This window comes from Streptomyces sp. NPDC102406, assembly GCF_044765725.1.
Lineage (GTDB): Bacteria > Actinomycetota > Actinomycetes > Streptomycetales > Streptomycetaceae > Streptomyces.
The window spans coordinates 1-57,671 of sequence record NZ_JBIWKP010000018.1; the positions used below are offsets into that span (position 1 = coordinate 1).

49 protein-coding genes, 1 pseudogene and 1 riboswitch (1 of these 51 running past the window's edge) are annotated in these 57,671 nt (G+C 71.5%); of the genes and pseudogenes, 38 read left to right on the top strand and 12 right to left on the bottom strand.

Annotated elements, in window-relative coordinates:
• The first annotated feature begins 193 nt into the window (after positions 1-193).
• Positions 194-2,365, top strand: coding sequence for a 3-hydroxyacyl-CoA dehydrogenase NAD-binding domain-containing protein (locus ACIRF8_RS35875; RefSeq protein WP_404222145.1), 2,172 nt, complete (start codon positions 194-196; stop codon positions 2,363-2,365).
• A gap of 36 nt (positions 2,366-2,401) precedes the next feature.
• On the opposite strand, the gene ACIRF8_RS35880 is transcribed toward ACIRF8_RS35875, so the two are convergent.
• Complete coding sequence (locus tag ACIRF8_RS35880; RefSeq protein ID WP_404222260.1) at positions 2,402-3,178, bottom strand: MerR family transcriptional regulator; 777 nt, start codon at positions 3,176-3,178, stop codon at positions 2,402-2,404.
• 332 nt (positions 3,179-3,510) lie between these two features.
• Here ACIRF8_RS35880 and ACIRF8_RS35885 point away from each other — a divergent pair, with 332 nt between their 5' ends.
• Both ACIRF8_RS35885 and ACIRF8_RS35890 read left to right on the top strand, forming a co-directional pair.
• Entirely contained in the window at positions 3,511-4,986 is a 1,476-nt protein-coding gene (locus ACIRF8_RS35885; protein WP_404222147.1) for an amino acid permease, read from the top strand.
• Between the two features lie 43 nt (positions 4,987-5,029).
• Positions 5,030-5,308: a hypothetical protein gene (locus tag ACIRF8_RS35890; protein WP_404222150.1), complete on the top strand. Its 279-nt coding sequence runs from the start codon at positions 5,030-5,032 to the stop codon at positions 5,306-5,308.
• Positions 5,309-5,326: 18 nt separating this feature from the next.
• Here ACIRF8_RS35890 and ACIRF8_RS35895 read toward each other — a convergent pair whose 3' ends face one another.
• On the bottom strand, positions 5,327-6,802 hold the full coding sequence (locus ACIRF8_RS35895) for a M1 family metallopeptidase (RefSeq protein ID WP_404222153.1): 1,476 nt from the start codon (positions 6,800-6,802) through the stop codon (positions 5,327-5,329).
• Positions 6,803-7,002: 200 nt separating this feature from the next.
• Between ACIRF8_RS35895 and ACIRF8_RS35900 the strand changes: the two genes are divergently transcribed.
• The 5 genes from ACIRF8_RS35900 (at position 7,003) to ACIRF8_RS35920 (ending at position 14,865) form a co-directional block, all read left to right on the top strand.
• Positions 7,003-8,973: a Xaa-Pro dipeptidyl-peptidase gene (locus tag ACIRF8_RS35900; protein WP_404222155.1), complete on the top strand. Its 1,971-nt coding sequence runs from the start codon at positions 7,003-7,005 to the stop codon at positions 8,971-8,973.
• Positions 8,970-10,253 carry a M14 family metallocarboxypeptidase gene (locus ACIRF8_RS35905; protein WP_404222157.1) on the top strand — a complete coding sequence of 428 codons (1,284 nt, stop codon included), beginning with the start codon at positions 8,970-8,972 and terminating at the stop codon, positions 10,251-10,253. Before ACIRF8_RS35900 ends, ACIRF8_RS35905 begins: the two co-directional genes overlap by 4 nt.
• 63 nt (positions 10,254-10,316) lie before the next feature.
• Positions 10,317-11,996: a BCCT family transporter gene (locus ACIRF8_RS35910; RefSeq protein ID WP_404222262.1), complete on the top strand. Its 1,680-nt coding sequence runs from the start codon at positions 10,317-10,319 to the stop codon at positions 11,994-11,996.
• A 137-nt stretch (positions 11,997-12,133) separates the two neighbouring features.
• On the top strand, positions 12,134-13,165 hold the full coding sequence (locus tag ACIRF8_RS35915; protein WP_404222159.1) for an oxidoreductase: 1,032 nt from the start codon (positions 12,134-12,136) through the stop codon (positions 13,163-13,165).
• Between the two features lie 62 nt (positions 13,166-13,227).
• Positions 13,228-14,865, top strand: a complete 1,638-nt coding sequence (locus tag ACIRF8_RS35920) for an ABC-F family ATP-binding cassette domain-containing protein (RefSeq protein ID WP_404222161.1) — start codon at positions 13,228-13,230, stop codon at positions 14,863-14,865.
• Positions 14,866-14,916: 51 nt separating this feature from the next.
• Here the strand turns inward: ACIRF8_RS35920 and ACIRF8_RS35925 are convergent, their stop codons facing one another.
• The 3 genes from ACIRF8_RS35925 to ACIRF8_RS35935 form a co-directional block, all read right to left on the bottom strand.
• A complete protein-coding gene (locus tag ACIRF8_RS35925) occupies positions 14,917-17,292 on the bottom strand; it encodes a Tex family protein (protein WP_404222164.1) in 2,376 nt (791 codons plus the stop codon).
• A 110-nt stretch (positions 17,293-17,402) separates the two neighbouring features.
• Complete coding sequence (locus tag ACIRF8_RS35930) at positions 17,403-18,278, bottom strand: hypothetical protein (RefSeq protein ID WP_404222167.1); 876 nt, start codon at positions 18,276-18,278, stop codon at positions 17,403-17,405.
• Positions 18,275-19,075 (bottom strand): enoyl-CoA hydratase/isomerase family protein, encoded by an 801-nt coding sequence (locus ACIRF8_RS35935; RefSeq protein WP_404222169.1) that lies wholly within the window; start codon positions 19,073-19,075, stop codon positions 18,275-18,277. The genes ACIRF8_RS35930 and ACIRF8_RS35935 overlap by 4 nt, the downstream gene beginning before the upstream one ends.
• A 211-nt stretch (positions 19,076-19,286) precedes the next feature.
• Here ACIRF8_RS35935 and ACIRF8_RS35940 point away from each other — a divergent pair, with 211 nt between their 5' ends.
• Positions 19,287-19,808 carry an ATP-binding protein gene (locus tag ACIRF8_RS35940; protein WP_404222264.1) on the top strand — a complete coding sequence of 174 codons (522 nt, stop codon included), beginning with the start codon at positions 19,287-19,289 and terminating at the stop codon, positions 19,806-19,808.
• 18 nt (positions 19,809-19,826) lie between these two features.
• Here ACIRF8_RS35940 and idi read toward each other — a convergent pair whose 3' ends face one another.
• From idi to galE, 4 genes and pseudogenes are all read right to left on the bottom strand, one after another.
• A complete protein-coding gene (idi, locus tag ACIRF8_RS35945) occupies positions 19,827-20,420 on the bottom strand; it encodes an isopentenyl-diphosphate Delta-isomerase (protein WP_404222171.1) in 594 nt (197 codons plus the stop codon).
• Between the two features lie 124 nt (positions 20,421-20,544).
• Positions 20,545-21,297 (bottom strand): annotated as a pseudogene (locus tag ACIRF8_RS35950) (class I SAM-dependent methyltransferase); the annotation flags it as partial.
• Between the two features lie 160 nt (positions 21,298-21,457).
• Positions 21,458-22,393: a cation diffusion facilitator family transporter gene (locus ACIRF8_RS35955; protein ID WP_404222174.1), complete on the bottom strand. Its 936-nt coding sequence runs from the start codon at positions 22,391-22,393 to the stop codon at positions 21,458-21,460.
• A gap of 177 nt (positions 22,394-22,570) precedes the next feature.
• Positions 22,571-23,563: a UDP-glucose 4-epimerase GalE gene (gene galE / locus ACIRF8_RS35960; protein ID WP_404222176.1), complete on the bottom strand. Its 993-nt coding sequence runs from the start codon at positions 23,561-23,563 to the stop codon at positions 22,571-22,573.
• A 265-nt stretch (positions 23,564-23,828) separates the two neighbouring features.
• Between galE and ACIRF8_RS35965 the strand changes: the two genes are divergently transcribed.
• From ACIRF8_RS35965 to ACIRF8_RS36055, 19 genes are all read left to right on the top strand, one after another.
• Positions 23,829-25,601, top strand: coding sequence for a DUF5941 domain-containing protein (locus ACIRF8_RS35965; protein ID WP_404222266.1), 1,773 nt, complete (start codon positions 23,829-23,831; stop codon positions 25,599-25,601).
• Positions 25,598-26,350 carry a sugar phosphate nucleotidyltransferase gene (locus tag ACIRF8_RS35970; protein WP_404222179.1) on the top strand — a complete coding sequence of 251 codons (753 nt, stop codon included), beginning with the start codon at positions 25,598-25,600 and terminating at the stop codon, positions 26,348-26,350. Before ACIRF8_RS35965 ends, ACIRF8_RS35970 begins: the two co-directional genes overlap by 4 nt.
• Positions 26,338-27,405 carry an iron-containing alcohol dehydrogenase family protein gene (locus tag ACIRF8_RS35975; RefSeq protein WP_404222182.1) on the top strand — a complete coding sequence of 356 codons (1,068 nt, stop codon included), beginning with the start codon at positions 26,338-26,340 and terminating at the stop codon, positions 27,403-27,405. The genes ACIRF8_RS35970 and ACIRF8_RS35975 overlap by 13 nt, the downstream gene beginning before the upstream one ends.
• Positions 27,383-28,162 carry a CDP-alcohol phosphatidyltransferase family protein gene (locus ACIRF8_RS35980; protein ID WP_404222184.1) on the top strand — a complete coding sequence of 260 codons (780 nt, stop codon included), beginning with the start codon at positions 27,383-27,385 and terminating at the stop codon, positions 28,160-28,162. Before ACIRF8_RS35975 ends, ACIRF8_RS35980 begins: the two co-directional genes overlap by 23 nt.
• A gap of 17 nt (positions 28,163-28,179) precedes the next feature.
• Entirely contained in the window at positions 28,180-29,061 is an 882-nt protein-coding gene (locus ACIRF8_RS35985; protein WP_404222268.1) for a glycosyltransferase family 2 protein, read from the top strand.
• A gap of 94 nt (positions 29,062-29,155) precedes the next feature.
• On the top strand, positions 29,156-30,085 hold the full coding sequence (locus ACIRF8_RS35990) for an ABC transporter permease (protein WP_404222186.1): 930 nt from the start codon (positions 29,156-29,158) through the stop codon (positions 30,083-30,085).
• Positions 30,078-30,863 (top strand): ABC transporter ATP-binding protein, encoded by a 786-nt coding sequence (locus ACIRF8_RS35995; RefSeq protein WP_404222188.1) that lies wholly within the window; start codon positions 30,078-30,080, stop codon positions 30,861-30,863. Before ACIRF8_RS35990 ends, ACIRF8_RS35995 begins: the two co-directional genes overlap by 8 nt.
• A gap of 429 nt (positions 30,864-31,292) precedes the next feature.
• Positions 31,293-32,165: a squalene synthase HpnC gene (gene hpnC, locus ACIRF8_RS36000; protein ID WP_404222190.1), complete on the top strand. Its 873-nt coding sequence runs from the start codon at positions 31,293-31,295 to the stop codon at positions 32,163-32,165.
• On the top strand, positions 32,162-33,112 hold the full coding sequence (gene hpnD, locus ACIRF8_RS36005) for a presqualene diphosphate synthase HpnD (RefSeq protein ID WP_404222192.1): 951 nt from the start codon (positions 32,162-32,164) through the stop codon (positions 33,110-33,112). Before hpnC ends, hpnD begins: the two co-directional genes overlap by 4 nt.
• Positions 33,113-33,278: 166 nt before the next feature.
• Positions 33,279-34,706 (top strand): hydroxysqualene dehydroxylase HpnE, encoded by a 1,428-nt coding sequence (gene hpnE, locus ACIRF8_RS36010; protein ID WP_404222194.1) that lies wholly within the window; start codon positions 33,279-33,281, stop codon positions 34,704-34,706.
• Positions 34,707-34,768: 62 nt separating this feature from the next.
• Positions 34,769-35,854, top strand: coding sequence for a polyprenyl synthetase family protein (locus tag ACIRF8_RS36015; RefSeq protein WP_404222270.1), 1,086 nt, complete (start codon positions 34,769-34,771; stop codon positions 35,852-35,854).
• A 103-nt stretch (positions 35,855-35,957) separates the two neighbouring features.
• On the top strand, positions 35,958-37,970 hold the full coding sequence (shc, locus tag ACIRF8_RS36020; protein ID WP_404222196.1) for a squalene--hopene cyclase: 2,013 nt from the start codon (positions 35,958-35,960) through the stop codon (positions 37,968-37,970).
• Entirely contained in the window at positions 37,967-38,635 is a 669-nt protein-coding gene (locus ACIRF8_RS36025; protein ID WP_404222198.1) for a 1-hydroxy-2-methyl-2-butenyl 4-diphosphate reductase, read from the top strand. The genes shc and ACIRF8_RS36025 overlap by 4 nt, the downstream gene beginning before the upstream one ends.
• A gap of 5 nt (positions 38,636-38,640) precedes the next feature.
• Positions 38,641-39,663, top strand: coding sequence for an adenosyl-hopene transferase HpnH (gene hpnH / locus ACIRF8_RS36030; protein ID WP_404222200.1), 1,023 nt, complete (start codon positions 38,641-38,643; stop codon positions 39,661-39,663).
• A 7-nt stretch (positions 39,664-39,670) separates the two neighbouring features.
• On the top strand, positions 39,671-40,837 hold the full coding sequence (ispG, locus tag ACIRF8_RS36035) for a flavodoxin-dependent (E)-4-hydroxy-3-methylbut-2-enyl-diphosphate synthase (RefSeq protein ID WP_404222202.1): 1,167 nt from the start codon (positions 39,671-39,673) through the stop codon (positions 40,835-40,837).
• A gap of 34 nt (positions 40,838-40,871) precedes the next feature.
• Complete coding sequence (dxs, locus tag ACIRF8_RS36040; protein WP_404222204.1) at positions 40,872-42,779, top strand: 1-deoxy-D-xylulose-5-phosphate synthase; 1,908 nt, start codon at positions 40,872-40,874, stop codon at positions 42,777-42,779.
• Entirely contained in the window at positions 42,776-44,161 is a 1,386-nt protein-coding gene (locus ACIRF8_RS36045) for an aspartate aminotransferase family protein (RefSeq protein WP_404222206.1), read from the top strand. Before dxs ends, ACIRF8_RS36045 begins: the two co-directional genes overlap by 4 nt.
• 73 nt (positions 44,162-44,234) lie before the next feature.
• On the top strand, positions 44,235-44,870 hold the full coding sequence (locus ACIRF8_RS36050) for a helix-turn-helix domain-containing protein (protein ID WP_404222208.1): 636 nt from the start codon (positions 44,235-44,237) through the stop codon (positions 44,868-44,870).
• Positions 44,863-45,027: a DUF6126 family protein gene (locus tag ACIRF8_RS36055; protein ID WP_404222210.1), complete on the top strand. Its 165-nt coding sequence runs from the start codon at positions 44,863-44,865 to the stop codon at positions 45,025-45,027. Before ACIRF8_RS36050 ends, ACIRF8_RS36055 begins: the two co-directional genes overlap by 8 nt.
• A gap of 19 nt (positions 45,028-45,046) precedes the next feature.
• Here ACIRF8_RS36055 and ACIRF8_RS36060 read toward each other — a convergent pair whose 3' ends face one another.
• A complete protein-coding gene (locus tag ACIRF8_RS36060; protein WP_404222213.1) occupies positions 45,047-45,844 on the bottom strand; it encodes a tyrosine-protein phosphatase in 798 nt (265 codons plus the stop codon).
• A 367-nt stretch (positions 45,845-46,211) separates the two neighbouring features.
• Positions 46,212-46,398, top strand: a riboswitch (cyclic di-AMP (ydaO/yuaA leader).
• Between the two features lie 5 nt (positions 46,399-46,403).
• Between ACIRF8_RS36060 and ACIRF8_RS36065 the strand changes: the two genes are divergently transcribed.
• The 4 genes from ACIRF8_RS36065 to ACIRF8_RS36080 all read left to right on the top strand — a co-directional run bounded on the left by ACIRF8_RS36065 (position 46,404) and on the right by ACIRF8_RS36080 (position 50,347).
• On the top strand, positions 46,404-47,162 hold the full coding sequence (locus ACIRF8_RS36065; RefSeq protein WP_404222215.1) for a peptidoglycan DD-metalloendopeptidase family protein: 759 nt from the start codon (positions 46,404-46,406) through the stop codon (positions 47,160-47,162).
• Between the two features lie 122 nt (positions 47,163-47,284).
• A complete protein-coding gene (locus tag ACIRF8_RS36070; protein ID WP_404222217.1) occupies positions 47,285-48,103 on the top strand; it encodes an SGNH/GDSL hydrolase family protein in 819 nt (272 codons plus the stop codon).
• Between the two features lie 130 nt (positions 48,104-48,233).
• Positions 48,234-48,992, top strand: coding sequence for an SIMPL domain-containing protein (locus ACIRF8_RS36075; RefSeq protein ID WP_404222219.1), 759 nt, complete (start codon positions 48,234-48,236; stop codon positions 48,990-48,992).
• Positions 48,993-49,123: 131 nt separating this feature from the next.
• A complete protein-coding gene (locus ACIRF8_RS36080) occupies positions 49,124-50,347 on the top strand; it encodes an MBL fold metallo-hydrolase (RefSeq protein WP_404222222.1) in 1,224 nt (407 codons plus the stop codon).
• A 109-nt stretch (positions 50,348-50,456) separates the two neighbouring features.
• On the opposite strand, the gene lysA is transcribed toward ACIRF8_RS36080, so the two are convergent.
• Positions 50,457-51,794, bottom strand: coding sequence for a diaminopimelate decarboxylase (lysA, locus tag ACIRF8_RS36085; protein ID WP_404222224.1), 1,338 nt, complete (start codon positions 51,792-51,794; stop codon positions 50,457-50,459).
• Positions 51,791-52,090 carry an SAV_915 family protein gene (locus ACIRF8_RS36090; RefSeq protein ID WP_404222226.1) on the bottom strand — a complete coding sequence of 100 codons (300 nt, stop codon included), beginning with the start codon at positions 52,088-52,090 and terminating at the stop codon, positions 51,791-51,793. The genes lysA and ACIRF8_RS36090 overlap by 4 nt, the downstream gene beginning before the upstream one ends.
• A gap of 401 nt (positions 52,091-52,491) precedes the next feature.
• On the opposite strand from ACIRF8_RS36090, the gene ACIRF8_RS36095 reads away from it, so the two are divergent.
• The 6 genes from ACIRF8_RS36095 to tdh form a co-directional block, all read left to right on the top strand.
• Positions 52,492-54,363: an ATP-binding protein gene (locus ACIRF8_RS36095; protein ID WP_404222228.1), complete on the top strand. Its 1,872-nt coding sequence runs from the start codon at positions 52,492-52,494 to the stop codon at positions 54,361-54,363.
• Positions 54,364-54,477: 114 nt separating this feature from the next.
• Positions 54,478-54,912 carry a roadblock/LC7 domain-containing protein gene (locus tag ACIRF8_RS36100; RefSeq protein ID WP_404222230.1) on the top strand — a complete coding sequence of 145 codons (435 nt, stop codon included), beginning with the start codon at positions 54,478-54,480 and terminating at the stop codon, positions 54,910-54,912.
• Between the two features lie 2 nt (positions 54,913-54,914).
• Complete coding sequence (locus tag ACIRF8_RS36105; RefSeq protein ID WP_404222232.1) at positions 54,915-55,286, top strand: DUF742 domain-containing protein; 372 nt, start codon at positions 54,915-54,917, stop codon at positions 55,284-55,286.
• Entirely contained in the window at positions 55,264-55,863 is a 600-nt protein-coding gene (locus ACIRF8_RS36110) for a GTP-binding protein (RefSeq protein ID WP_404222234.1), read from the top strand. The genes ACIRF8_RS36105 and ACIRF8_RS36110 overlap by 23 nt, the downstream gene beginning before the upstream one ends.
• A gap of 25 nt (positions 55,864-55,888) precedes the next feature.
• A complete protein-coding gene (locus tag ACIRF8_RS36115) occupies positions 55,889-56,470 on the top strand; it encodes a GAF domain-containing protein (RefSeq protein WP_404222236.1) in 582 nt (193 codons plus the stop codon).
• Positions 56,471-56,664: 194 nt separating this feature from the next.
• Positions 56,665-57,671 carry the 5' portion of an L-threonine 3-dehydrogenase gene (gene tdh / locus ACIRF8_RS36120; RefSeq protein WP_404222238.1) on the top strand. Its footprint extends 22 nt past the window's final position, so the window shows 1,007 of its 1,029 coding nt (coding positions 1-1,007); it begins with the start codon at positions 56,665-56,667; its stop codon lies beyond the right edge, outside the window.

Genomic DNA, 57,671 nt, shown 5'->3' on the forward strand with positions numbered 1-57,671 from the left:
CGCGGCCGCCCCCCGGGGGGGGGGCGCCCCCCCCCCCCCCGCGGGGGGGGGGGGCCGGGGGGGGCCGCGGGGGGGGGGGCCCCCCCCCCCCCCCCCCCCCCCCCACAACCCCCCCCCCGGCCGCGAACCGAACCACCCCCCCCCAGAATCCGCCCGCCAACCCCCCCCGCACGAAACGTCACGGAGACCCTAAATGACCGCAAACACAACCATCCGCTGGGAACAGGACGACACCGGCATCGTCACCCTCGTCCTGGACGACCCGAACCAGTCCGCGAACACCATGAACCAGGCGTTCAAGAACTCCATCGCCACCGTCGCCGACCGCGCGGAGGCGGAGCGCGACTCCATCAGGGGCATCATCTACACCTCCGCCAAGAAGACGTTCTTCGCGGGCGGTGACCTGAAGGACATGATGAAGGCGGGCCCCGAGGACGCCCAGGCCGTCTTCGAGACCGGCCTCGGCATCAAGAACGCGCTGCGCCGCATCGAGACGCTCGGCAAGCCCGTGGTCGCCGCCATCAACGGCGCGGCCCTCGGCGGCGGTTACGAGATCGCGCTGGCCAGCCACCACCGCGTGGCCCTCGACGCCCCCGGCTCCAAGATCGGCCTGCCCGAGGTCACGCTCGGCCTGCTGCCCGCGAGCGGCGGCGTCACCCGTACCGTCCGCCTCATGGGCATCGCCGACGCCCTCCTCAAGGTGCTGCTCCAGGGCACCCAGTACACCCCCGGGCGCGCCCTGGAGAACGGCCTGGTCCACGAACTGGCCGCCACCCGCGAGGAGATGATCGAGAAGGCCCGCGCCTTCATCGACGCCCACCCCGAGTCGCAGCAGCCCTGGGACAAGCCGGGCTACCGCATCCCCGGCGGCACCCCGGCCCACCCGAAGTTCGCCGCGAACCTCCCGGCCTTCCCCGCCAACCTGAAGAAGCAGTTGAACGGCGCGCCCTACCCGGCCCCGCGCAACATCCTCGCCGCCGCCGTCGAGGGCTCCCAGGTCGACTTCGAGACGGCCCAGACCATCGAGGCCCGCTACTTCACCGAGCTGGTCACCGGACAGACCGCGAAGAACATGATCCAGGCGTTCTTCTTCGACCTCCAGGCCGTCAACTCGGGCGCCAACCGCCCGAAGGGCATCGAGCCGCGTACGGTCCGCAAGGTCGCCGTGCTCGGCGCCGGGATGATGGGCGCGGGCATCGCCTACTCCTGCGCCCGCGCGGGGATCGAGGTCGTCCTCAAGGACGTGTCGGCCGAGGCCGCCGCCAAAGGCAAGGGCTACTCCGAGAAGCTGTGCGCCAAGGCCGTCTCCCGCGGCCGGACCACCCAGGAGAAGGCGGACGCGCTGCTCGCCCGCATCACCCCCACCGCCGACCCGCAGGCCCTCGCCGGCTGCGACGCCGTCATCGAGGCCGTCTTCGAGGACCCGGCGCTCAAGCACAAGGTGTTCCAGGAGATCCAGCACGTCGTCGCCCCCGACGCGCTGCTCTGCTCCAACACCTCCACGCTGCCGATCAGCGTCCTCGCCGAAGGCGTCGAGCGCCGGGCCGACTTCATCGGCCTGCACTTCTTCTCGCCCGTCGACAAGATGCCGCTCGTCGAGATCATCAAGGGGGAGCGGACCGGCGACGAAGCGCTCGCCCGCGCCTTCGACCTCGTACGGCAGATCAACAAGACGCCGATCGTCGTCAACGACTCGCGCGGCTTCTTCACCTCGCGCGTCATCGGCCACTTCATCAACGAGGGCGTCGCCATGGTCGGCGAGGGCATCGAGCCGGCCTCCGTCGAGCAGGCGGCGGGCCAGGCCGGTTACCCGGCGAAGGTGCTGTCCCTGATGGACGAGCTGACGCTCACCCTGCCGCGCAAGATCCGCGAGGAGTCCAAGGCCGCCGTCATCGAGGCGGGCGGCGCGTGGACGTCACACCCCGCCGAGGCCGTCATCGACCGTATGGTCGACGAGTTCGGGCGCCCCGGACGCAGCGGCGGCGCGGGCTTCTACGAGTACGGCGAGGACGGCAAGCGCGCCGGGCTCTGGCCGGGCCTGCGCGAGCACTTCACCAAGCCGGGCACCGAGATCCCGTTCGAGGACATGCAGGAACGCATGCTCTTCTCCGAGGCGCTCGACACGGTGCGCCTCCTGGAGGAAGGTGTCCTGACCTCGGTGGCCGACGCCAACATCGGCTCCATCTTCGGCATCGGCTTCCCCGGCTGGACCGGTGGCGTCCTCCAGTACATCAACGGCTACGAGGGCGGCCTGCCCGGATTCGTCGCCCGCGCGCGTGAGCTGGCCGAGCGCTACGGCGACCGGTTCCTGCCGCCCGCGCTGCTCGTGGAGAAGGCGGAGCGGGGCGAGACCTTCACGGACTGATGCCGTCCGTCGCGGGAGGCGGCTGCCCGGGGGCGATCAGCCCTCGGCGCGGAACGCCTCCCGCAGATCCTCCTTCAACGACCGCTGGAACGCCGTCACCAGCGCCTGCACCACCATCGGCTGCATATGGGCCGACAGCGACCTCATCGCCGCGACATGCTCAGGGTCCGACTCGCGCTCCCGGTAGGGCCCCCACACCTCGTCCTTGAACAGGCGCGACAGCTCGTGCGCCGCCTGCCGGGTGTGTTCGAGCAGGACGGTGCGCGCGGCCAGGATCGTCTCGTGCGCGATCGGCACACCGAGCAACTGCACACCGAGCCGCAGCAGCCCCAGGTCCACCCGGTACACGTCGCGGTCCTCCTCGTACGCGACGACGCCCATCGCGGCCAGCCGGTCCAGGTCGGCGCCGGACAGGGCGCGGCCCGCCCGGCGCTCCAGCTCCGCGCGCTCCATGTCCTCGGCCGTGTCCGGGGCCCAGCTCGCCACCAGGGCGCGGTGGATGGCCAGATCATGGGCGCTGAGGTCCGCCGGGAGCTGCTCCAGGTAGCGTTCGATCGCGGCGAGCGTCATGCCCTGGTGCTGGAGCTCCTCGATCAGCGCGAGCCGCGACAGATGGTCCTGCCCGTAGTGGCCGACCCGGCGGGGGCCGATCACCGGCGGCGGCAGCAGCCCGCGCGTGCTGTAGAAGCGGATCGTCCGGACGGTGACGCCCGCGCGGGCGGCCAGTTCGTCGACAGTCAGCGTGGGGGCGGGCACCGCCCCGGTGTCTCCGGCGTCCCCTGCGTCCTCGGCGTGCTCGGTGTACGTCGTCATGTCCGCCTCGGGGTCGCTCTCACACACGTCAGCTCGGGTCGATGGGTTCAACAGTATTGCTGACACACCGATGTTGTGAAAGTGCCCGGAGCGGCCTTCCGGGCCATGGGGAGCCGGTTCGAGGGTCTTATACGCCTGTCCCGGCGACCTGTACAGAGCCGTACCGGCATGTGAGAAGAACCGCTATGTGATCTCCGCCACCGCGTGTCCGGCGATCTCTGGGGGAAGGTGCACAGTCGGTCCGCGCACTGTCAGGGGTGTCGCGGGCCGGAGCACATCCGGACCCCGGCCGGCCTGCGCGCCGCCGGGCACCACAGAGTGGACACCCCCACGTGAGCAAGGACGCCGTCAACACGGCCGTGGACGCATCCCCCACCGATGCGACCACGACGCCCGCCGACGCGGGCGACGCCGGTTACAGCAAGGACCTCAAGGCCCGCCACGTCAACATGATCGCGATCGGTGGCGCGATCGGCACCGGACTCTTCCTCGGTGCCGGTGGCCGCCTCCACTCGGCGGGCCCCGCCCTCGTCTTCGCCTACCTCCTCTGCGGAGTCTTCGCGTACCTGGTCGTGCGCGCCCTCGGTGAGATGGTCGTGTACCGGCCCTCCTCCGGTTCCTTCGTGTCGTACGCGCGCGAGTTCCTGGGGGAGAAGGGCGCCTACGTCGCCGGTTGGATGTACTTCCTGAACTGGTCGATGACGGGCATCGCCGACATCACGGCCATCGCGCTGTACACGCAGTACTGGAGCGCCTTCACCAGCGTCCCGCAGTGGGTCCTGGCGCTCATCGCCCTCGCCGTCGTGCTCGGCGTGAACCTCGTCTCGGTGAAGTACTTCGGCGAGATGGAGTTCTGGTTCTCGATCATCAAGGTCGCCACCCTCGTGGCCTTCCTGCTCGTGGGCATCTTCCTGATAGCCACGCAGCACCCGGTCGACGGCCAGACACCCGGGCTCGGCATGATCACGGACCATGGCGGCTTCATGCCGAGCGGCGTGATGTCGGTCGTCCTCGTCATGCAGGGCGTCGTGTTCGCCTACGCCGCCCTGGAGCTGGTGGGCGTCGCCGCGGGCGAGACGGCGGAGCCGCACAAGGTCGTCCCGCGCGCGGTGAACTCGATCATGTGGCGCGTGGGCCTCTTCTACTGCGGCTCGGTGCTCGTGCTCGCCCTGCTGCTCCCCTCGACGGCGTACTCGTCGAACGAGAGCCCCTTCGTCACCCTGTTCAGCAAGCTGGGCATCGGCGGCATCGGCGACATCATGAACCTGGTCGTGCTCACCGCCGCCATGTCCTCACTCAACTCCGGCCTGTACTCCACCGGCCGCATCCTGCGCTCCATGGCGATGTCCGGCTCCGCGCCGAAGTTCACCGCCCGGATGAACCGCAGCCAGGTGCCCTACGGCGGCATCCTGCTCACCGCGGGCGTCGGCGTCCTCGGCGTGGGCCTGAACTACCTGCTGCCGCACGACGCCTTCGAGATCGTCATCGAGATCTCCTCGATCGGCATTATCGGTACCTGGGTCATGATCATGGTCGCGCACCTGGCGTTCGTCCGCCGCGCCAAGCAGGGCCTGGTCCAGCGCCCCGCCTTCCGGCTCCCGTGGTCCCCGGTCACCGAGATCGTCACGATCGCCTTCCTGCTCCTCGTCCTCGGCCTCATGTGGAACGACGCGGAGACCGGCCGCAAGACCCTGTCCCTGGTCCCGGTCGTCGCGCTGCTGCTCGTCGGCGGCTGGTTCGCCGCCCGCCGCCGCATCGCCACCACCGAGAAGACGCGGGAGCCCGCCGAGTCGCCCAAGGGCGACTGACGGGCCGCGTTGCGTCCGTGTGCCGATCGGGTAGGACACAGGCATGGGCCAAGTTCCGTGGGACGTCCGCCTGAAGTCGCGTCGACCGGCCGTTCTCGTGGCCGCGTTGACGGCGATGCTCGTCACCTCCGTCCGGCGGCGCCCCCGCCGGGCGGTGCGGCCGGCACCCGCACCGCCCGCACCCCCGAGACTGCGGGCCCACGTGGTGCCGAGCCACCCCGCCCCGGCGGACGCCCCGCACACCGCGGCCGTCACCGACCTGTGCACGTGCGTCGCCGAACTCGCCTCGGACCTCGCCAAGCGCTACGGCGGCGAGATCTGAGGCGAGTCGCCCGGCCGGTCAGTGCTCCGCGTGCACCCCGTCGGTCGCCGCGATCTTCTTCCACGACTTGGGCTGCCGCGGAGCGGCGGCGGCGTGCGCGGCCGGCCGGGCCGGCTTCGACGGCTGGTACAGCCAGGTGTCGAACAGCGCCGCGAGCGGCTTGCCCGACACCTTCTCCGCGTACTGGACGAAGTCGGAGACGCTGGCGTTGCCGTACGCGTGGACCTTCGGCCAGCCCTTCAGGATGGCGAAGAACTTCTTCTCGCCGACCGCGTTGCGCAGCGCCTGTATCGCCACGGCGCCCCGGTCGTAGACCGCCGCGTCGAACTGGTTGTCCGCTCCCGGGTCACCGGGCTTGACCTGCCAGAACGCGTCGTCCGCCGGGTGCTGCGCGTACACGTAGTCCGCGAGTTCCTGCGCGGTGCCCTCGCCCTCCTTCTCGGACCACAGCCACTGGCTGTAGCGCGCGAAGCCCTCGTTGATCCAGATGTCCTTCCAGTTCTCGACGGAGACGCTGTCGCCGTACCACTGGTGCGCCAGCTCATGGACGACCACGGAGACGTTGGCGCCGTTCGCGAACTGCTTCGGCGAGTAGAAGGGCCGCGTCTGCGTCTCCAGGGCGAACGAGGACGGCACGTTCGGCACGTACCCGCCCAGCGCCTCGAAGGGGTAGGGGCCGTAGACCGACTCCAGCCACTCGGCGACCTCGGTCGTGCGCTCCACGCTCGCCTTGGCGGCGCCCTCGTTCGCGCCGAGGTCCTTGCTGTAGGCGTTGACGACCGGCAGGCCGTCCGCGGTCGTGTCGGTCGTGATGTCGAACTTGCCGACCGCCAGCGTCGCGAGGTACGTGGCCTGCGGCTTGCTGGAACGCCAGTTGAAGCGGGTCCAGCCCAGCTTCGAGCTCTGCGACTGGAGCGTCCCGTTGGAGAGGGCCTGCGTGCCGTCCGGCACGGAGACCGACACGTCGTACGTCGCCTTGTCGCGCGGGTGGTCGTTGGACGGGAACCACCAGGCGGCAGCCTCCGGCTCGTTGGCGGCGACGCCACCGTCCGGGGTCCGCTGCCAGGACGTGAACCCCCACAGCTTCACCTCGGAGGGCTTTCCCGCGTACTTCACGACGACCGTGAACGGGGTGCCCTTGGGCAGCCCCGCCAAGGGCGTGACCTCCAGCTCCTGCACACCGGACGTGGTGAACCTCGCCTTCTTGCCGTTCACCCTGACCTCGCTCGCGGTGAGCCCGAGGTCGAGGTCGAACCGCGACAGGTCCTGTGTGGAGGAGGCGAGGATCGTCGCCGTTCCCTCCAACAGGTCCGTCTTCGGCTGGTACTTCAGACGCAGGTCGTAGTGGGAGACGTCGTAGCCGCCGTTGCCGTACGTCGGGTAGTAGGGGTCGCCGATGCCCGAGGCGCCCGGCTGGAAATCGGCGGCCGACGCCGGGATCGCCAGCAGAAGGGAGGCCGCCAGCGCGCCGGGGGCGATGAGTCTGCGGTACACGAATGCTCCAAGTCGTAGGGGCAGGACGAGGATTGATCTCGTCCCCGACCCTATTCAGCCCCGGCCACCCGGTCATGTCCATGGCCGCACCTGTCACACGATCGCCATTCGGCCGACATGTGCCTTTGTGTCCCACGCGCCTGTCATCCGTGGCCGCGGCCCCCTGTCGCACGGGAGTCGACCCGTGTACCTTCCGCGCCATGCCGATACCTGCCAGACGCACCCACCGCCTCTGGAGAACGTTCGCAGCCACGGCCACCGCCGCGCTGCTCGCCGTTCTCGTCGTCCCCGGCGCCGCCCAGGCCGCCCCGGCCGCCCGTGAGTCCCAGCCCGTCTACTCCTACGACGACGCGATCCGCGAATCGGTCTGGGTCGACACCCGCGTCGACGGTGACGGCGACGGAAGGACCGACCGGGTCGCCGTCGACATCGTCCGCCCGCGCGAACCCGCCGCACAGGGCCGCAAAATCCCCGTGATCATGGATGCCAGCCCCTACTACTCCTGCTGCGGGCGCGGCAACGAGAGCCAGTTGAAGACGTACGACGCCGACGGCCACGTCGTCCAGATGCCGCTCTACTACGACAACTACTTCGTGCCCCGCGGCTACGCCTTCGTCGCCGTCGACCTCGCCGGCACCAACCGCTCCGACGGCTGCGTCGACGTCGGCGGGCGCTCCGACGTGCAGTCCGCCAAAGCCGTCGTTGACTGGCTGAACGGCCGCGCCAAGGGCTACGCGAGCCGCACCGGCGGCGAACGCGCCGAGGCGCGTTGGACCAACGGCCGCACCGGCATGATCGGCAAGAGCTACGACGGCACCATCGCCAACGGCGTCGCCGCCACCGGCGTCGAGGGCCTGAGGACCATCGTCCCGATCAGCGCCATCTCGTCCTGGTACGACTACTACTTCCAGCAGGGCGCCCCGCTCTACGACTCCGGCCCCGAGTGGCTGTCCGACTACGTGGAGAGCCCCGAGGCCCGCGCCCGCTGCGCCGCCGTACAGCAGCGACTTGTCGACGAAGCGCCCCGCAGCGGTGACTGGACCCGGCTCTGGGAGGAGCGCGACTACGTCAAGGACGCGCACAAGGTGAGGGCCAGCGTCTTCGTCGCGCACGGCATGCAGGACCTCAACGTCCGCGCCAAGCACTTCGGCCAGTGGTGGGACGCGCTCGCCGAGAACGGTGTGGAGCGCAAGATCTGGCTGTCGCAGACCGGACACGTCGACCCGTTCGACTACCGTCGCGGCGCCTGGGTCGACACCCTGCACCGCTGGTTCGACCACGAACTCCTCGGCTACGACAACGGCATCGACCGCGAGCCGATGGCCGACATCGAGCGCACCCCCGACCACTGGAGCACCGACAAGGTCTGGCCCGCACGCGCGGCGACGACGACCGCGCTGCGCCCCGGCAAGGGCAGCGCCCCGGGCGTCGGCACCCTCGGTCTCAAGGCCGGCCGCGGCACCGAGACGTTCACCGACGACCCGGCCCTGAGCGAGACCGACTGGGCCGCGCAGGTCGACACGTCGACCCCCGGCAAGGCCGGGTTCATCAGCCGCCCGCTCGGCAAGGACCTGCGCCTGTCCGGCTCCTCCAAGGTGACGGTCACCGCGACCCCCACCACGGCGAGCGCGCACCTGAGCGCCGTCCTGGTCGACCTCGGCCCGGCCACCATCCGCGACTACGCGGGCGCGGGCGAGGGCATCACGACGCTCACCGACCGTAGCTGCTGGGGTGCGAGCACCACCGGCGACAGCTCCTGCTTCAAGAACACGCGGGCCGCCACCACCGACGTCAACTCCACGATCTTCAGTCGCGGTTGGGCCGACCTCGGCACGTACGCGAACCCGGACAAGGGCCGCCCGCTCACTCCCGGCAAGCCCTACACCCTCACGCTCTCCCTCGCCGCGGCCGACCACGTCGTGCCCAAGGGCCACCGGCTCGCCCTGATCGTCGCCGGGACGGACAAGGACCTGATCGACCCTCCGTCGACCAGGCCGACCCTCACCCTCGACCTGTCCCGCACCGTGGCCCGCGTCCCCGTCGTCGGCGGCGCCGGTGCCTTCGCGGCGGCCACCGCCGGGTCCCACGCGGCCCTCCCGCACGCCCCCGCGGCCGACGGCGTGAGCCCGTTCCGCCAGGACCGTCCCGTCCCGGGAGGCAGCCACCGATGAAGCCCCGCACCCGCGCCCTCGCGCTGACCTCCGCGGCGGCGGCGCTCGCCGCGCCCCTCGCCTGGACGGTCCCCGCCCAGGCGGCGCCCACGCCCCCGCGAACCGGCTTCGAGCAGACGAACGGCGCCCGCTGGACCAGCCAGCCCGAGGAGCAGCGACTCCTCGCCGCCGTCGACAAGGCGTCCGACGAGGTCTCCGTCGCCCGCGTCGGCACGACGAAGCAGGGCCGGCCGGTGCAACTGGTCCGCGTCGGCGCCCGGCACTCCGCCCGCACCGTCCTGCTGATCTGTAGCCAGCACGGCGACGAACCGTCGGGGCGCGAGGCGTGCCTCACCGAGATCCGCGACCTCGCGTACGCCAAGGACAAGGCCACCCGAGCCTTTCTCGCCCGCACGACCCTGCTCGTCGTGCCCACCGCCAACCCCGACGGCCGCGCCGCCGACACCCGAGGCAACTCCGACGGCGTCGACATCAACCGCGACCACATCGCCCTGCGGACGGCGGAGGCCCGCGCCATGGCCGCCGTCATCCGAGACCGGCGGCCCGACGTCATCTACGACCTGCACGAGTACGGGGCCACCCCCCGGTACTACGACAAGGCCCTCTTCGACCTGTGGCCGCGCAACCTCAACACCGACGCCGCGGTCCACGACGAGGCCGAGAAGCTGTCCCTCGGGTACGTCCGCCCGGCCGCGAACGCCGCCGGGTACTCCACGGGCACGTACGGCATCTGGACCGACCCGGTCACCGGCGACCCGATCAAGCAGACCGCGGGCGACGGGCAGGAGCGCATCCTGCGCAACGTCTCCGGCGTCAAGCACGCCGTCGGCCTGCTCATCGAGAGCCGCGTCGACCCCGGCACCCCCGCGGAGGAGGCCGACGAGGCGCTGAACAACCGGCGTCGCCGAGACTCCCAACTCGCCGCGCTGGGCGGGCTGTTCCGCTTCACAGGGGAGCGGGCCCGCCAGGTCGCGGCGGCGACGGACGCGGCCCGCGCCGCCGGGTTCCGCGACACCGGACCCGTCTACCTCGGCGGCGCCGACAACGACCCGGCCGAACCCGCCGAGATCATCCAGCACCCGCCCTGCGGATACCGGCTCACCGCGGACCAGTACGCCGAGTTCGGGGACGAGTTGTCGCTGCACGGTGTCACCGTCCGCAGGACGGGCAGCGGAGCCTACGTACCGCTGCGGCAGTCCCAGCGGGCCCTGGTGGCGCTGCTGCTCGACGCCCGCGCGCCGTACCACCTCACGGAAGGGGTGCCCGACACCGGCTGCTGAACAGGTGTGGGACGCGTCGGATGTGGTAGGCCCTAAAGGGTGTCAACCCCACAGAAACCACCCATCGACGCGTCCCTCCCCCACGAGGCGACAGGCGGCCGAAGCCCCGCCACCGACCGGATCGTGTTCGGCGTCACCGCCGTGCTCACCCTGGCCTTCGTGGTCTGGGGCTCCGTCGCCACCGACAACCTGGAGAGCGTCTCCACGAGAGCGCTCAACGGCCTCATCCACAACGGCGGTTGGGCCTTCATGCTCGCCGCCACCGGCTTCGTCGTCTTCGCGCTGTGGCTGGCCGTCAGCCGCTACGGGAAGATCACCCTCGGCAAGGAGGGCGAGGAACCGGAGTTCCGCACCGTCTCCTGGGTCGCCATGATGTTCAGCGCCGGCATGGGCATCGGTCTCATGTTCTACGGCGTGAGCGAACCCCTCGCACACTTCACGACGCCCCCGCCCGGCACCGAACCGGCGGACTCGGCCGAGGCCATGGAGACGGCCATGGCGACGACCCTGTTCCACTGGACCCTGCACCCCTGGGCGATCTACGCCGTCGTCGGCCTCGCCATCGCCTACAGCACGTTCCGCCGTCGCAGGCGCCAGACGATCTCCTCCGTCTTCGTGCCGCTCATCGGCGAGAAGCACGCGCACGGGGCGTGGGGCCGGGTCATCGACATCATCGCGATCTTCGCCACCCTCTTCGGCTCCGCGGCCTCGCTCGGCCTCGGCGCCCTCCAGATCGGTTCCGGCTTCGAGGTCCTCGACTGGATGGACAAGGCGAGCACGGGGCTGCTCGTCTCCATCATCGCCGTCCTGACCGTGGCGTTCGTGGCCTCCGCCGTCTCCGGGGTGGAGAAGGGCATCCAGTGGCTGTCGAACATCAACATGGTGCTCGCGCTCATCCTCGCCGTCTTCGTCTTCGTCGCGGGCCCCACGATCATCGTCCTGGACCTCCTGCCGACCTCCCTCGGCGCCTACCTCGGTGACCTGCCCCAGCTCATCGGCCGCACCGAGGCCTCCAGCGGCAAGGGCGTCGCCGACTGGCTCAGCAGTTGGACGGTCTTCTACTGGGCGTGGTGGATCTCCTGGACGCCCTTCGTCGGCATGTTCATCGCCCGCATCAGCCGTGGCCGCACCATCCGCCAGTTCGTCGGCGGCGTCATCCTCGTCCCGTCCACCGTGAGCCTGCTCTGGTTCGCGATCTTCGGCGGTACGGCGATGAAGATGAAGGAGCACGGACAGCTCGGCGGCGCCTCCACCGCGGAGGCGCAACTCTTCGGCGTCCTGCACGAGTTCCCCATCGCCACCGCCTCCAGCCTGCTGGTCATGATCCTCGTCGGCATCTTCTTCGTCTCCGGAGCCGACGCGGCCTCCATCGTCATGGGCACGCTGTCGCAGAAGGGCGCCCTCGAACCCGGCCGGTTCGTCGTCATCTTCTGGGGCGTCGTCACGGGCGCGGTGGCCGCCGTCATGCTCCTCATCGGCAACGGCTCGGGCAACGCGCTCACGGGGCTGCAGAACCTCACCATCCTGGTGGCGGCGCCCTTCACCCTGGTGATGATCGGCATGTGCGTGGCCCTCATGCGCGACCTGCGCCAGGACCCGCTGATCGTCCGCGGCGACATGGGCATCGAGGTCGTCCAGGCGGCCGTGGTCGCCGGTCACGAGAAGTACGGCGGCGAGTTCGAGATCACCATCGGCCCCGGCGAGGGCCTGGAGACGGAGGGCGACCCCCTCGAAAAACACTGACCCCTTCACCTCGCACGCGACGCGGCACCGCCGATCGCCCACGTGACGAGCGCGGGCGATCGGGGGGTGGGAGGCGCTCCGTAGCGGAATGTGTCATGCCGTGCTCACTTCGGCGGCCGAGTGGGAATACTCGGGGCATGTCTGCCGAGTACGCGACCTTCGGGCTGGCACCGGCGATGCGCGCCGGTGGAGTCCTCGCCAACGGTGACGTCCAGGTCCACCGCGACTTCGTGGACTTCATCGTCGACGGCCGCCCGCTGCTGTTCCAGCTCTCCGACCTCGACGCCGTCTCGCCGCTGGCCGCCGACATCCCGCCCGCCATCTTCACCGCCCACGTCAGGAGCCTGCTCCTGGAGGCGGAGGCGCCGCTCGCCGACGGCCGGTACGTCATCTACGGCTGCCCCGAGTGCGAGGGGCTGGAGTGCGGCGCGGTCACCGCGGTGATCGAGCGGGCCGGTGACGACGGTGACGACTACGTGTGGCGGGACTTCGCGTGGCAGACCGACGACCACGCCGACCTGGAGCTCAACGGCTACCACGGCATAGGCCCCTTCCTCTTCCACGGCGCCGCCTACCGCACGGCGCTCGGCCACCTGCTCACCGCGGGGGCCGGACCCGTCAGGCGCCGGGTGCTGCTGATCGGCGCCCGCGTCGCCCTCCTCGCCAAGCTCGCCGCCGCCCTGCGCACCATCGGCATCGGCGCCGACATCACCCAGGACGCCTCCGACGTCTCCGCCGAGGAACTGCGCGGGTACGGGGCCGTCGCGTTCGGCCGCGCCGTCGACGCGCACCGGCGCGATGTCGCATGCCACCAGTTCCAGCAGGCGGGCGCCGACCCCGCGTACGTCGAAGGACTCGCGCCGATCGTCCCGCTGCTCGTCGCCCAGATCGAGGCCGCGCTCGACCGCAGCCCGCCAGGACAGCGGCGCCTGACCGCACTGGTCGCCGCCGACGGGGAGGCGGGCCTCGAAGTGACCTCGACCTGCCGCGTGCAGCTCACCTCGTACCGGCTCGACCGCCTGTACCGCACCCACACCCACGCGGTCTTCGACGAGGTCCTCGCCGCGGGCCGGCACCGTATCCCCCTTGATCGCAAGGCGACCAAGGGGGAATCCTTCCTCGTGGCGCGCACCACGGGAAGCGTGCTGGTGACGCCGATGGCGCGCTGAAGGCCCCCCGGGGCGGCGCGCGTGCGTCGCGCTCCGGTGCCCCGCTTAGGATGAAAAGCCTGATGACTGCCACCCTCGTAGCCAAGAACCTCGCCGCAGGACACGGTGACCGGGCCCTGTTCGCCGGGCTCGACCTCGTCGTCGCCCCCGGCGACGTGATCGGACTCGTCGGCGCCAACGGAGCCGGCAAGTCCACCCTCCTGCGTCTCCTCGCCGGGCTCGCCACCCCCGAGGAGGGCGAACTGCGCCTCTCCCCGCCGACCGCGACCGTGGGCCACCTCCCCCAGGAGCCGGAGCGCAGGGCCGGCGAGACCGTCCGGCAGTTCCTCGCCCGCCGCACCGGCGTCGACGAGGCGCAGCGCGCCATGGACGAGGCCACGCAGGCCCTCGTGGAGGGGACCCCGGGCGCCGACGACGCGTACGCGACCAGCCTGGAGCGCTGGCTCGACCTCGGCGGCGCCGACCTCGACGAACGCGCCGAGGAGGTCGCCGGCCAGCTCGGCCTGCGCGTCGGCCTCGACCAGCCGATGACGTCGCTCTCCGGCGGCCAGGCCGCCCGCGCGGGCCTGGCCTCCCTGCTCCTGTCCCGCTACGACGTCTTCCTCCTGGACGAGCCGACCAACGACCTCGACCTGGCGGGCCTGGAGCGCCTGGAGACCTTCGTCAAGGGTCTTCGCGCGGGCACCGTCGTCGTCAGCCACGACCGCGAGTTCCTCGCCCGCACGGTCACCAAGGTCCTCGAACTCGACCTCGTCCAGCAGGAGATCAACCTCTACGGCGGCGGCTACGACGCCTACCTGGAGGAGCGCGACGTCGCCCGGCGCCACGCGCGCGAGGAGTTCGAGGAGTACGCCGACAAGAGGTCGGCTCTCGAAGGCCGCGCCCAGATGCAGCGGTCCTGGATGGACAAGGGCGTCAAGAACGCCCGGCGCAAGGCGACCGACAACGACAAGATCGGCCGCAAGTTCCGCAGCGAGGCCAGCGAGAAGCAGGCCGCCAAGGCCCGCCAGACGCAGCGCATGATCGAACGGCTCGACGTCGTCGAGGAACCCCGCAAGGAGTGGGAGCTGCGCATGGAGATCGCGGCGGCGCCCCGCTCGGGCTCCGTCGTCGCCTCGCTCAGGGACGCCGAAGTGCGGCGCGGGGACTTCGTGTTCGGCCCGGTCACCCTCCAGATCGACTGGGCGGACCGGGTCGCGATCACCGGCGTGAACGGCTCGGGCAAGTCGACCCTGCTCGCGGCCCTGCTCGGCCGCCTCCCGCTCGACTCGGGGCACGCGACGCTCGGCTCCGGTGTCGTGGTCGGCGAGGTCGACCAGGCCCGCGCCCTGTTCCACGGCCCGGAGGCCCTGCTCGACGCGTTCTGCGCGGCGGTCCCCGACACCGAACCGGCCGAGGTCCGCACGCTCCTCGCCAAGTTCGGCCTGAAGGCCGCCCACGTCCTGCGCCCGGCGGCGACCCTCTCACCCGGCGAACGCACCCGCGCCGCCCTCGCCCTCCTCCAGGGCAGGGGCGTCAACCTCCTGGTCCTGGACGAGCCGACCAACCACCTGGACCTGCCCGCCATCGAGCAGCTCGAGTCGGCCCTCGACTCGTACAACGGGACGCTGCTGCTGGTCACGCACGACCGCAGGATGCTGGACGCGGTCCGTACGGACCGGCGCCTGGAGGTCGCCGACGGAAAGGTCACGGAGGCCTGACCGGCCGACGGCCGGGGAGCGTCCCCGAGGGGGCTCCCCGGCCGACGGCGGTTACGCCAGTCCGGCCTTCCGCAGGGCGTCCAGCATCGCGGAGTTGGCGGGCGCGGGAGCGGGCCGCCCCTTGCCCTTCCCGGCACCGGAGGCGGCTCCCGCACCGCCGCGGTTCTGCCGGGTCTTCTGCTGCGGCGGACGCTGACGCGCCCCGCGCTCCCCACCGGGAGCGCCGCCCTTCTCGTCGTCCAGGCGCAGGGTCAGCGAGATCCGCTTGCGCGGTACGTCGACCTCCAGCACCTTGACCTTCACGATGTCGCCGGGCTTCACGACGTCACGCGGGTCCTTCACGAACGTACGGGACAGGGCCGACACATGCGCGAGCCCGTCCTGGTGCACACCGATGTCGATGAACGCCCCGAACGCGGCGACGTTCGTCACGACGCCCTCCAGGATCATCCCCGGCTCCAGGTCGGAGATCTTCTCCACGCCCTCCTTGAAGGTGGCCGTCCGGAAGGCGGGCCGCGGGTCGCGCCCCGGCTTCTCCAGCTCCTTCAGGATGTCCGTCACGGTCGGCAGACCGAACGTGTCGTCCACGTAGTCGGCCGCCTTGAGCGAGCGCAGCGTCCCCGTGTCACCGATCAGCGAGCCGACCTCGCCGCCCGTCGACTTCGCCATCCGCCGGACCAGCGGATAGGCCTCGGGGTGCACGGCCGACGCGTCCAGCGGGTCGTCGCCGCCGCGGATCCGCAGGAAGCCCGCGCACTGCTCGTACGCCTTCGGGCCGAGCCTGGCCACGTCCTTGAGTCCCTTGCGGTTGCCGAAGGGGCCGTGGGCGTCGCGGTGCGCCACGATGTTCTCCGCGAGCCCTGCGCCGATGCCGGAGACCCGGGCGAGCAGCGGGGCCGACGCGGTGTTCACGTCCACGCCCACGCCGTTCACACAGTCCTCGACCACGGCGTCCAGGGAGCGCGAGAGCTTCACCTCGCTGAGGTCGTGCTGGTACTGGCCGACGCCGATCGACTTCGGGTCGATCTTGACCAGTTCGGCGAGCGGGTCCTGGAGGCGCCGGGCGATCGAGACGGCGCCCCGCAGCGACACGTCCATGTCCGGCAGCTCCTGCGAGGCGAACGCCGACGCCGAGTACACCGACGCGCCCGCCTCGGAGACCATCACCTTGGTGAGCTTCAGCTCCGGGTGCTTGTCGATGAGTTCACCGGCGAGCTTGTCGGTCTCGCGGGACGCCGTTCCGTTGCCGATGGCGATCAGGTCGACCGCGTGCTCCTGGGCGAGCCGCGCCAGCTTGGCGATCGCCTCGTCCCAGCGGTTGGCCGGGACGTGCGGGTGGATGACGTCGGTCGCCACGACCTTGCCCGTCGCGTCGACCACCGCCACCTTCACGCCCGTACGGAAACCGGGGTCGAGGCCCAGCGTCGCGCGCGTGCCCGCGGGGGCGGCGAGGAGCAGGTCCCGCAGGTTCGCCGCGAAGACCTTGACCGCCTCGTCCTCCGCGGCCGTGCGAAGCCGCAGCCGCAGGTCGATGCCGAGGTGCACCAGGATGCGCGTGCGCCAGGCCCAGCGGACCGTGTCGGCGAGCCACTTGTCGCCGGGACGCCCCTGGTTCCGGATGCCGAACCGGTCGGCGATGATCGGCTCGTAGGAGGAGGTGGCCGACGCGGTCGGGCCCTCCGCGCCGGGCTCCTCCGGTTCGAGGACGAGGTCGAGCACGTCCTCCTTCTCGCCGCGCAGCATCGCCAGGACGCGGTGCGAGGGCAACTCCTTGAAAGGCTGTGCGAAGTCGAAGTAATCGGCGAACTTGGCGCCCGCCTCCTCCTTGCCGGACCGCACCTTCGCGACGAGCCGCCCGCGCACCCACATGCGCTCGCGCAGTTCACCGATGAGGTCGGCGTCCTCCGAGAACCGCTCGGTGAGGATCGCCCGGGCCCCGTCGAGCGCCGCCTGCGGATCGGCGACGCCCTTGTCGGCGTCCACGAACGCCGCCGCGGCGGCGAGCGGCTCCACCGACGGGTCGGCGAACAGGCCGTCCGCCAACGGCTCCAGGCCCGCCTCACGCGCGATCTGCGCCTTCGTCCGCCGCTTCGGCTTGAACGGCAGGTAGATGTCCTCCAGGCGCGCCTTGGTGTCGGCGGCCCGGATGCTCGCCTCCAGCTCCTCGGTGAGCTTGCCCTGCTCACGCACCGAGTCGAGGACCGACGCGCGCCGCTCCTCCAGCTCCCGCAGATACCGCAGCCGCTCCTCCAGGGTGCGGAGCTGGGCGTCGTCGAGGGACTCCGTCGCCTCCTTGCGGTAGCGGGCGATGAAGGGCACCGTCGAGCCGCCGTCCAGCAGCTCGACGGCGGCCTTCACCTGCCGCTCCCGTACGCCGAGTTCCTCGGCGATCCTGCCTTCGATGGACCCAACAGTGGGTGTCGCCACGATCCCGTACCGCCTATGTCGAATGAGGTTGCGCGGCAATTGTGGCAGGTGACACCGACAGTGGGGGATCAAGCCGGGCCCGGCTGTGTCTGCGGCGGTCTCAGACGGTCTCAGGCGGCCTTGCCGATGAGGTCCGCGGGGAACGCCCCGTTGCCGAGCGCCGCTCCGACGAACCCGGTGGCCAGCTCCGTCAGCCGGGCCACGCCCTCGTCGCCGAGGTGCTCGTAGGGCGCCCGGTCGAGGACGTCCGTACGCTCCTCCAGCGCCGCGCGCAGCTCCACGCCCTGCTCGGTGAGGGTCAGCTCCTCGTCATCGGTGAGCAGCCCCCGCGCGCGCAGCCGTCCGGCGGCCAGGTCGAACTCGGCCCGGGTCCAGCCGCGCGTGGCGAGCAGCCACTTCGGTGCCATGCCCTTGCCGGTCGCGACATGGCTGACGAGGGCTTCCACCGGGTCGAGCTCGGCGGCGAGCAACGCGGCGATGTGCCCGTCGCCCCGGTGTTCGCGCAGCAGCGTGGCCGCGTGCCAGTACGCGAGGTGCGGCGCCTCCGGCACGGGCAGGTCCGCGTGGGCCGCGTACAGGGGGCGGGCGTGTCGCGTGCAGGCCTCCGTGGCGCGCAGGGCGAGTTCGGCGGCCTCGGCCATCTCCCGGGAGGCGAGGACCTCCTCGCCGAGCAGTCGGCGCAGCGTCGAGTCGACGGCACGCGCGCGTGCCGCGAGCACCGTCTCCGGGGAGGCGATCCGCCACACGGCGGGGACGTGCCGGGCCACGAGGTCGTGGTTGAAGTTGTAGAAGGTCGAGGTCACGGTCCCGGCGCCGACGGCCCCCAGGGCCGCGGAGCGTGCCGCGAAGTAGGCGGCGCTGCGGTCTTCCACTCCCACGGCGGCCAGCTCCTTGCCCATGTCGGGCGAGAAGTAGTGCGTCGAATGGAAGGGGTTGAGGACGTTGTGACAGCGGCGGGCGGCGCGCAGGCGCGGATCGGGGCTCATGCCCGTACGTTACCGACCGGTTGGTACGTGGCGGAACAGGGGGGAACGGTCCAGTCGAAGCGCGGTGCCCTGCGCTCCAGGAACGCGGCGACGCCCTCCGCGGTGTCGCCGCTGCCGCGCGCCTGCTCCGCCCAGTACGCGTCCCGGTCGGTGCGCCCCGCCATGAACTCCTTCGCCGCGGCCTGCGTCAACTGCGAGCGTGCCACCAGCACCCGGGTGAACTCCGCGACGCGCTCGTCCAGGTCGGGCCCGGCCAGGACCTCGTCGAGGAGGCCGGTCCGCAGAGCCCGCTCCGTGCCGATCAACTCGCCCGAGTACAGGAGGTACTTGGCGGTCGACGGACCGACCAGTGCGGTCAGGCGCCGGGTGGAGGACGCCGGATAGACGATCCCGAGCTTCGCCGGCGTCACCCCGAACCGTGCGCCGTCGGCGGCGAACCGGAGATCGCAGGCGGCCGCGAGCTGGCAGCCGCCGCCCACGCAGAAGCCGCGCACCACGGCCAGCGTCGGCTTCGGGAAGGCGGCGAGCGCCTCCTCGGCCGCGACAGCCAGTCGCTGCGCCGCTCCCGCGCCGGAGGCGAGCGTGGAGATGTCCGCACCCGCGCAGAAGGTGTCACCGGCGCCGGTCAGTACGAGGACCCGTACCGCCGGATCGGCCGCGAGGCGCGTGAGCAGCGGGGGCAGCGCGGCCCACATGGGGTCGGTCATGGCGTTGCGTTTGGCCGGGTGGTCGATGACCACGGTGGCGACCCCGTCGGTGACGGTGTGCGTGAGCTGCTGCGGGGACAAGGGAGCCATGCGCCGGATGCTATCCGTCGGGAGCGACTCCGAAAGAAGAAGGACCGGAGCACAATCCGGACAAGATCATTCGTGCGGAAGACATATTCAGGCGCCAGTGATCAAAAAGCGTCGATAGTCGCTGACTTCTGGTCAGTTATCCGGCCCGGACCTGTGCGTTACCAACACTCGAAGGGTGGTGACAATCGAGCGCAAGGGCGGCGACCGGGCGATGGGTGACGACGGGCCGGGGGCCCGCGCTCTCCCCGCGAACCAAGGGGGAGCGCCCCCCGGACACACAGCGGCCGACCGCGCGGACGGCGGGCCGCTCCCGTACGAGGGAGTCTGGCGCTTCACCGCGCAGGCGGTCGACGCGTCCGTGCCGCAGGCCCGCCGGGCCGTGCGTGAACTCCTCGCCCGGCAAGGCGTGCCCATCGGCGACGACCTGGTCCACGGGCTGCTGGTGATCGTCTCCGAGCTGGTCACCAACGCGGTGAAGCACGCCGCCCTGCTCTCGCCCATGCTCGCCGTGGAGGTCGCCGTCGGCGCGGAATGGGTACGCGTCTCCGTGGAGGACGACCACCCCTACCGTCCGACGGCCCTCGAAGCGACCAGCGGCCAGACCGGCGGGCGCGGACTCCTCCTCGTCCGGGAGATCACCGCGGAGGCGGGCGGCGTCTGCGACGTCGCGCACACCGCGACCGGCGGCAAGGTCATCTGGGCCGCCCTGCCTCTCAAACCCCTGGGCGTGTGACCACCGGGCGGGTGACGACTACCAGCCCGCGGCCGGGCCCGTCAGTTCGCGGACGGCCGGACGCGCCGCGTCGAGCACGGTCATGAACCACGCGGAGAACGGGTCCCGGGCGTGCCGCTCGGCCAGTTCACCGGCGGTCACGAAAGCCGTCGCCCCGACCTCCTCCGGGTCGGGGGCCGGAGGCGTCTGCACCATCCCGACGAACAGGTGGTTGAACTCCTGCTCCACCAGCCCCGATGCGGGGTCCGGGTGGTTGTACCGCACCGTCCCGGCCTCCGCCATCAATGACGGCGAGACACCCAGCTCCTCGAAGGTGCGCCGGGCCGCCGCCGCGAACGGCGCCTCGCCCGGATAGGGGTGCCCGCAGCAGGTGTTCGACCAGACGCCGGGGGAGTGGTACTTGCCGAGCGCCCGCTGCTGGAGGAGCAGCCGCCCCTGCTCGTCGAAGAGGAACACGGAGAACGCTCTGTGCAACCGGCCGGGTGCCTGATGGGCGGCGAGCTTCTCCGCTGTGCCGATCGTCCTGCCGTCCTCGTCGACGAGTTCCAGCAGAATTGTCTCTCCGGTGCCGTTCGACGCGTTGTTCGCCGCGGTGGCAGGTGTGATCGGCATACCCATCCTTCGCTCTGGTCCTCACCCACCAGTCTGCCGTACGCGGCGCGCTGTCCCGACCCAGCCGCGTGTCGGATGTCCCGCCCGGCCGTGGCGGGGCGGGACATCCGCGCGGTCACGCCGGTCGGTCGGCGGTGGACCGCAGCACGTAGCCGGTGTAGCCGTACTCGGCGCCGTGCTCGCGCCGCATCGCCAGCTCGGCACGCGTGGCGGCCAGCGCCTCGGTCATCCCGGGGCGGTCCGGATCGGCGGCCTCGGCCCGCTGGGCGAGCGGCCCGTAGTACGCGTCCCAGTCGGACTCGGGCTGCGGGTACACCCCGAGCACGGTGTACCCGGCGGCGGCGCACGCCCGCAGGTTGGCCTCGGTCGTGCGCAGTTCGTAGTGCTCCTCCCAGAAGGCGCGGGCCGCCGGGGAGGGGGCGTCCGTCGTCCACTCGCACTCCGTGAGCGCGAGCGCGCCGCCGGGGGCGAGCAGTCGCCTCCAGCGCGCGAGCGCGGTGTCGAAGCCGATGGCGTACGCCGAACTCTCCGCCCAGATCAGGTCGAACGACCCGTCCTCGTAGGGGAGTTCACCCATGTCGGCCGCGACGGCGTGGACGCGGTCGGCGAGCCCGTGGGCCCGCGCCGCCGCCCGCAGCTCGTCGAGGAACGGTTCGTGCAGATCGACGGCGGTCACCGTGCCGCCGGTCTCCGCGGCGAGCAGGAGCGCGGAGCGGCCGGGGCCGCAGCCCAGGTCGAGGACGCGGGGCCGGGCGGGCAGCTCGCCCGCGCAGGAGAGAAGGTGACGTGTCGTCGCGTCGGAGCCGGGGCCCTGCCGGGGAAGTCCGTGGTGCAGGGCGAAGAAGGAGTCGCGGACAGCGTCGCTGTGGTCGGACAACGTGAGAAACCCTTGGGTGAAGGGGCCTCGCTCAGACGGAGGCCCTGAGGATGGGGATGCACCTGTCGCTGCGCACGGCAGCGCTCACCTCGACGACAGTCATCAACCCACCTCCTCGACAATCCCCGGCCACGCTAGCAGGCCCCTGACGCGGGCCGGGTCAGTGGCAGAGCTTCGCCTCGTGCTCCGCGTGTCCCATCGGCTCCAACTGGAACGTGCAGTGCTCGACGTCGAAGTGGTCGCCGAGGCAGCTCTGGAGTTCGTGCAGCATCTTCTCGTTGCCGATCGCGCCGAGCACGTCGGGGGTGACGACCACGTGCGCGGAGAGCACCGGCATCCCCGAGGTGATCGTCCAGGCGTGCAGGTCGTGGACGTCCTCGACGCCCGGCAGGGCCAGCAGGTGCGACCGCACCTGGGCCATGTCGACACCCTTGGGGGCCGACTCCAGCAGCACGTCGAGGGTTTCGCGCAGCAGCTTCACCGTACGCGGGACGATCATCAGCGCGATGACCAGGGACGCGATCGGGTCGGCGGCCTGCCAGCCGGTGGTCAGGATGACGACGGCCGAGATCAGCACCGCCAGCGACCCGAGCGCGTCCGCCGCCACCTCCAGGAAGGCGCCGCGCACGTTCAGGCTCTCCTGCTGCCCCTTGACCAGCAGGGACAGCGAGATCATGTTCGCCACCAGGCCGATGAGCCCGTAGACGACGGTCAGACCGCCCGCGGTCGCGGCCGGTTCCATGAAGCGCTGGATCGCCTCGTACAGGACGTAGCCGCCGACGCCGAGCAGCAGGAGGCAGTTGGCGAGGGCGGCGAGGATCTCGGCGCGCGCGTAGCCGAAGGTGCGCCGGTCGCTGGCGGGGCGGTTGGCGAAGTGGATCGCGAGCAGCGCCATGGCCAGGCCGAGCGCGTCCGTGGCCATGTGCGTGGCGTCCGCGATCAGGGCGAGCGAGTCGGCCAGTACGCCGCCGACGATCTCCACCACCATGACGGTCAGGGTGATGGAGAGCGCGATGCGCAGTCGTCCCTTGTGGGCGGCGGCCGCCGTGCCGGTGGTCGGCCCGTGGCTGTGCCCGTGGTCGTGTCCGGCCCCCATGGAAACCGCCTCCGTCTCGGTCCGCCGCACCACCGTGGTCCGGGGCGGGATCACAGTGAACTACGGGGAGGGGGTATCCGCAAACACTGCACTGAACACCGTTGTCATCTGCTCTGACCTGCGGAAACGCCCCGATCGAGAGGGAGCGCATGTCCGCAGGTCAGCGCGGTGTCACGGTCAGCGGGCGACCGCCTCGGGGTGCCGCAGACGCCAACCCGCCCAGGCGGACTCGACCATGTCCCGGACATCGCGCGTCGCCGTCCAGCCGAGCTCCTTCGCCGCCAGCGCCGAGGAGCCCACCGCGCGGGGCGCGTCCCCCGGGCGGCGCGGTTCGACGAGCGCGGGCGTCGGGTCCCCGGTGACGTCCGCGATCATGTCGATCAGCTCGCGCACCGAGACACCGCGGCCCGTGCCGATGTTGAGGGTCAGATCGCCGCTCGCGCCGGGCCGCGCCAGCCTGCGGGCCGCCGCCAGATGCGCCTCGGCCAGATCGGCGACGTGGATGTAGTCGCGTACGCACGTGCCGTCCGGCGTCGGGTAGTCGTCGCCGAAGATCCGCGGGGCCTCGCCGCGGGTGAGCCGGTCGAAGACCATCGGGATCACGTTGTAGACCCCGATGTCCGCGAGGTTCGGCTCGGCGGCGCCCGCCACGTTGAAGTAGCGCAGGCACACCGTCGCCATCCCGTGCGCGTGCCCGGCCGCCCGCACCAGCCACTCGCCCGCCAGTTTCGTCTCGCCGTACGGGTTGACCGGAACACACGGCGTCGACTCGGTGATGAGGTCGGTGACGGGGATGTCGGGGTTGCCGTAGACCGCCGCGGACGAGGAGAAGACGAAGCGGCGTACGCCCGCCGCCGCGACCGTCGCCAGCAGCGTGGCGAGCCCGCCCACGTTGTCCCGGTAGTACAGCTCGGGCTTCTCGACCGATTCGCCGACCTGCTTGTGCGCGGCGAGGTGCACGACCCCGCTCACCTCGTGCTCGGCGCAGACCCGGCGCACCAGATCGGCGTCCAGGGCCGAGCCGCGTACCAGCGGGATCCGCGCGGGCAGCCGGTCGGGCACCCCCGACGTCACGTTGTCGAGGACGACGACGCGTTCCCCCGCGTCCGCCATCGCCCGTGCCACATGTGCCCCGATGTATCCGGCTCCGCCGGTGATCAGCCATGTCATGACGCACCACCCTAAGCGGGACATCGCCGATCTCGGGTTTGTGGCACGGGCCCTTGATCGTCAATGATGCTCGGGCGGCCTGGACCACGCAGACCGCGTGGGACAGGGGTCGATCGGGGCGTGAACGGGCGGTGAACGCCCGCTTCCCGGCATCGGATAACCTCTGCCGACATGCCGTCCGGCCACCCCTAGGGACTGTGCTCCGGGCGCCTCCACCGTGCATGAGCCCGGCGCCCTCGCGTCGGCACCCAAGGAGTGAGTTCGTCTGTCGACCGCCATTGTCACCGGTCAGCCGGTTCCCGGGTCGTCCCTGGAGGGCGACCTGCGGGCACTGGGCTTCGACGTACGACTCGCCCCGGACGCGGCGGACGCCCGAGCGGCGCTCGCCGGCGTCCCCGGCGATCAGCGGGTCGCGGTCGTCGACGCGGGCTTCGTGGGCCATGTCCACGCCCTGCGTCTCGGCCTCACCGATCCCCGCTTCCCCGCGTCGGCCGTCCCCGGCGCCGTCACCGCACAGCCCGCGGTCCGCCAGGCCCTGGACCGGGCGGTCCAGGAGGCCGGTGCCGCGCCCGACGCCGTGGCCGAGCGCCTGGAGGCGGCCGGCACCGACGTGCACCGCCCCGAGCTCGGCGAACTCGTCGCCGCGGTGCCCGCCGACCCGCAGGCCCGCAACGAGGTCCGCCAGGCCGTCGCCGCCGTCGACGACGAGGCGATCCGGCTGCGCACCGCGGTCAAGGCCCGGGACGGCTTCTTCACCACGTACTGCATCAGCCCGTACTCCCGGTACATCGCCCGCTGGTGCGCGCGGCGCGGCCTGACCCCGAACCAGGTCACCACCGCCTCGCTGCTCACCGCCCTGGTCGCGGCGGGCTGCGCGGCCACCGGCACCCGGCCCGGCTTCGTCGCCGCCGGGCTGCTGCTCCTCTTCTCCTTCGTCCTGGACTGCACCGACGGGCAGCTCGCCCGGTACTCGCTCCAGTACTCGACGCTCGGCGCCTGGCTGGACGCCACCTTCGACCGCGCCAAGGAGTACGCGTACTACGCGGGCCTCGCGCTCGGCGCGGCCAACTCCACCGGCGACGACGTGTGGGCCCTGGCACTCGGCGCGATGGTCCTCCAGACCTGCCGCCACGTCGTCGACTTCTCCTTCAACGAGGCGAATCACGACGCGACGGCCAACACCAGCCCCACCGCCGCCCTCTCCGACAAGCTCGACAGCGTCGGCTGGACGGTCTGGGTGCGCCGGATGATCGTGCTGCCGATCGGCGAACGCTGGGCGCTGATAGCGGTCCTCACCGCGGTGACCACCCCCCGCATCACCTTCTACGTCCTGCTGATCGGCTGCGCCCTCGCCGCCTGCTACACCACCGCCGGACGCCTCCTGCGCTCGCTGACCCGCAAGGCCGAGCGCACCCCGCGCGCCGCACAGGCCCTCGCCGACCTCGCCGACACCGGCCTTCTCGACGGCGGGACCATCCGCAAGCTGCGCGGCGGCGGCTACGCCGCACCGCTGTTCGCCGCCGTCGCCACCGCCCTGCTCATCATCGACGTGGCCGTGGCCGACTACGGGAGCTGGGCCTTCTTCGGTGCGGCCTGCGCCTACGCGCTCCTGTCCTCCCTCGCCGTCTCCGGACCCCTCACCGGCCCCCTGGACTGGCTGGTCCCGCCCTTCTTCCGGGCCGCCGAGTACGGCACGGTCCTCATGATCGCCGCCAAGGCGGACGTACAGGGGGCGCTTCCCGCGGCATTCGGGCTGGTGGCGGCCGTCGCCTACCATCACTACGACACGGTGTACCGCATCCGCGGCGGTACGGGAGCGCCCCCGCGCTGGCTGGTGCACGCCATCGGCGGGCACGACGGCAGGACTCTCCTGGTCACCTTGCTGGCCGCGCTGCTGACACCGACAGATTTCACGCTCGCGCTCACGGTTCTCGCCGTGGCCGTGGCACTGGTGGTGCTCGCCGAGAGCATCCGCTTCTGGGTCGCCTCCGCTCGACGCGGAGCACCCGCCGTACACGATGAAGGAGAACCCGCATGATCGGCCTCGTCCTGGCCGCCGGCGCCGGCAGCCGGCTTCGCCCCTACACCGAGACGCTCCCCAAGGCGCTCGTGCCCGTCGCGGGCGAGGGAACCGAGAACGAGCTCTCCGTCCTCGACCTCACCCTCAAGAACTTCGCCGAGATCGGCCTCGAAGAGGTCGGCATCATCGTCGGCTACCGCAAGGAGGTCGTCGCCGAGCGCAAGGCGGACCTCGAGGCGAAGTACGGCCTGAAGCTCACGCTCATCGAGAACGACATCGCCGAGAAGTGGAACAACGCCTACTCGCTGTGGTGCGGCCGTGACGCCATCAAGCACTCGGTGATCCTCGCCAACGGCGACACCGTGCACCCCGTCTCCGTCGAGAAGACGCTGCTCGCCGCCCGCGGCGACGGCAAGAAGATCATCCTCGCCCTCGACACCGTGAAGGACCTCGGCGAGGAGGAGATGAAGGTCGTCGTCGACCCCGCCAAGGGCGTCCAGAAGATCACCAAGCTGATGGACCCGGCCGAGGCGACCGGCGAGTACATCGGTGTCACCCTCATCGAGGGCGAGGCCGCCGACGAGCTGGCCGACGCCCTGAAGGCCACCTACGAGCGCGACCCGCAGCTCTACTACGAGGACGGCTACCAGGAGCTCGTGAACCGGGGCTTCAAGGTCGACGTCGCCCCCATCGGCGACGTGAAGTGGGTCGAGATCGACAACCACGACGACCTCGCCAAGGCCCGGGAGATCGCGTGCCAGTACTGACGAGGCTGATCCCCTCGCCGGTCGTCGTCGACATCCGGCCGGGGGCGCTCAACGACCTGGCCGGGGTCCTCGCCGACCAGCGGATCTCGTCGTCCACGGGCCGCCTGGCCATCGCGATCAGCGGTGGCTCGGGCGCCGCCCTGCGCGCCCGCCTGGAGCCCTCGCTGCCCCGCGCCGACTGGTTCGAGGTCGGCGGCGGCACCCTCGACGACGCCATCCAGCTCGGCGACGACATCAAGAAGGCGGGCCGCTACGACGCCATCGTCGGACTCGGCGGCGGCAAGATCATCGACTGCGGCAAGTTCGCCGCCGCGCGCGTGGGCCTGCCGCTGGTCGCCGTCGCGACGAACCTGTCGCACGACGGCCTGTGCTCGCCCGTGGCGACCCTCGACAACGACGCGGGCCGCGGCTCGTACGGCGTGCCGAACCCCATCGCGGTCGTCATCGACCTCGACGTGATCCGCGAGGCACCGGTCCGGTTCGTGCGCTCCGGCATCGGCGACGCCCTCTCCAACATCTCCGCGATCGCCGACTGGGAGCTGGCCGCCCGTGAGCGCGGCGAGGACATCGACGGGCTCGCGGCCGCCATGGCCCGCCAGGCCGGCGAGGCCGTCCTGCGCCACCCCGGCGGCGTCGGCGACGACGGCTTCCTCCAGGTCCTCGCCGAGGGCCTGGTCCTCACCGGCATCGCGATGTCGGTCTCCGGTGACTCGCGGCCCGCCTCCGGCGCCTGCCACGAGATCAACCACGCCTTCGACCTCCTGTACCCCAAGCGCGCCGCCAGCCACGGCGAGCAGTGCGGCCTGGGCGCGGCCTTCGCGATGCACCTGCGCGGCGCCCGCGAGGAGTCCGCCTACATGGTTTCGGTGCTGCGCCGACACGGCCTTCCCGTGCTGCCCGAGGAGATCGGCTTCACCGTGGAGGAGTTCGTGAAGGTCGTGGAGTTCGCTCCGCAGACCCGGCCGGGCCGCTACACGATCCTCGAACACCTCGACCTCTCCACCGACCAGATCAGGGACGCCTACGCCGACTATGCACAAGCCATCGGTAGCTGAGCTCCGCCCGGTCGTTCACCCCGCGGGCGTCAAGGACCGGCGCAGTGGTGAGCACTGGGGCGGACGGCTCTACATGCGCGAGATCTCGCTGCGTGTCGACCGCCACCTGGTGAACACCAGGGTCACACCCAACCAGTTGACGTACCTGATGACCGTCTGCGGCGTCCTCGCGGCCCCCGCCCTGCTCGTGCCGGGCATCTGGGGTGCCGTCCTCGGCGTCGTCGCGGTCCAGCTCTATCTGCTGCTCGACTGCGTCGACGGCGAGATCGCCCGCTGGCGCAAGCAGTACTCGCTCGCCGGCGTCTGGATGGACCGCGTCGGCGCGTACCTCACCGACGCCGCCGTCCTGGTCGGCTTCGGTCTGCGCGCCGCCGACCTGTGGGGCACCGGCCGGATCGACTGGCTCTGGGCCTTCCTCGGCACGCTCGCCGCGCTCGGCGCCATCCTGATCAAGGCCGAGACCGACCTGGTCGGCGTCGCCCGCCACCAGACAGGCAAGCCCCCGGTGCAGGAGTCCGCCGCCGAGATCCGCGCCTCGGGCATGGCGCTGGCCCGCAAGGCCGCCGCCGCGCTCAAGTTCCACCGCCTGATCCTGGGCATCGAGGCGACGCTGCTGATCCTGGTCCTCGCGATCGTGGACCAGATCCGCGGCGACCTGTTCTTCACGCGCCTCGGCGTCGCCGTCCTCGCGGGCATCGCGCTGCTCCAGACGGTGCTCCACCTCGTGTCCATCCTCGCTTCGAGCAGGCTGAAGTGAGCACCCCGGCACAGCGGCTGAAGGTCGGCGCGGTGGTCATCACCATGGGCAACCGCCCGGCCGAGCTGCGCGCACTCCTCGACTCGGTCGCCAAGCAGGACGGCGACCCGGTCGAGGTGGTCGTGGTCGGCAACGGCTCGCCGGTCCCGGACGTCACGGAGTTCTCCTCCCACGTACGCACCGTGGAACTGCCGGAGAACCTCGGCATCCCCGGCGGCCGCAACGTCGGCATCGAGGCGTTCGGGCCCTCCGGCTCCGACGTCGACATCCTGCTCTTCCTCGACGACGACGGCCTGCTCGCCCTGACCGACACGGCCGAGCTGTGCCGGGCGGCCTTCGCCGCCGATCCGAAGCTCGGCATCATCAGCTTCCGGATCGCCGACCCGGAGACCGGTGAGACCCAGCGCCGTCACGTGCCGCGGCTGCGCGCCGCCGACCCGATGCGCTCCTCGCGCGTGACGACGTTCCTGGGCGGCGCCAACGCGGTCCGTACGCGGGTCATCGCCGAGGTCGGCGGTCTGCCCGACGCGTTCTTCTACGCCCATGAGGAGACCGACCTCGCCTGGCGTGCCCTCGACGCGGGCTGGATGATCGACTACCGCGCCGACATGGTGCTCAACCACCCGACCACGGCGCCGTCCCGGCACGCGGTCTACCACCGCATGGTGGCCCGCAACCGCGTCTGGCTCGCCCGCCGCAACCTGCCCGCGCCCCTGGTGCCCGTCTACCTCGGCGTGTGGCTGCTCCTCACGCTGGCCCGCCGTCCCTCGGGCCCGGCCCTGAAAGCCTGGTTCGGTGGCTTCAAGGAGGGCTGGACCACGTCCTGCGGGCCCAGGCGGCCCATGAAGTGGCGTACGGTGTGGCGCCTGACCCGACTGGGCCGACCTCCTGTCATCTGACAAGCTCGACTCTGGGAGCATTCGGCCGGGCCCCGGCCCGGGGCTCCCGCCCATGCCCGATCAGGCTGCGCTTTTGAAGACGAAAGTTCCCCTTGTGAGTGAGACAACGCATGACGGAGCGGTCGCGGTGACCGCGGCTCCGTCGCCCGACGACGGGCTCTCCCCGGCCGAGCTCGCCGCCAAGTACGGCTTGTCCGTCAGCGGAGCCCGTCCCGGACTGTTCGAGTACGTACGACAGCTCTGGAGCCGGCGCCACTTCATCATCGCCTTCTCCCAGGCGAAGCTGACCGCCCAGTACAGCCAGGCCAAGCTCGGCCAGGTCTGGCAGGTCGCGACGCCGCTCCTGAACGCGCTCGTCTACTACCTGATCTTCGGTCTGATCCTCGGCGCCAACCGGGGCATGGACAAGGAGGTCTACATCCCGTTCCTGGTGACGGGGGTCTTCGTCTTCACCTTCACGCAGTCCTCCGTCATGGCGGGCGTCCGGGCCATCTCGGGCAACCTCGGCCTGGTGCGGGCCCTGCACTTCCCGCGCGCCTCGCTGCCGGTCTCCTTCGCGCTCCAGCAGCTCCAGCAACTGCTGTTCTCGATGATCGTGCTGTTCATCGTGGCGTGCGCCTTCGGCAGCTTCCCCGGCCTGCGCTGGCTGCTGATCGTCCCGGTCCTCGTGCTCCAGTTCCTCTTCAACGTGGGCCTCGCCCTGATCATGGCGCGGGCCGGCGCCAAGACCCCCGACCTGGCCCAGCTCATGCCGTTCGTCATGCGTACGTGGATGTACGCGTCCGGCGTCATGTTCGCCATCCCGATCATGCTGAAGGGCAAGCCGCAGTGGATCGCGGACGTCCTCCAGTGGAACCCGGCGGCCATCTACATGGACCTCATGCGCTTCGCGCTGGTCGACGGCTACCCCCGCGAGTGGCTGCCGCCGCACGTCTGGGCGGTCGCGCTCGGCTGGGCCGTGGTCGTGGCGGTCGGTGGCTTCATCTACTTCTGGAAGTCCGAGGAGCGGTACGGCCGTGGCTGATCTCGACAAGACGACCGATGCCCGCGTCCCCACGGTCATCGCCGACGACCTGCACATCGTGTACCGCGTCAACGGCGCCAAGACCGGCAAGGGAAGCGCCACCTCGGCCCTGAGCCGCATACTCAAGCGCGGCGAGGAACGTGGCGTGCGCAAGGTGCACGCCGTACGCGGTGTCTCCTTCACGTCCTACCGCGGCGAGGCCATCGGCCTGATCGGCTCGAACGGGTCGGGCAAGTCGACGCTGCTGCGCGCCATCGCGGGCCTGCTGCCCGCGGAGAGGGGCAAGGTCTACACCGACGGCCAGCCCTCGCTGCTCGGCGTGAACGCGGCCCTGATGAACGACCTGACGGGCGAGCGCAACGTCATCCTCGGCGGCCTCGCGATGGGCATGTCCCGCGAGGAGATCAAGGAGCGCTACCAGGACATCGTCGATTTCTCGGGCATCAACGAGAAGGGCGACTTCATCACGCTGCCGATGCGTACCTACTCCTCGGGCATGGCCGCCCGGCTGCGTTTCTCCATCGCGGCCGCCAAGGACCATGACGTGCTGATGATCGACGAGGCCCTGGCCACGGGTGACCGCAAGTTCCAGAAGCGTTCCGAGGAACGCATCCGCGAGTTGCGCAAGGAGGCCGGCACGGTCTTCCTGGTCAGTCACAACAACAAGTCCATCCGCGACACCTGCGACCGCGTTCTCTGGCTGGAGCGCGGAGAACTGCGTATGGACGGTCCGACGGCCGAGGTACTGAAGGAGTACGAGAAGTTCACGGGCAGGTAACCGCCCGACTTCCCGGCCGCGTCATAGGAGGCCCCACCGAACCCTCTTGGTGGGGCCTCTGATATGCCTGTATCTGCCAACTACTTGGCCGCGTCGACGGCGATCACGGTCAAGGGCGGGTCAACTTCCTTGCCCGCAAGGAATCTTGGCGCCAATCGGTGTGTTGTTGTGATGTGCGGAACACCCCGCCGCGGCGACCATCGTTGTACAACGTAAGCTGTACCGGTGCTTATTCGCGGCAAGTGGGGCGATAATGCGCGATACCCCGACCCCGTGGGGGAGGGTCGGTTGCCCGGACGTCCGGGCGGCGTGTCCGAAATAGGATGTATTACGTCCGCAGTGTAGAACGGGAGATGTGACGGCATTGGCTACGGAAACTCTCCAGGTCCACGAGGCTTTCGCCGTCGTTCCGCATGCGGACCGCGCCCGGTGAGCGCATCTTCCACCCTCGACAAGGCCGCCGACGAGAACTTCCCGGTGGCCCCCTTCTTCCTGCCGCGCGCCTGGCGGGACGACCTGATGGCGGTGTACGGGTTCGCGCGTCTCGTCGACGACATCGGGGACGGCGACCTCGCCCCCGGCGGCGCCGACGCCCACTGGCTCGGCATCCCGCCCGAACAGGCGGACGACAGGCTCGCGATGCTCGACGCCTTCGAGGCCGACCTGCGCCGCGTCTTCGACTCCACGCCGGGGCACCCACTGCTGCGCGCCCTCCAGCCGACCGTGCGGCGCCGCTCGCTCACCCCCGAACCGTTCCTCGGCCTGATCGCGGCCAACCGCCAGGACCAGCTCGTCACGCGCTACGAGACCTACGACGACCTGCTCGCCTACTGCGAACTGTCCGCCAACCCGGTCGGTCGTCTCGTCCTCGCCATCACCGGTACCTCGACCCCCGAGCGCGTGCGCCTCTCGGACGCGGTCTGCACGGCCCTGCAGATCGTCGAGCACCTGCAGGACGTCGCCGAGGACCTGGGCCGTGACCGCATCTACCTCCCCGCCGAAGACATGAAACAGTTCCACGTCCAGGAGTCGGATCTCGCCGTACCGACCGCAGGCGCATCGGTGCGCGCTCTGGTCGCGTTCGAAGCGGAACGCGCCCTCCGGCTCCTGAATGAAGGCACCCCCCTCGTGGGTAGCGTCCACGGCAGGCTGAAGCTGCTGCTGGCCGGGTTCGTGGGTGGGGGGAAAGCGGCGGTCCGATCGATCACCGCCGTTTCGTACGACGTCCTTCCTGGACCGCCCAAACCCACCAAGCTCCAACTGCTGCGCGAGGTGGGAGCGACTCTGCGAGGAGAGGGGTGAGCAAAACCGTGGAGTCTGACCAGCAGGTCTCGGCACCGGTGCTCGCCGCATACAGCTACTGCGAGACCGTCACCGGCCACCAGGCCCGCAACTTCGCCTACGGCATCCGACTGCTGCCGACCGCGAAGCGGCGCGCCATGTCGGCGGTGTACGCGTTCTCGCGCCGCGTCGACGACATCGGCGACGGCACACTCGCGCCGGAGGTGAAGGCGCAGCGGCTCGAGGAGACCCGGGCGCTGCTCGGCCGGGTCCGTGACGGCAAGGTCGACGAGGACGACACCGATCCGGTGGCCGTCGCGCTCACGCACGCCGCGAACCGGTTCCCGATCCCGCTCGGCGGGCTCGACGAGCTGATCGACGGGGTCCTGATGGACCTGCGCGGTGAGCGGTACGAGACCTGGGACGACCTGAAGGTGTACTGCCGGTGCGTCGCCGGCGCCATCGGGCGGGTCTCCCTGGGCGTGTTCGGAACCGAACCGGGGGCGCGCGACGCCGATCGCGCGCCCGAGTATGCCGACACGCTCGGCCTCGCACTCCAACTGACCAACATCCTCCGGGACGTCCGCGAGGACGCCGCCGACGGACGCACCTATCTGCCCGCCGACGACCTGGGCAAGTTCGGCTGCTCGGCCGGGTTCGACGGCCCCGTGCCGCCCGCCGGTTCGGACTTCGCCGGACTCGTGCACTTCGAGGTGCGCCGCGCCCGCGCCCTGTTCGCCGAGGGCTACCGGCTGTTGCCCCTGCTCGACCGGCGCTCCGGCGCCTGCGTCGCCGCCATGGCCGGGATCTACCGGCGCCTGCTCGACCGCATCGAGCGCGAGCCGGAGGCCGTGCTCCGCGGTCGCGTCTCGCTGCCCGGCCACGAGAAGGCGTATGTCGCCGTGCGGGGCCTGTCCGGCCTCGACGCGCGCACCGTCTCCCGGGCCGCGCTCAGGAGGCGCGCCTGATGGGGCTCCCGGTGCTCCCTGTCCGCTCCGACGCGAAGCGGCGCGCAACCCTCCGGGGTGGCCCGGCGTCCCTGGAGGCAACGACCTGCCGGGCGTTCGCCGCACCCGTCGAACCCCGCCGCACGCTGGTCGCACGCACCGAGGGCAGCACCGAGGGAGAGGCCGTATGAGCACCGGCAACACGGCAGCGGAAGCGCGCGACGCGGACGCGTACCGGCCGAGTCCCGTCGCGGTGGTCGTCGGCGGCGGGCTCGCGGGGGTCACGGCGGCGCTCTCCCTCGCCGACGGCGGCATGGACGTGACGCTCCTCGAAGGGCGGCCCCGCCTCGGCGGCCTGGCCTTCTCCTTCAAGCGCGGCGACCTCACCGTCGACAACGGGCAACACGTGTACCTGCGCTGCTGCACCGCCTACCGCTGGTTCCTCGACCGCATCGACGCCACGCCGCTCGCCCCCGTGCAGGAACGTCTCGACGTGCCCGTCCTCGACGCGGATCGCAACCGGCTCGGCCGACTGCGGCGCACCGCGCTGCCCGTACCGCTGCACCTGGCCAAGAGCCTCGCCACGTACCCGCATCTGTCCCTGGCCGAACGCGTCAACGTCGGACGCGCCGCACTCGCGCTCAAGGGCCTCGACCCCATGGATCCGGCGCTCGACGCGCGGGACTTCGGCTCCTGGCTGGCGGAGCACGGCCAGTCGCCGCGGGCCGTCGAGGCGCTGTGGGACCTGGTCGGCGTGGCGACCCTGAACGCGGTGGCGGGCGACGCCTCGCTCGGCCTCGCCGCCATGGTGTTCAAGACCGGGCTGCTGTCCGAGCCCGGCGCTGCCGACATCGGCTGGGCCCGGGTGCCCCTCGGCGAACTCCACGACACGCTCGCCCGCAAGGCGCTCGACTCCGCGGGCGTACGCACCGAACTCCGTACACGCGTCACCTCCATCTCCCGTACCGAGAACGGACGTTGGGCCGTGGAGGTTCCCGAGGGGCCGGACACGTCCGGCCGGCTCCTCACCGCGGACACCGTCGTGCTCGCCGTACCGCAGCGCGAGGCGCACGACCTGCTGCCCGAGGGTGCGCTCGACGACCCCCGCCGGCTCCTCGACATCGGCACCGCGCCCATCCTCAACCTGCACGTCGTCTACGACCGCAAGGTCCTCAAGCAGCCCTTCTTCACGGCGCTCGGCTCCCCGGTCCAGTGGGTCTTCGACCGGACGGACGCCTCCGGTCTGACCGAGGGCCAGTACCTGGCGGTGTCGCAGTCGGCGGCGCAGGGCGAGATCGACGAGCCCGTCGCCGTACTGCGCGAGCGCTACCTCCCGGAGCTGGAGCGGCTGCTGCCCGCCGCGCGGGGTGCGAAAGTGCACGACTTCTTCGTCACCCGTGAGCGGACGGCGACCTTCGCGCCGACCCCCGGCGTCGGAGCCCTGCGGCCCTCCGCCCGCACGAATGTTCCCGGCCTGTACCTGGCCGGTGCGTGGACCGCCACCGGGTGGCCCGCGACCATGGAGGGCGCGGTCCGCAGCGGCACCAGCGCCGCGGACGCGGCGCTCGCCGCACTCGGCCGCCCGCGCGGCCATCTGTTCCGGGAGGCGGCGTGAGCATCGAACTCACCCCGGCTGCCACGCCGACATCGGTTACCCAAGGAGAGACTGTGCCACCTGTGCCCTCGGCCGAAGCGGCTGCCGACGCGGTGGACGTGACCGCGCTTCTGGAGCGCGGCCGCACCCTGGCCACTCCGGTGCTCAAGAAGGCGGTGAGCCGCCTCGCGCCGCCCATGGACACCGTCGCCGCCTACCACTTCGGCTGGATCGACGCGGCGGGCAACCCCTCCGACGGCGACGGCGGCAAGGCCGTGCGCCCGGCCCTCGCGGTGCTCTCCGCGCAGGCCGCGGGCGCCTCGCCCGAGGTCGGCGTGCCCGGCGCCGTCGCCGTCGAACTCGTCCACAACTTCTCGCTGCTGCACGACGACCTGATGGACGGCGACGAGCAGCGCAGGCACCGCGACACCGTCTGGAAGGTGCACGGCCCCGCCCAGGCCATCCTGGTCGGCGACGCCCTGTTCGCCCTCGCCAACGAGGTACTCCTGGAGATCGCCTCGGTCGACGCGGGCCGCGCCACCCGCCGCCTCACCACCGCCAGCCGCGCCCTGATCGACGGTCAGGCGCAGGACATCTCCTACGAGCACCGCGAGCGCGTCAGCGTCGAGGAGTGCCTGGAGATGGAGGGCAACAAGACGGGCGCCCTGCTCGCCTGCGCCTCCTCCATCGGCGCGGTCCTCGGCGGCGCGAACGACCGCGACGCCGACGCCCTGGAGAAGTACGGCTACCACCTGGGCCTCGCCTTCCAGGCCGTCGACGACCTGCTCGGCATCTGGGGCGACCCGGAGTCCACCGGCAAGCAGACCTGGAGCGACCTGCGCCAGCGCAAGAAGTCGCTACCGGTCGTCGCGGCGCTCGCCGCGGGCGGCTCGGCCTCCGAGCGCCTCGCCGAACTCCTCGCCGCCGACGCCAGGACGGACCCCGACGAGCGGACCCCGTCCGCGAGCGACCTCGACACCTTCTCCGAGGCGGAGTTCGCCGCCCGTGCCGCCCTCATCGAGAAGGCCGGCGGTCGCGAGTGGACCACCGAGGAGGCGCGGCGCCAGCACACCGTCGCCCTCGAAGCCCTGGACTCCGTCCAGATGCCGGACCAGGTGCGTGCCCAGTTCGCGGCGCTCGCCGACTTCGTCGTCGTACGAAAGAGATGATCATTATCGGCCGTATATGACTCGCAGTCGCCGGCCGGTGTCCCTCCAGGGCATCGGCCGACGGTTACCCAGCAGAGAAGATCCACTGCACGAAGGGATAGCCATGACAGCGACGACCGACGGAAGCACCGGAGCACCAGCTCCCGAGGCGACCTCGGCCACCACTGCCCCCCTGACCGACACGACCCCCGGGGCGGCCGGGACACCCGGCGCCGCCGACCGAGCCATACAGCGCGCCACCGACTTCCTGCTCGCCAGGCAGGACGCCCAGGGCTGGTGGAAGGGCGACCTCGACACCAACGTGACGATGGACGCCGAGGACCTGCTGCTGCGCCAGTTCCTGGGCATCCGCGACCAGGCCACCACCGACGCCGCCGCCCTCTTCATCCGCGGGGAGCAGCGCGCGGACGGCACCTGGGCCACCTTCCACGGCGGACCCGGCGAACTCTCCACCACCATCGAGGCGTACGTCGCCCTGCGCCTCGCCGGGGACGCCCCCGAGGACCCGCACATGGCCAGGGCCTCCGCCTGGATCCGCGAGCACGGCGGCATCGCGGCGAGCCGCGTCTTCACCCGGATCTGGCTGGCCCTGTTCGGCTGGTGGAAGTGGGACGACCTCCCCGAACTCCCGCCCGAGCTCATCTACTTCCCCAAGTGGATGCCGCTCAACATCTACGACTTCGGATGCTGGGCGCGGCAGACCATCGTGCCGCTCACCATCGTGTCCGCGAAGCGCCCGGTGCGGCCCGCGCCGTTCCCGCTGGACGAGCTGCACACCGACCCGCGCGACCCCAACCCGGCCACCCCCCTCGCGCCGATGGCCAGTTGGGACGGCGCCTTCCAGCGGCTCGACAAGCTCATGCACGGCTACCAGAAAATCGCCCTCAAGCGGTTGCGCAGATCCGCCGTCAACTCCGCGGCGCGCTGGATCATCGAACGCCAGGAGAACGACGGCTGCTGGGGCGGCATCCAGCCGCCCGCCGTCTACTCCGTGATCGCCCTGCACCTGGTCGGCTACGACCTCGAACACCCGGTCCTGAAGGCCGGGTTGGCCTCGCTCGACCGGTTCGCCGTGTGGCGCGAGGACGGGTCCCGGATGATCGAGGCCTGCCAGTCCCCGGTCTGGGACACCTGCCTCGCCACCATCGCGCTCGCGGACGCCGGACTGCCCGCCGACCACCCGAGCCTCGTCAAGGCCGCGACATGGATGCTGGACGAGCAGATCGACCGGCCCGGCGACTGGTCGGTGCGCAGACCCGGGCTGGAGTCCGGCGGCTGGGCGTTCGAGTTCCACAACGACAACTACCCCGACATCGACGACACCGCCGAGGTCGTGCTCGCCCTGCGCCGGGTCCGCCACCCGGACCGGGCGCGCGTGGAGAAGGCCATCGAGCGCGGCGTGCGCTGGAACCTCGGCATGCAGTCGAGGAACGGGGCGTGGGGCGCCTTCGACGTCGACAACACCAGCCCGTTCCCCAACCGGCTGCCGTTCTGCGACTTCGGCGAGGTGATCGACCCGCCGTCCGCCGACGTCACCGGGCACGTCGTCGAGATGCTCGCCGTCGAGGGCAGGTCGCACGACCCGCGCACCCGGCGCGGCATCGAGTGGCTGCTCGCCGAACAGGAGGACAACGGCGCCTGGTTCGGCCGCTGGGGCGTCAACTACGTATACGGCACAGGGTCGGTGGTCCCGGCCCTGACAGCGGCGGGGCTGCCCGTCTCGCACCCCGCGATCCGGCGCGCCGTCACCTGGCTCGAATCCGTGCAGAACGAGGACGGCGGCTGGGGCGAGGACCTGCGCTCCTACCGCTACGAGGACTGGAAGGGCCGCGGCGTCTCCACGGCCTCGCAGACCGCCTGGGCGCTGCTCGCGCTGCTCGCGGCGGGGGAGCGGGACTCCAAGGCCGTCGAGCGGGGGATCGAGTTCCTCGTCGCGACCCAGACGGCGGACGGCACCTGGGACGAGCCGTACTTCACCGGCACCGGCTTCCCCTGGGACTTCTCGATCAACTACCACCTGTACCGGCACGTCTTCCCGCTGACCGCGCTCGGCCGGTATGTCCACGGTGAGCCGTTCGCCGACCTGGCCGCCGCGGCGGCCGAGGGACGCGGATGAGCGAGGGTCCGGCGGCCACGCCGCCGCCGGACACCATGCCGCTGCTCGTCGCGTGCGCGCTGGGCATCGAGCACTTCGCCCTGCGCACCGGCAGCCGCGCCGGAGCCACGACGCCCATGACCGTGCTGCGGACGGGCATGGGCCCCAGGGCCGCCGAACGCGCCATGGCACGCGCCCTGGCGGGCGACGCGCTCGGGGACGCCGCCGTGGTCGCCACCGGCTTCTGCGCCGGGCTCGCCCCCGGGATGCACCCGGGTGACCTGGTCGTGGCCGACGAGACCCGCGACGCGCAGGGCCACACGCCCTGCGCGGGCACGGATCTCCTGGTGAAAGAGCTGGTCAAGGCCGTGCCCGGCCGAACCGTGCACACCGGGCCGCTCACCGGCTCCGATCACGTGATCCGCGGCCACGAGCGCGGTGACCTGCTCGCCACCGGCGCGATCGCGGTCGACATGGAGTCCGCGGCCACGCTGCGCGCGGCTTCGACGGCCGGGAGATCCGACGGCCGCCCGGTTGCGGCCGTCCGGGTGGTGGTCGACGCTCCAGAACATGAACTCGTCCGGATCGGCACTCTTCGCGGTGGACTATCGGCTTTCCGTGTCCTTCGTGCCGTCCTTCCCGCTTTTTTCGAATGGCACCGCTCTTTGCTGCTCCCCCGGAGGTGAGCCACATGGTCATGCCGCTTCGTCAGTCCATCAAGGTTGCGACGTATCTCGCTGAACAGAAGATCCGCAGGCGGGACAAGTTTCCGCTCATTGTCGAATTGGAGCCGCTTTTCGCCTGCAATTTGAAGTGCGAGGGCTGCGGAAAGATCCAGCACCCGGCCGGCGTGCTCAAGCAGCGCATGCCCGTCGCCCAGGCCGTGGGCGCCGTCCTGGAGTCCGGTGCGCCGATGGTGTCGATCGCCGGCGGCGAGCCGCTGATGCACCCTCAGATCGATGAGATCGTGCGGCAGTTGGTGGCGAAGAAGAAGTACGTCTTCCTCTGCACCAACGCCATGCTGCTGCGCAAGAAGATGGACAAGTTCACCCCGTCGCCGTTCTTCGCGTTCACCGTGCACATCGACGGCATGCGCGAACGCCACGACGAGTCCGTCGCCAAGGAAGGCGTCTTCGACGAGGCGGTGGAGGCGATCAAGGAGGCCAAGAAGCGCGGCTTCCGGGTCACCACCAACTCCACTTTCTTCAACAACGACACCCCGCAGAACATCATCGAGGTGATGAACTACCTCAACGACGACCTCGCGGTCGACGAGATGATGATCTCGCCCGCCTACGCCTACGAGAAGGCCCCCGACCAGGAGCACTTCCTCGGCGTCACCCAGACCCGCGAGCTGTTCAAGAAGGCGTTCGCGGGCGGCAACCGGCGGCGCTGGCGCCTCAACCACTCGCCCTTGTTCCTCGACTTCCTGGAGGGCAAGGTCGACTTCCCGTGCACCGCGTGGGCGATCCCGAACTACTCCCTGTTCGGCTGGCAGCGGCCCTGCTACCTGATGAGCGACGGGTACGTACCGACGTACCGCGAGCTGATCGAGGAGACCGACTGGGAGGCGTACGGCCGCGGCAAGGACCCGCGCTGCGCCAACTGCATGGCGCACTGCGGTTACGAGCCGACCGCGGTCCTCGCCACCATGGGCTCCCTCAAGGAGTCCCTGCGCGCGATGACCGAGACCGTCGCCGGGAACCGTGGGTGACGACGCCATGAGCTCCGGAGAGCCCGTCTCACTTGGCCTCCCCGAGGTACCGGTCCGTCCCCTGGCCGAGCGGCGTGTGAGCCGCCGGATCGAGGTCGGACCGGTACCCGTGGGAGGCGGCGCGCCGGTCTCCGTGCAGTCGATGACGACGACACGGACCTCGGACATCGGGGCCACGCTGCAACAGATCGCCGAGCTGACCGCCTCGGGCTGTCAGATCGTGCGGGTGGCGTGCCCCACGCAGGACGACGCGGACGCCCTCGCGACCATCGCGCGCAAGTCGCAGATCCCGGTGATCGCGGACATCCACTTCCAGCCGAAGTACGTGTTCGCCGCCATCGACGCGGGGTGCGCGGCGGTGCGCGTCAACCCGGGCAACATCAAGAAGTTCGACGACCAGGTGAAGCAGATCGCGCGGGCCGCGGCCGACGCGGGGACGCCCATCCGGATCGGGGTCAACGCCGGTTCGCTGGACCGACGGCTGCTGGAGAAGTACGGCAGGGCGACACCGGAGGCGCTCGTCGAGTCGGCGCTGTGGGAGGCGTCCCTCTTCGAGGAGCACGGCTTCGGCGACATCAAGATCTCGGTCAAGCACAACGACCCCGTGGTGATGATCAACGCCTACCGGCAGCTCGCCGCCGCCTGCGACTACCCGCTGCACCTCGGGGTGACGGAGGCGGGCCCCGCCTTCCAGGGCACCATCAAGTCCGCTGTCGCCTTCGGCGCGCTGCTCAGCGAGGGCATCGGCGACACCATCCGCGTCTCACTGTCGGCGCCGCCCGCCGAGGAGGTCAAGGTCGGCACCCAGATCCTGGAATCGCTGGGCCTGCGGCAGCGGCGCCTGGAGATCGTGTCCTGCCCGTCCTGCGGGCGGGCGCAGGTCGACGTCTACAAGCTGGCCGACGAGGTGGCCGCGGGGCTCGACGGCATGGAGGTGCCGTTGCGCGTGGCCGTCATGGGCTGTGTCGTCAACGGTCCCGGTGAGGCCCGCGAGGCCGACCTCGGCGTGGCCTCCGGCAACGGCAAGGGGCAGATCTTCGTCAAGGGCGAGGTCGTCAGGACCGTGCCCGAGTCGAAGATCGTGGAGACGCTGATCGAGGAGGCTATGAAGATCGCCGAGCAGATGGAGAAGGACGGCGTCGCGTCGGGTGCGCCCGGCGTCACCGTGGCCTGAGTTCGCTGGGTTCGAACGGGAAGGGGGCTCGAGCGTGACGATTCTGGAGACCATCCGGGGGCCGCGCGACCTGAAGGCGCTGAGCGAGGAGGAGCTCGACGAACTGGCCGGGGAGATCAGGGAGTTCCTGATCCACGCGGTCGCGAGAACCGGCGGGCATCTCGGACCCAACCTGGGCGTGGTGGAACTGACCATCGCGCTCCACCGGGTCTTCGAGTCGCCCGTCGACCGGCTCGTCTGGGACACGGGCCACCAGAGCTACGTGCACAAGCTGTTGACGGGGCGTCAGGACTTCTCGAAGCTGCGCGGCAAGGGCGGCCTCTCCGGCTACCCCTCGCGCGAGGAGTCCGAGCACGACATCGTGGAGAACAGCCACGCCTCCACCGCCCTCGGCTGGGCCGACGGCCTCGCCAAGGCCCGCCAGGTGCAGGGCGAGCGGGGACACGTGGTCGCCGTCATCGGCGACGGGGCCCTCACCGGCGGCATGGCCTGGGAGGCGCTGAACAACATCGCCGCCGCCAAGGACCGCCCGCTGATCATCGTCGTCAACGACAACGAGCGCTCCTACGCCCCGACCATCGGCGGCCTCGCCGACCACCTGGCCACCCTGCGCACGACGGACGGCTACGAGAAGGTGCTGGCCTGGGGCAAGGACGTCCTCCTGCGCACCCCCGTGGTCGGGCACACGGTGTACGAGTCCCTGCACGGCGCCAAGAAGGGCTTCAAGGACGCGTTCGCGCCGCAGGGCATGTTCGAGGACCTCGGCCTGAAGTACGTAGGGCCCATCGACGGGCACGACGTGGGCGCCATGGAGTCCGCGCTGCGCCGGGCCAAACGCTTCCACGGCCCCGTCCTCGTGCACTGCCTGACCGAGAAGGGGCGCGGCTACGAGCCCGCGCTCGCCGACGAGGCGGACCGCTTCCACACCGTGGGCGTCATGGACCCGCTGACCTGCGAGCCGCTCGCCCCCTCCAACGGGCCGTCCTGGACCTCGGTGTTCGGGGACGAGATCGCGAAGATCGGCCGCGAGCGCGAGGACGTCGTCGCCATCACCGCCGCCATGCTGCACCCGGTGGGCCTCACGAAGTTCGCCCAGGAGTTCCCGGGCCGGGTCTGGGACGTCGGGATCGCCGAGCAGCACGCCGCCGTCTCGGCCGCGGGCCTCGCGACCGGCGGTCTGCACCCGGTGGTCGCCGTCTACGCCACCTTCCTCAACCGCGCCTTCGACCAACTCCTCATGGACGTCGCGCTGCACCGGTGCGGAGTGACCTTCGTGCTCGACCGGGCCGGTGTGACCGGCGTCGACGGCGCCTCGCACAACGGCATGTGGGACATGTCGATCCTCCAGGTCGTGCCGGGCCTCAGGATCGCCGCGCCGCGCGACGCCGACCAACTCCGGGCGCAACTGAGGGAAGCTGTCGCCGTGGACGACGCCCCGACCCTGCTGCGCTTCCCCAAGGAGTCCGTGGGGGCGCCGATACCGGCGGTCGACCGGGTCGGCGGCCTCGACGTGCTGCACCGGTCGCAGGGGGCGCGCGTCCTGCTCGTCTCCGTCGGCGTCATGGCGCCCGTCTGCCTCCAGGCGGCCGAGCTGCTGGAGGCGCGCGGCATCCCCTGCACGGTGGTCGACCCGCGGTGGGTCAAGCCGGTCGACCCGGACCTCGCGCCGCTGGCGGCCCGGCACGAACTCGTCGCCGTCGTGGAGGACAACAGCCGGGCGGCGGGCGTCGGTTCGGCCGTCGCCCTGGCCCTCGGCGAGGCCGAGGTCGACGTCCCTGTGCGGCGCTTCGGGATCCCCGAGCAGTTCCTGGGGCACGCGAAACGCGCCGAAGTGCTCGCCGACATCGGACTGACGCCGGTGGAGATCGCGGGACGGATCAGTACGAGCCTGCACCTGAAAGCCAGCACATCGAAGAAGGCCGGCAAGGAGAACGACGTATGACCAAGGAGTTCGACCTCGGGCAACTGCTGGCCGAGCGCGGCGGTGAACGGTACGAACTGCACACCAAGTACCTCAACCACCAACTGCCGAAGATGCTCCACACCATCGGCTTCGACAAGGTGTACGAGCGGGCCGAGGGCGCGCACTTCTGGGACGCGGACGGCAACGACTACCTGGACATGCTGGCCGGCTTCGGTGTCATGGGCCTCGGCCGCCACCATCCCGTCGTCCGCAAGGCGCTGCACGACGTCCTCGACGCCTCCCTCGCCGATCTGACCCGGTTCGACTGCCAGCCGCTGCCGGGCCTGCTCGCCGAGAAACTGCTGACGCACAGCCCGCATCTGGACCGGGTCTTCTTCGGCAACAGCGGCACCGAGGCCGTGGAGACCGCGCTGAAGTTCGCCCGCTACGCCACCGGCAGGCCGCGCGTCCTGTACTGCGCGCACGCCTTCCACGGTCTGACCACCGGGTCGCTGTCGGTCAACGGCGAGGACGGTTTCCGCGACGGCTTCGCCCCGCTGCTGCCCGACACGGCCGTACCGCTCGGCGATCTCGACGCGCTGGCACGGGAGTTGCGGAAGGGCGACGTCGCGGCGCTCATCGTCGAGCCGATCCAGGGCAAGGGCGTGCACGAGGCGCCGCCGGGCTATCTGCGGGCCGCCCAGGAACTCCTGCACCGGCACAAGGCGCTGCTCATCGCCGACGAGGTGCAGACCGGCCTCGGCCGCACCGGCGACTTCTACGCCTACCAGCACGAGGACGGTGTGGAGCCGGACCTCGTGTGCGTCGCCAAGGCGCTGTCCGGCGGATACGTGCCGGTCGGGGCGACGCTCGGCAAGGACTGGATCTTCAAGAAGGTCTACTCCTCCATGGACCGCGTCCTCGTCCACTCGGCGAGCTTCGGGTCCAACGCCCAGGCCATGGCGGCCGGGCTCGCCGTCCTCTCCGTCATGGAGGACGAGGAGACCGTCGCCAACGCCCGGGTCATGGGCGAACTGCTGATGTCACGCCTCACCGCGCTCATCGACCACTACGAGCTCCTGAGCGACGTCCGCGGGCGCGGACTCATGATCGGCATCGAGTTCGGCAGGCCCAGGTCGCTGAAGCTGCGCAGCCGCTGGACCATGCTCCAGGCCGCCCGCAAGGGCCTGTTCGCGCAGATGGTCGTCGTGCCGCTGCTGCAAAAGCACCGCATCCTGACCCAGGTCTCCGGCGACCACCTCGAAGTCATCAAGCTGATCCCGCCGCTCGTCGTGGACGAGAGCGACGTCGAGCGGTTCGTGGAGGCGTTCACCGCCGTGATGGACGACGCGCACAGCGGCGGCGGCCTGATGTGGGACTTCAGCAAGACACTGATCAAGCAGGCGGTCGCCAACCGCTGACCCTCCCCGCGACGGCTTTTGCCTCTGGGGCAATAAATTTGCCCCAGAGGCATGTCTCTGGCTGAATCGAAGCATGAGCCCCGCCCTCCCCGAGGAGGCTCCGCGCCCCCCGGAGCTGCCCGCCGTCGCGCCCCAGTTGCGCGCCCTGCGCCGTCGCGCCGCCCTCACCCTGGAGGCCGCGGCCCGCTCCGCCGGTCTGTCGCCCGCGCACCTGTCACGCCTGGAGACGGGTCAGCGGCAGCCATCGCTCCCGATGCTGCTGGCACTCGCCCGTATCTACGGTACGACGGTCTCCGAACTCCTCGGCGAGACCCCGGCCGACCGCGACGCCGTGGTGCGGGCCGGCGCCGTGGAAGCGACCGAGGCCGACGGCTGGACGTACGTCCAGGCGGGCGCCCCCGGCCGCGGCATGCAGGCCCTGCGGGTCCGGGTGCCGTACGGGTCGCAGGGCGACATCGTGCGCGTCCATCCCGGCGAGGAATGGCTCTACGTCCTCGAAGGGCGGCTGCGGCTGCGCCTCGGGGACACGTCCTACCGGCTCGACCCCGGGGACAGCGCGCATTTCGACTCGCTCACCCCGCACCGGATCGCCGCGGCGGACCGGGGCGGGGCCGTACTCCTTTTCGTCCACACCCTGTTGCAGAGTCCGACCGCCGCGCTGTGCCTCGGCCCGGCGGCCGTCCGACCCGGGAGGTCCGACCATGAGTGACGCCACCGAACACGGCGCGACCGAGCGGCCCGACCGCCGGAACATCGAGGACAAGCTGCCCCGCGGCATCTGGGTGCGGGTCCTCGTGTACGTCTTCGCCGGGCACGCCCTCGCCGCCTTCCTCTACCTGCTGTTCTCGGTCGGCGGAGGCCAGTAGGGGGAGCCGGTGGCGCGGGTCAGTCGAGGAGCCGCTCGCGCAGCCGCTCGCGGTCGGCCGCGCCGAAGCGCAGCCCCTCCTCGAAGTAGCGCTCCGTGCCGCCCCAGGTCTGCTCGATGGTCTCGAAGGCCGCGCGGAGATAGTCGGCACGGGCGTCGAAGAGCGGGCCGATCAGCTCCATGACCTCGGGGGAGTAGGCGTCGCCCGAGGTGGCGCTGCGGCGCACCTTGTAGCGGCGGTGCTTGGCGTTCGACTCCAGGTAGTCCGCCTCGATGGCGTCGCGCTCCACGCCCACGGCGAGCAGCGTCACGGCGATCGACAGGCCCGCGCGGTCCTTGCCCGCCGCGCAGTGCATCAGGGCGGGCACGCTGGCGTCGGCGAGCGCGTGCAGGACGCGGCTGTGCTCGGCGGTGCGCCCGGAGATGATCGAGCGGTACGACGTGATCATGCGGTTGGCCGCGCGGCCCTCGGAGAGCAGGGCGCGGAGCTGGTCTATGTCGCCGTCGCGGACCATCTTCCAGAACTCGGCGCCGTCGGCCGGGTCGCTCAGCGGCAGGTTCACGTTGCGCACGCCGGGCAGCTCGACATCGGGGCCCTCGAGGCGCAGGTCCGCGGCGTTGCGGAAGTCGAAGACGGTGTGCAGGCCGAGCCCGGCGAGGAACGCGGCGTCCTCGGCGGTGGCGTGGGCGAGGTGGCCGCTGCGGAAGAGCACGCCCGGGCGCACGCGCCGGCCGTCCACGGTCGGCAGTCCGCCCACATCACGGAAGTTGCGGACTCCGGACAACTGGGGCTCGGTGGGCGGGGCGTGCTGCGTCACGGGGGCTCCTCCCGGTCAGGTCACCGGCGTTGCTCGTCGGCGGGCGCGCTCTGACGATACGACATGGATTCCCAGGGCATCTATCTGTCCGTTTTGGGCGGCTTTCAAGGTAAGTGTCAGCAAAATAGGGGCGATGGGGGGAGGTCGCGTGAGCAGGCTCATAACGGTGACCGTCCGTGGCGGCCCTCCCGCATTTCTTCCTCGGTAATTCCTTGCGGGTATGGCGTTGGTAAAGCGTCGGCATCGACGCAGGGTGACACGGAAAGCGCTCGGACGATCAAGAAAACAACCCTTCCTGTGAATGGGATGTTTGTCGCCGCCTTTCTCGTCGGCTTATCGTCACCACTCACTCCGGGCGGAACGCCTAATCCTGCCGCCGCCCGGAATCCGAGACGACTACCCGTCACGGCAGGAGCGGGGGACCCACAGGCAGTACGCCGCCGAGGGAATTCCCCGACAGCGGCTAGGGGTGAAGCCGGGTCCGCGTGCCGGAACCGGCCGGGCATCTCCAGCCCGAACCCGACAGCTCACCTCGTAGGCGACGGAGAGGAAAACCGGCATGCCCGCAAAGGCAAAGCACCGCCGCTCGAAGACCCAGCGCATCACCCGCGCCGCCGCCGTCGCCTCGGCCGGCGGGGCCGCGCTCGCCCTGCCGCTCATCGGCGCCACCGGCGCCCACGCCGCGACCGGGGACACCGGCGCCAAGACCTACACGGTCGAGGCGGGGGACACCCTGTCGAAGATCGCCGAGGCGCAGCACGTCGACGGCGGCTGGCAGAAGCTGTACCAGGCCAACAAGGACGTCGTCGGCTCCGACGCCGGCCTCATCAAGCCCGGCATGAAGCTCACGCTGGACGGCGCGGCCGAGACCACCGCCGCCACGGCGGCGCGGACAGGCGCCACGACGCACGCCGCGGACTTCGTGAAGCCCGTCGACGGCGCCACGGGAACCCCGTACCACTCCTCCGGATCCATGTGGTCCAGCGGCTACCACACCGGCACGGACTTCGTCGTACCCACGGGCACCGCCGTCAAGGCGGTCGGCGCGGGCACCGTCGTCTCGGCCGGCTGGGACGGCGCGTACGGCAACGAGGTCGTCATCAAGCACACCGACGGGCGCTACTCCCAGTACGCCCACCTGTCCTCCCTCGGCGTCTCCGCCGGGCAGAGCGTGACGGCCGGACAGCAGATCGGCCTGTCCGGCGCCACCGGCAACGTCACGGGACCGCACCTGCACTTCGAGATCCGCACGTCGCCGGAGTACGGCTCCGACATCGACCCGCTGGCGTACCTGCGCGGGCACGGCGTCGGCGTCTGAGCCACGCGCGATCCTTTCGGCGCCCGGGGTTATTCCCCGGGCGCCGAGTGGGTTTTCTCACCACCCGTCAACCCCTGGCTACGGTCGCGTAGGTCACACCCCAGGGTGAAAGATGTGTGGTCGTGGCAAACGAATCGAGATCACTCAGCGGCGGCACGATTCGGTCCTACGCGGCGGTGGGGGACAGCTTCACCGAAGGCGTCGGGGACCCCGGACCCGACGGGAGCTTCGTCGGCTGGGCCGACCGGCTCGCCGTCCTCCTCGACGACCGCGTACCCGAGCACACCTTCAAGTACGCGAACCTCGCCGTACGCGGCAAGCTCATCGACCAGATCATCGCGGACCAGGTCCCGAAGGCCATCGAACTCGCCCCCGACCTGGTGACCCTCGTCGCGGGCGGCAACGACATCATTCGTCCCGGCACCGACCCGGACGATGTGGCCGAGCGCTTCGAGAAGGCCGTGGCACGGCTGGCCCAGGCGGCCGGGACCGTCATGGTCGCCACCGGCTTCGACACCCGCGACGTGGCCGTCCTCAAGCATCTGCGCGGCAAGATCGCCACGTACAACATGCATGTCCGCGCGATCGCCGACCGCTATGGCTGCCCGGTCCTCGACCTGTGGTCCCTCAGGTCGATCCAGGACCGCCGGGCCTGGGACGAGGACCGGCTGCACCTGTCCGCGGAGGGCCACACCCGCGTCGCCCTCCGCGCGGGACAGGCGCTCGGGGTCGAGGTGCCCGCCGACCCGGAGCAGCCCTGGCCGCTGCTGCCGCCGCGCGGCACGTTCGAGGTGCGGCGCGACGACATCCACTGGGCGCGGGAGTTCCTGGTGCCCTGGATCGGGCGGCGGCTGCGCGGGGAGTCCTCGGGGGACCGCGTGGTGGCGAAGGGCTTCGTGGACCCGCACCTGATCAAGATGCACCTGGCGTCCGTCTCCTGACCTCGGCGGGCGCGGCGCGGGGCCGTCGAGGTGACCGGCCGGAGTGGCATGCCGTGCGGGGCGCGGCGGCGGTGCTGGGATGTCGGCTGTCCGCCGCGTCGGCGGGCCCGACCGGGAAGGACCCCGTCCCATGTCTGTACGCATCCGCCACCGCGCCGCCCTCGCCGGCGTGCTGCTCGCCCTCGCGCTGCCGACGGCGCCCGCCGTCGCCCAGGCCGCGCCGCACGCGGGCGTGCCGCGCGTGGCCGCGGTCAAGGCGCCGAAGCCCGCGACCCTGACCGTCACCGGTGAGGGCCGGGCGGCCGCGGCGCCGGACATGGCCACCGTGACCGCGGGCGTCGAGGCCACCGGGCCCACCGCGAAGGAGGCCCTGGCCGCGCAGAACCGCGCCGCCGAGGCGCTGCTGGCCGCCGTGCGCGGCGAGGGCGTCGCCGACCGCGACATCAGCACGCGGACCCTCGCGGCCTCCGCCGTCTACGAGACCGGACCCGAGCCGGGCGCCTCCCCGCGGGTCGCCGGGTACCAGGCCAGTCAGTCGTTCTCCGTCACGATCCGCGACCTGCGGCGCACCGGCGCCCTCCTCCAGGCCATCACGGACGCGGCCGGGGACGCCGTCCGGATCCACGCCGTCGTCTTCGACGTCGCCGACCCGAGCCGACTGCGGGCCGCAGCCCGCACCGCCGCGCACGCCGACGCCCGCGCGAAGGCCGTCCAGTACGCCGAGCTGAGCGGCCGCAAGCTGGGCCGGCTCGTCTCGCTCGAAGAGACCGCGGGCGGCCGTCCCCGGCCGGTGGCCGCGGCCTTCGACGAGGCGGCGGGGAAGGTCCCGACGGCGCCCGGCGAGATCGAGGACGAGGTGAGCGTGAGGGCCGTGTACGAACTGAAGTGACGGCACGCCGAGCATGACGCCTTCGGCCGACACAAGGGCCTGGGTCGACGAACGGGTCAACTCCCCCCGGCACAGGCCCCGTTCGCCCGGATCAGGGGCGGTGCCGCGCGCTGTCACAGGCGCGGCACATAATGGAACACACTGATCGATCAACGGGAGGCGTTGTGCCACGTTCCCTCAGTCCCGCCCTGCGCTCGCTGCGACCGGCCGCGTTCGGCGCCGAGGCCACCGGTGCGCGTCTGGCACGAATCCGCAGGTCGCCCCAGTTCGCCGACGGGCAGTTCCGCAACCCGGAAGGCACCCGCGTACGGCCCGAGGGCTCCATGCTCGACTTCGCGAAGGTCTACTTCCGCAAGGAGGAGCGGGTCCTGCGCGCCCCGACGGGCACCGTTCCGGTGCACGCCACGACCCTCGCCGATCTCGCGAAACCGGCCGCGACCGGGCTGCGCGTCACATGGCTCGGGCACTCCAGCGTGCTCGCCGAGATCGACGGGGTCCGGGTGCTCTTCGACCCGGTGTGGGGCGAGCGCTGCTCCCCGTTCGCCTTCGCGGGGCCCAAGCGACTGCACCCCGCGCCGCTGCCCCTCGCCGCCCTCGGCCCGGTCGACGCCGTCGTCATCTCGCACGACCACTACGACCATCTGGACATGCCCACCATCAAGGCGCTCGCCGGAACGGACACCGTCTTCGCGGTTCCACTGGGCGTCGGCGCGCACCTGGAGCACTGGGGCGTTCCGGCCGACCGGCTGCGCGAGCTGGACTGGCACGAGTCGGCGCAGGTCGGTGACGTGACGCTCACGGCGACGCCCGCCCGCCACTTCTGCGGCCGGGGCCTGCGCAACCCGCAGCACACCCTGTGGGCGTCCTGGGTCGCCGCCGGGCCGGAGCACCGGGTGTTCCACAGCGGCGACACCGGCTACTTCCAGGGGTTCCAGGACATCGGCCGGGAGCACGGCCCGTTCGACCTGACCATGATCCAGGTCGGTGCCTACGCCACCTTCTGGCCCGACATCCACATGACGCCGCAGGAGGGGCTCGAGGCCCACCTCGACCTGCAAGGCGGACAGCCGCACGGCGTGCTCATGCCCATCCACTGGGGCACGTTCAACCTGGCCCCCCACCCGTGGGCCGAGCCGGGCGAGTGGTCCATGGACGTGGCGCGGGACGCGGGCCAGGCCCTGGCCACCCCGCGTCCGGGCGAGCCGTTCGAGCCGGCCGGGACGCTCCCGACCGACCCGTGGTGGCGCGGCGTCAGCACCCCCGTCACCCGCCACTGGCGCCGCACCGCACCCGGCCCGCGCCTGACGCAGGACGGACCGGCCCCGACGGAGCTCGACCTGGCGGGCGACCGCTGACCGAGGGACGCGGGCGAGTGCCGCCCCGTGGTGCTCAGAGCCTGTCTTTCGAACCCCCGTCCGCGCAGCCCGCGCTACGCGCGGACGACGGGTTCTCAAAGACAGGCCCTCAGGCTCCGACGTCCCGGTTGCGGTAGTCGTCGAGGGACTCGCGGCGCACCAGCAGGCGGGCGTGCCCGCCCGCGACGGCGATCACCGGCGGGCGGCCCACCAGGTTGTAGCCCGACGCCATGGAGAGGTGGTAGGCGCCCGCCACCGGTACGGCCAGCAGGTCGCCGGGGCGGATGTCGCCCGGCAGCTCGACGTCGGCGGCCAGCACGTCGCCCGCCTCGCAGTGCCGCCCGACCACGGTCGCCGTGGTCGCCGCGGCGGTGGAGGCGCGGCCGATCAGGCGCGGGGCGTACCGCACCCCGTAGAGGGCGGGCCGCGGGTTGTCGCTCATGCCGCCGTCGACGGCGACGAACACCTTCACGCCGGTGCGCTTGACCGCGAGGACCCGGTAGAGGGCGACGCCCGCGGGTCCGGCGACCGCCCGCCCGGGCTCGATCAGCAGCCGGGGCACGGGCAGCCCGGCGCCCGCACAGCTCTCGGTCAGCTCGGCGCGCACCCGGCGGGCCAACGCCGTGATGTCCAAGGACTCCTCGCCGGGGCGGTAGGCGATGCCGTGACCGCCGCCCAGGTCGAGCTCCGGCAGGACGACGCCGTGGCCGTCGCGGATCCGGGCCATCAGCCCGACCATCCGGCGCACCGCGGTGACGTAGGGCTTGACGGCGGTGATCTGCGAGCCCAAGTGGCAGTGCAGGCCGACCAGTCGGAGCTGCGGCTGGTCGAGCACGCGGGCGATCGCGTGGTGCGCGTACCCGTCCGACAGGGACAGCCCGAACTTCTGGTCCTCGGTGCCGGTGCGGATCTTCTCGTGGCCTCCGGCGGTGATGCCCGGCACGATCCGCACCATCACGTCCTGGCGTCCCCCGGTCCCGACGGCGGCGGCGAGCCGGGCGATCTCGGCGGGGCTGTCGATGACGATGCGGCCGACCCCCAGGCGCAGAGCGGCCCCGATGTCGTGCGGGGACTTCGCGTTGCCGTGCAGCACGATCTTCTTGGCGGGGAATCCGGCGCCGACGGCGAGCTCCAGTTCACCGGCCGAGCACACGTCGAGCCCGAGGCCCTCCTCGCGCACCCAGCGGACCATGGCCCGCGACAGGAACGCCTTGGCCGCGTACAGGACATGGGCGTCGGGGAAGGCGGCGCGGTAGGTCCGGCAGCGCTCCCGCACCTCACCCTCGTCGAGCACGTACGCGGGCGTGCCGAAGCGCTCGGCGACCCCGGCGAGCGACACCCCGCCGACGGCCAGGTCACCGTGCGGGCGGCGGGCGGCGGAGGCGGGCCACACCGTCAGGTCGTCCAAGGCGACGGGCGCGGGGACACGCGGACGGGCGGTCGTCATGAGGGACGTACCTCCTTGTGCAGCAGGTCGGGGTCGACGACGACGGCGGTGACGCCGAGCGGGGCCGCGAGGGCCCGCAGCGCGGGCTCGCCGAGCCTGATCCACTCCTGCTCACGGCCCAGCGCCGCGACGAGCCGGTCGTGATCGGTGAACCCGACGGCGGTACGCGCGCCGAGCGGGGTGCGGAACATACGGGCGGCGCACCCGAAGGGCCCCGGCCGGACAGGGACGTGGAGCGGTCCGGCCGGGACACGTTCGGCGGGTTCCGGATCCTCACCGCACAGCAAGTCGTTCATGGATCTCCTCGGAGCATCCTCGAAGCGGGCAGGGACGCCCGGCGGTCACCGACGGCCGGGGCGCGACGCCGACGCTATGCCCGCCCCGGCGGCGCTCCGCCGCACCGGCGCCCCTCATGACACGACGCTGACGACCAGGGCCCCGGCGCTGACGTGCCGTTGACACCACCACGCCACCGAGGGTCCGGAACCCCAAGAGCAGGCACCCGGCGGCGTATTCGGTCGGCTGTGCGAGGACTCATACCAGAGCGGGACGTCGACCGCCGGAGTTTGGCAACTGCCCTCCGCACATGAAGGGTTGCCGACTACCGTGAGTGCTCGCCGCGCGACGCCCGGTCGATCATCCGTGCCGTCGCGCCGCCCTGCCCCACCCCCGAGAGAACCGAGGACGAGGACGCCGTATGTCTCAGCTTCGCCAGCCGGCCGCCCGCGCAGACCGTCGCGAAGGCGGTCGGCACGGCAGGCCGGCGGGGCGGACCGCGCCCCGTCCGGCCGAGACCCACATACGGCCCCAACTGCTGCGCCTCGCCGTGCTGCCGCCGCTCGCGGTGGCGCTCAGCGCCAGCGCGGCCGTCCTGTTCGCCGTACGGTCCACCGGGGCGCGGCCCGGCCCCGCCCTGTGGTGCGTGCTCGCCGGAGCCTGCCTCGTCACGGTCGCGGGCATCGTCATCGCCGCCGTCGCCGCCGACCGCGCCGCCACCGCCGTCCGCGACCGGGTCCTCACCCTGCGCCGCACCACGGCCCGGGGACAGGCCGAACTGCGGGGAATCGTCGAGCAGTTGCGCAAGGGCGAGGCGCCGCCACCGCGCCGCGCCCCCAAGGCACCCGCGCCCGGCGCCGACGACTTCGACCAGCTCGCCGCCGACCTGTCCCGCGCCCAGGACGTCGCCGTCACCGCCGTCGTGCAGGCCACACGGCTGTCCAGCCAGGCGGGCAGCCAGCAGAAGGTCGAGGTCTTCGTCAACCTCGCCCGCCGCCTCCAGTCCCTGGTCCACCGAGAGATCTCCATCCTCGACGACCTGGAGAACGACGTCGAGGACCCCGACCTGCTCAAGGGCCTCTTCCACGTCGACCACCTCGCCACCCGCATCCGCCGGCACGCCGAGAACCTCGCGGTGCTCGGCGGCGCCGTCTCCCGCCGCCAGTGGAGCCACCCCGTCTCCATGACCGAGGTGATGCGCTCGGCGATCGCCGAGGTCGAGCAGTACTCACGGGTCAAACTCGTCCCGCCGATCGACGGCACCCTGCGCGGACACGCCGTCGCCGACTGCATCCACCTCCTCGCCGAACTCGTCGAGAACGCCACGGTGTTCTCCGCCCCGCACACCCAGGTGCTGCTCCGCGCCAACCTGGTGACGTCCGGGCTCGCCGTCGAGGTCGAGGACCGCGGACTCGGCATGCCCGTCACCGAACAGAACAAGATGAACGCGCTGCTCGCCGACCCCGACCAGGTCAATGTGGACAGCCTGCTGCGGGACGGGCGTATCGGACTGTTCGTCGTCTCGCAGCTCGCCCGGCGGCACGGCATCACCGTCCGGCTCCAGACCAACATCTACGGCGGGGTCCAGGCCGTCCTCGTCCTGCCCCAGGGTCTGCTCGGCGCGGACCAGGAGGAGCAGGCGCCCCGGGTGCGCCGCGCCGCCGCCGCGGCGACCGCCGACAGCGTCCTCGCCCCCGGGGCCGCCGCCGCGAACGGGCGCAGCGCGCTGCCGCACCCCGGCGACGCGGGCACCGAAACGCCCCCGCCCGCCCCGGCCCCGCTGCACGGCGGCATGACCTCCGTGCCGGGCCCGCGCACCGGACCGCCGACGCCCTCACCCCAGCAGCAGCCCCCGCTCCCGCACGCGGAACAGGCAGCCCCGTCCCGCACTCTCCCGCCACCGTCCGGCCCACCCGTCGCCGCGCCGCTCCCGCAGCGCCACGCGGGCGGCCCGCGCCTCACCCCCGCCGACGCCCTGCCCGGCATCCGCCCCGAGGACCGCCAGGCCGTGGCCGAGCACACGGCGACCCCGCCCACCCCGGTCAACGGCGTGGTGCGCGGCACCATCGAACGCCCCCACCTGCCCCGGCGCAGAGCCCAGGAACACCTCGCCCCGCAACTGCGCGGCGGCCCCGCACCGCGCCAGGACGACGAGCCGCCGGTCGGCCACGACCCCGGGCTCATGGCCGCCTTCCAGCGCGGCATCACCCTCGCCGAGGCGGCCGAACCGCGCGAACTCCCCGGCGTGGAGCCCGGCGCCCGCGAGGGCGGCGAGAGCGGTGGCGCCGGATGACCGTCGCCCGGGCGACGCCGTACCGCGAGGTGATACCCGGCGGACCCCGGCCCCGCCTCCGCCGTCCCCCTGACCAGCACCACACCGAGCAGTCCACCAAGGAGTCGATCCCCCATGGCGAGCGATGTGCCGACGGGTCATGTGTCCGATCTCGACTGGCTGATGAGCGGCCTCGTCCAGCGCGTTCCCCACACCAACAGCGCCGTGCTGCTCTCCTCCGACGGTCTCGTCAAGTCCGTGCACGGACTCGACGCCGACAGCGCCGACCACATGGCGGCCCTCGCCTCCGGCCTCTACTCGCTCGGCCGCAGCGCCGGCGCCCGGTTCGGTGACGGCGGCGACGTACGACAAGTGGTGGTGGAACTCGACTCCACCCTGCTGTTCGTGTCGACCGCGGGCTCCGGCACCTGCCTCGCGGTGCTCGCGGGACGGGAGGCCGACGCCGCCGTGCTCGGCTACGAGATGGCCATGCTCGTCAAGAGCGTGCGCCCCTACCTCGTGACCGCGCCGCGCCAGCTCTCCGCCGAGCCCACGGCGATGAGGAATTGAGGGTGACGGCCCCGCAGGACGGGCCATGGCTCGACGGCGCGGCAGGCCGGCTCGTGCGCCCGTACACGATCAGCGGCGGACGCACCCGGCCCAGTACGTCGATGGATCTGCTGACCCTGGTCATGGCCACAGGGGCGACCCCCCTCGGCTACCTGGGTCCGGAGCACAGCCAGGCGCTCGAACTGTGCGCACACCCCACATCGGTCGCGGAGATCGCCGGTCATCTCGGCCTTCCCGCGGCCGTCACCAAGGTTCTCCTGTCCGACCTCGTCGACTGCGGGGCCGCCACCACCAAGCCCCCCACGTTCCACGACAACCCCACTGACCGGTCCCTACTGGAGGCAGTGCTCGATGGACTACGACGACAGCTCTGACCCCTTCCCCACCGCACTGAAGATCTTGGTCGCGGGTGGGTTCGGGGTCGGCAAGACGACTTTCGTCGGCGCGGTCAGCGAGATCGCTCCGCTCAGCACCGAAGAGCTGCTCACCACCGTCAGCGCCGCGACCGACAATCTCGACGGCATCGAGAACAAGGTCGAGACGACCGTCGCCATGGATTTCGGACGCATCACCCTCGACCCCGAACACGTCCTGTACCTCTTCGGCACCCCGGGCCAGGAACGCTTCTGGTTCATGTGGGACGAACTGTCCGAGGGCGCCCTCGGCGCGGTGATCCTCGCCGACACCCGCCGCCTGGAGGACTGCTTCGCCGCCGTCGACTTCTTCGAGGAGCGCGGCATGGGGTTCATCGTGGCGGTCAACGAGTTCGACGGCGGCTACCGCTACGAACCCGAGGAGGTCCGCGCCGCCATCGACCTCGACCCGCAGGTGCCCGTGGTCCGCTGCGACGCCCGCATCTCCAGCTCGGGCATCCAGACCCTGCTCACCCTGGTCCGGCACCTGCTGGCCCACGCCGCCCCCGCGGCCAGCGGGTACGGGGCCCACACATGACGTACGCGGGCCGGGGAGCAGGCGCATGACGTACGACGCGACCGGGCGCCTGCTGCTGACCCCGGTCGACCGGGAGGGGCCCGAGCGGGCGTCCCGGCTGCGGGACCTGGGCCTCGGGCCGACCGCCGATCCGGTCTTCGACCTGTTCGCGGACCGGCTCGCCGAGCTGACCTGCGCGCCCTTCGCCATGGTCAACTTCATCGATGAGAACCGGCAGTTCTTCGCGGGGCTGCACACCCCCGACGGACGCCACCGGGGCGGTGCGCTGGGCGCGCTCGCCGCCCGGTCCGCCGACGGCGCGGCCGACCGCTACATGGCGCGCGACCACGGCTACTGCCCTCATGTGATCGCCCGACGCAAAGCACTGGTCCTCGAAGACGTGTGCGACTACCCGAGGTTCGCGGGCAACCCCGTCGTCGACGAGATAGGGATTCGCTCCTATTTGGGCGCGCCGCTGCTCGACGACCTCACGGGCCTCGCGCTCGGGACCGTGTGCGTGGTGGACATCGCGCCCCGCCCCTGGGGGAGGGCCGGGCTCGCGACCATCAAGGCCGCCGCGGCCGAGCTGATGGAGGTGGTGCGCGGGCGCGGGAGCCTGTGGCCGTGACCCGCGGCAGGCCGCCCGGAGGAGAGCCGCCTGTAGGAAAGCTGCGGCGGCGCTTAAGAAATCCTCGATGGACCGGAGCGCCGCGGTAAGGAAGAGTCCGGGGCGGCGGCTGACGGCCGCCCTCACACGTCCACTCTTTCCCGTACCCGGGCGGCTTCGTGCTGCCCGGGTACGCCACGACAGGAGCCGAACCGTTGAAGGCGCTGGTCAAGGAGAACGCCGAACCGGGACTGTGGCTGACGGACGTGCCCGAGCCGTCCATCGGCGCGGGCGACGTACTGATCAAGGTGCTGCGGACCGGGATCTGCGGCACCGACCTGCACATCCGGGACTGGGACGGCTGGGCGCGCTCCACGGTCCGTACGCCGCTGACCCTCGGCCACGAGTTCGTCGGCGAGGTCGTGGACACCGGCCGGGGCGTCACGGACATCGCCGTCGGCGACAGGGTCAGCGGTGAGGGCCACCTCGTGTGCGGCAAGTGCCGCAACTGCCTCGCCGGGCGGCGCCACCTGTGCCGCGCGACGGTCGGCCTCGGTGTGGGCCGCGACGGCGCCTTCGCCGAGTACGTCGCCCTGCCCGCGTCGAACGTCTGGGTGCACCGCGTCCCCGTGGACCTCGACGTGGCGGCGATCTTCGACCCGTTCGGCAACGCCGTGCACACCGCGCTGTCCTTCCCGCTCGTCGGCGAGGACGTCCTGATCACCGGCGCGGGGCCGATCGGCCTGATGGCCGCCGCCGTCGCCCGGCACGCGGGCGCCCGCCACGTCGTGATCACCGATGTCAGCGAGGACCGCCTGGAGCTGGCCCGCAAGATCGGTGTCAGCCTCGCCCTGAACGTCGCGGAGTCCACCATCGCCGACGGCCAGCGCACCCTCGGCCTGCGCGAGGGCTTCGACGTCGGCCTGGAGATGTCCGGCAACCCCGTCGCGATGCGCGACATGCTCGCCAACATGACCCACGGCGGCAAGATCGCCATGCTCGGCCTGCCGGCCGATGAGTTCGCCGTCGACTGGGCGCGGATCGTCACCTCGATGATCACCGTCAAGGGCATCTACGGCCGGGAGATGTTCGAGACCTGGTATGCGATGTCGGTCCTCCTGGAGGGCGGCCTCGACCTCGCCCCGGTGATCACCGGCCGCTACGCGTACACCGACTTCGCCGCGGCCTTCGACGACGCGGCGAGCGGTCGCGGCGGCAAGGT

What these genes read in the sequence shown, in the direction of transcription:
- ACIRF8_RS35930 (WP_404222167.1), bottom strand. Translation starts at nt 18,278, where the DNA reads ATGAGCCCCGATCCGCGCCTGCGCGCCGCCCGCCGCTGTCACAACGTC.
- ACIRF8_RS36110 (WP_404222234.1), top strand. Translation starts at nt 55,264, where the DNA reads ATGGACTACGACGACAGCTCTGACCCCTTCCCCACCGCACTGAAGATC.
- ACIRF8_RS35900 (WP_404222155.1), top strand. Translation starts at nt 7,003, where the DNA reads ATGCCGATACCTGCCAGACGCACCCACCGCCTCTGGAGAACGTTCGCA.
- ACIRF8_RS35915 (WP_404222159.1), top strand. Translation starts at nt 12,134, where the DNA reads ATGTCTGCCGAGTACGCGACCTTCGGGCTGGCACCGGCGATGCGCGCC.
- ACIRF8_RS36095 (WP_404222228.1), top strand. Translation starts at nt 52,492, where the DNA reads ATGTCTCAGCTTCGCCAGCCGGCCGCCCGCGCAGACCGTCGCGAAGGC.
- hpnH (WP_404222200.1), top strand. Translation starts at nt 38,641, where the DNA reads ATGGTCATGCCGCTTCGTCAGTCCATCAAGGTTGCGACGTATCTCGCT.
- ACIRF8_RS36065 (WP_404222215.1), top strand. Translation starts at nt 46,404, where the DNA reads ATGCCCGCAAAGGCAAAGCACCGCCGCTCGAAGACCCAGCGCATCACC.
- ACIRF8_RS36045 (WP_404222206.1), top strand. Translation starts at nt 42,776, where the DNA reads ATGACCAAGGAGTTCGACCTCGGGCAACTGCTGGCCGAGCGCGGCGGT.
- ACIRF8_RS35875 (WP_404222145.1), top strand. Translation starts at nt 194, where the DNA reads ATGACCGCAAACACAACCATCCGCTGGGAACAGGACGACACCGGCATC.
- ACIRF8_RS36050 (WP_404222208.1), top strand. Translation starts at nt 44,235, where the DNA reads ATGAGCCCCGCCCTCCCCGAGGAGGCTCCGCGCCCCCCGGAGCTGCCC.
- galE (WP_404222176.1), bottom strand. Translation starts at nt 23,563, where the DNA reads ATGACATGGCTGATCACCGGCGGAGCCGGATACATCGGGGCACATGTG.
- ACIRF8_RS36115 (WP_404222236.1), top strand. Translation starts at nt 55,889, where the DNA reads ATGACGTACGACGCGACCGGGCGCCTGCTGCTGACCCCGGTCGACCGG.
- ACIRF8_RS35890 (WP_404222150.1), top strand. Translation starts at nt 5,030, where the DNA reads ATGGGCCAAGTTCCGTGGGACGTCCGCCTGAAGTCGCGTCGACCGGCC.
- lysA (WP_404222224.1), bottom strand. Translation starts at nt 51,794, where the DNA reads ATGACGACCGCCCGTCCGCGTGTCCCCGCGCCCGTCGCCTTGGACGAC.
- ACIRF8_RS36025 (WP_404222198.1), top strand. Translation starts at nt 37,967, where the DNA reads ATGAGCGAGGGTCCGGCGGCCACGCCGCCGCCGGACACCATGCCGCTG.
- ACIRF8_RS36090 (WP_404222226.1), bottom strand. Translation starts at nt 52,090, where the DNA reads ATGAACGACTTGCTGTGCGGTGAGGATCCGGAACCCGCCGAACGTGTC.
- ACIRF8_RS35880 (WP_404222260.1), bottom strand. Translation starts at nt 3,178, where the DNA reads ATGACGACGTACACCGAGCACGCCGAGGACGCAGGGGACGCCGGAGAC.
- ACIRF8_RS36075 (WP_404222219.1), top strand. Translation starts at nt 48,234, where the DNA reads ATGTCTGTACGCATCCGCCACCGCGCCGCCCTCGCCGGCGTGCTGCTC.
- hpnE (WP_404222194.1), top strand. Translation starts at nt 33,279, where the DNA reads ATGAGCACCGGCAACACGGCAGCGGAAGCGCGCGACGCGGACGCGTAC.
- ACIRF8_RS35905 (WP_404222157.1), top strand. Translation starts at nt 8,970, where the DNA reads ATGAAGCCCCGCACCCGCGCCCTCGCGCTGACCTCCGCGGCGGCGGCG.
- ACIRF8_RS36100 (WP_404222230.1), top strand. Translation starts at nt 54,478, where the DNA reads ATGGCGAGCGATGTGCCGACGGGTCATGTGTCCGATCTCGACTGGCTG.
- idi (WP_404222171.1), bottom strand. Translation starts at nt 20,420, where the DNA reads ATGCCGATCACACCTGCCACCGCGGCGAACAACGCGTCGAACGGCACC.
- ACIRF8_RS35935 (WP_404222169.1), bottom strand. Translation starts at nt 19,075, where the DNA reads ATGGCTCCCTTGTCCCCGCAGCAGCTCACGCACACCGTCACCGACGGG.
- ACIRF8_RS35940 (WP_404222264.1), top strand. Translation starts at nt 19,287, where the DNA reads ATGGGTGACGACGGGCCGGGGGCCCGCGCTCTCCCCGCGAACCAAGGG.
- shc (WP_404222196.1), top strand. Translation starts at nt 35,958, where the DNA reads ATGACAGCGACGACCGACGGAAGCACCGGAGCACCAGCTCCCGAGGCG.
- ispG (WP_404222202.1), top strand. Translation starts at nt 39,671, where the DNA reads ATGAGCTCCGGAGAGCCCGTCTCACTTGGCCTCCCCGAGGTACCGGTC.
- ACIRF8_RS35920 (WP_404222161.1), top strand. Translation starts at nt 13,228, where the DNA reads ATGACTGCCACCCTCGTAGCCAAGAACCTCGCCGCAGGACACGGTGAC.
- ACIRF8_RS35980 (WP_404222184.1), top strand. Translation starts at nt 27,383, where the DNA reads ATGCACAAGCCATCGGTAGCTGAGCTCCGCCCGGTCGTTCACCCCGCG.
- ACIRF8_RS36055 (WP_404222210.1), top strand. Translation starts at nt 44,863, where the DNA reads ATGAGTGACGCCACCGAACACGGCGCGACCGAGCGGCCCGACCGCCGG.
- ACIRF8_RS36080 (WP_404222222.1), top strand. Translation starts at nt 49,124, where the DNA reads ATGGAACACACTGATCGATCAACGGGAGGCGTTGTGCCACGTTCCCTC.
- ACIRF8_RS35955 (WP_404222174.1), bottom strand. Translation starts at nt 22,393, where the DNA reads ATGGGGGCCGGACACGACCACGGGCACAGCCACGGGCCGACCACCGGC.
- ACIRF8_RS35970 (WP_404222179.1), top strand. Translation starts at nt 25,598, where the DNA reads ATGATCGGCCTCGTCCTGGCCGCCGGCGCCGGCAGCCGGCTTCGCCCC.